Below are 57,671 nucleotides of genomic sequence, written 5' to 3'. Positions count from 1 at the left end.
TGCGTGCTGGATTATGCGGCAGTAGACCATGTTCTCGATCATATCAGTGACAAATCCATTCTGGGCGGCAAAACGCTCATCAACTTCACTACCGCTGATCCGCAGGAGGCCGAAACACTGGAAACGACGCTTGCGCGCATAAGTGCCGGTTATATCAATGGCGCTATCCAGGTTGCGCCGGACCAGATGGGCCTGCCCGAAACCACCATTATTGTTTCAGGCAATCAGGATCATTTCCAACGCAGCCGGGACGCATTGGCCGTTTTTGGAGGAAATATCAAATACCTGGGTAACCGGGCGGCATTGGCTTCGGCCATGGACCTCGCTACACTGACCTGGCTCTATGGCTCCTACACCGGCCTGATCCATGGAATTGTGCTCGCACAAAAAACAGGCTTACCGCTCGACGCATTCAGTGAAATACTGGGCGAGATCACACCCGGGTTTACTGAGTTTTTCAAACACCAGATCGGTGTGGTGGAAAAGGGCGATTTTAGGGTCAGCCAAAGTCCGCTGTCGATCAGCATCGCCGCCACACAGCGCATTCACCATGCATTCAAGAAAGCGGGTGCGCAGGAGGATTTTGTTAAAGCGATCAGCGACTTGCTGCAAAAAGCGGAATCCCTCGGGCTGGCTGACCAGGAGGTTGCCGCGCTTGTGAAAGTGGTGGGATAGATTGCTATTAAATGTTTGCCCGCTGACTGATCCCTCAGAACAGCAGGCAAACGTTGATGAAGTGCTTAATGTGCAGCAAACTGGCCCGGCTCGTAGCTTCCGGCTTCGGTGCGGAATGCGATGTTGAAGCGGTTGTAGGAGTTGATGGTGGTGATGGCCAGCGTGAGATCGATGATCTCTTCGTCGGTAAACTGGGCATTGATGGCGTCGAATACTTCGTCAGTCACTTCGCGGTCTTTCAGGACGGTCACGGCTTCGGCATATGCCAATGCTGCTTGTTCGCGTTCGGAGTAAAAGGGGGCCTCCCGCCAGGCATTCAGCAAATATAGCCGCTGTTCGGTTTCGCCTTCTGCCCGCAGGTCTTTGGAGTGCATGTCAAGGCAGAATGCGCAGCCGTTGATCTGCGATACGCGAAAGTAAATCAGATTTAATAGCCGTCTCTCGACCTGTGATTTGGCAAGATAACCGCTCAGTCCGTACATGGCTTTGATTGCTTTTTGTCCTTTCTCCAGAAGATTGATTCGTTGTTCCATGGGTAATATCGTTTGAATGAATTTTGATAATCGAATGCGTTGATCGTGCATTCATGGTTATGACGGACGGGCTTTCTGATATTGGACAACAGAGCGGAAAAAAATCTAAACTTTTTTCGGGGCGTCCATGGACGGTAGAATCGCATGTATCTGCGACTTTACAATTATATAATATTCTAATAACACCCTGGACAAGTAGATCCTCTTCTTTTGCGGCAAATTTTGTTTAACCAACAACATGCTCATGCATAAGAGATTTTTACTTCCTATCATCCTGACATTGCTTTGCTGCTTTGGCAACATCGTATTGTTGAGGGCTCAAACCACGCAGGCGTCGATTTCCGGTACTATTGCCGACGATCAGAATGCAGCACTGGCGGGCGCTACCGTTCAGGTGAAAAACGAATCAACAGGCTTCACAACGGGAACCGTTACCAACGCAAAAGGCGAATATGCCTTCAAGGAACTTCCATTGGGTGGTCCTTACACCGTCACGGCTACTTACATTGGTTTTGGCGAACAAAAACTGACTGGTTACCTACTCCACCAGGGTGACGCGGTGAAGGTTAAAATGAGTATGAAAGAGGCCGGCCAGACGCTGGAGGTTGTAAGCGTAGTAGCTTCGGGTATCAAGAACAAGATCGAAAACCTGGGTGCTTCCACAGCCATTTCGGCCAGAGATATTACCCGTCTGCCCGTAAACGGACGTAATTTTACCTCCCTGATGGATCTTTCGCCATTGAGCCGCGGTGGTAATATTTCGGGTCAACTGGGTTCTTCAACGGGTTATACCATCGATGGTATGAGCTCCAAAAACCCTACTTCTGCTGGTGCCACTACCAGTCGAAGCGGTGCACCCTACTCTATTTCGATTGAAGCCGTACGCGAGTTTCAGGTAATCACCAACCAGTATGACGTTACCTACGGCCGTAGCGGCGGCGGTACCATCAGCGCGGTGACCAAATCCGGCACCAACCAACTGAGCGGTAGCGCATTCAACTACACGCGCGCCGACTGGCTGTCGAGCCCTTATGATATTCGTGGAAACAGGATCAATAACAAGTTTTCTACGAACCAGTTTGGATTCTCCCTCGGCGGACCGATATTGAAAGATAAGCTGCATTTCTTCATGGCATGGGACCATCAGCAGGACAGCCGTCCACTGATTATCGCCGACATTCTCAGCCCGGTTGACGAAAACCGCTTCAACGTTACCCGCGCTACGCTCGACCAGTTCGTGGGCATCGCCCGCAGCAAATATGGCATGTCCGATACTCCGCAATTTGGATCATTTGACAAGAAACGCGGTTCCGACGCAGCATTTTTGCGGCTCGACTGGCAGCTGAACAACAGAAACCTTTTGACGATCCGCAACAACTACACCAATGACCGTAACAAGCTCGGTCTGGCGGATAATACGACGATCAACGCTTACGAATCTTACGGAAACGACTTCAACCAGGATAACAGCTTGCTGGCGTCGCTTCGCTCTACGCTTAATTCTAAAGTGACCAACGAGCTGAAAGTGCAGCACTTGTTTGTCAAACAAAAAAGTGCTCCCGGCGACCAGCTTCCCGCAGCCAACATTCCGAGAGCCATCGTGGAGAATGTCAACTCGGTATTGAGCGACGGCAATTCGCGTTCAACAAACATCCAGATGGGCGGCCACCGTTTCGCACAGGAGCGTTTTACCAACAATGTGGTGCAATTGGTGGATAACCTGTATTATAACACCGACAAGGTGGAGTATACCTTCGGCGTGGATATGATGATGACCCGCTCGCACTCTACTTATGGTTCGGAGGTGAACGGTCGTTTTCACTACAACGTGGACGCTGCCGCGGGCAAAACTTCCCTCGACCAGTTCAATGACCTCAAACCTTACCGTTATTACCGCGAAGTACCTTTGATGGACGACTGGTCGGTAAAAGGTACGATCTGGAACGCAGGTGTTTACGGTCAGTTAAAAACAAGCCTTGCAACGGGCCTGGATGTGGTTGCAGGTTTGCGTCTCGACTATGCGCATTACCCGAGCTCGCCTTTAAACCAGACTTTGTATGACGCCCTGAAAATCCGCACCGACAATAAGATCAAGTCATTCGTGGTGCAGCCGCGTGTACAATTCACCTGGGATGTGAACGACAAGCATACCGACATTTTCCGCATTGGCGGTGGTGTATTCGCTTCGGATATCAACAACTATGTGGTGATCAACAACCTGACATTCGATGGAAAGCACCTCGCGACCGTCGATGTCCGCAGCCCGAATGTTCCTACGCCTGATTTCGCGGCATATCGTGCCAACTACAACAACATTCCGACTTTGGCACAATTCCAGCTGCCGACGATCAATACCAATGCGAAAGATGCGCGCGTCCCCATCATTTACAAGGCCAACATTTCCTACGCTAAGTACCTGACCGACAAACTGAAAGTGGGTATTGCTGGTTACATGAGCCTGGGCCGCAACAACTACATGTACGTGGACAGAAACATGGTTGACGAGCCATTCTTCCGCCTGGCAAATGAAGGAAACCGCGGCGTATTCGTACCTGGTGGGGAAAGTATGCCAACCAATGGTGCCGGCGACTGGTTGAAAGGACGTAAATCCACGCAATTCGGCCGTGTACTGGAACTGAACAGCGACGGAAAAGTCAATGCATTCTCTTTTGTGGCTGATGTGAAATACCAGTATTTCCGCGACGGAGAGATCACTTTGAGCTATACTTACAATGATGTGAAGGACAACACCTCTTTCAACGGTAACGTTGCGAACAGCGCGACGCTTTCATTGCCGGTAAGGGACGATCCGCGCAACCTGAGCCTGATGTCGTATTCCGACAACCAGTTCCGCCACAAAATCGTATTCTACGGCTCCCTGCCCAGCTTCTGGGGTGTAAATGTAGGCGTTCGCTATTCAGGCATCGGTGGCACCCGCTACACTTTGCTTTCGGGTGGCAATACCAATGGCGACTTCGTAGGGACGAACGACCTTGCATACGTTTTCGACAGAAACGACCCGAGCGTCCCTGAAAACGTGAGAAAGGGCCTTCAAGCCATTCTCGACAACCCGGATGCAAGCCAAAGCATTAAGGATTATATCACCAAGAACTCCGGTAAAATCGCTGAAAGAAACGGTGGTATCAACGGCTTCTATGGTGTGTTCGACATCCGTGCTTCGAAGCGTATCAAGATCGCCGGAACACATGCCATTGAAGTTTCTGCCGATGTATTCAACTTTGCCAACTTCCTCAACAAGGATTGGGGCCGCAACAAGTCGCTGGGTACTCAGGCGCTCTATGCATTGGGTATCCCTGCTGCAAATGGCCAGCCTGCGCAGCCAAACTTCGACAGAACAAAAAACCAGTTTGTTTACCGTGTGAACACTGCCGGTGTCGTAACGCCGTCGGGTAACCCATACCAGGTGCAGATTGGCTTGCGGTATAGCTTCTAAGTTATCGCATATTTAATGGTTAATACAAAATCCCGGTCGCGTCAGCAGCCGGGATTTTTTTGAGCGTTTTCTTCCATTGATTATGAGTAGGTTGCCTTTGTTTCATTGCTGATTAATTCAAATTTCCTGCAACTTATTGACAACTTTCTGCGAAATGGTCGTTAAGCAGGGAACAGACTACACCAATTTTGGGATGGTTTAACCCCTGGTTTCGGCAGTTCATCACATTGATGTTCTGCATATAGAATCCCCAGCACTAATTTAGAGCATGTTTCATCCATTGGAAGCACGTCTTCCGGAACATTAACCTCAATTTAGCCATGAATACTATTGAAATTGAACAAGAGCAGGAAATTACACCAGTGAACATTATCCGGATCGGAACAGGATTCTGGTCTGCGAAACCTTTGATGACGGCTGTCAGGCTGGGCCTGTTTACCGAACTTGCCTCCGGCCCGCTGTTTGTATCCGAAATCCGGCAAAAACTAGGCCTTCAAAGCCACAGTTCCCTCGACTTCCTCGACACACTCGTCACATGGGGCATTATCGAACGTCACGGCAAAGGTTTCACTGCCATTTACTGCAACTCGCCCGAAGCCGACACATTCCTTAATCGCCGCAAGCCGGACTACCTCGGTGATCTGCTCGAAATGGTGAACGACGAACAATCGTCGTTAGCTAACAATCTGAAAGAAGTCGTCAGTGGGTCAGGCTTTCGGAAGCGATTAGATCTGAACAGGCTGTTTACGATGGTTGCCTGATATTAATTAGATTATTATCCCCGGGGAGCGGTTTTCCGCTCCCTTAATTTACGCAATCCTTCCCTGAATTCCGGCGTCCAGGCCGCCACCAACTGATCCACCTTCTCTTGTGCAGCCGCCTCAATAGCTGGGCGGAATTCCTCCAACTTTTCCGGAGTAAACCAATCCGGTGCATTCCTCTTTTCATCTTTGATTTTTGTTTCCATTGGATTTCGATTGGACACCTTTAGTTAAAATTCTAACCCGCCTTCTCTTAGTGAAATGACAAATTTCTTATAGTTTTTACCACTCTGTAAAACTTCTGGATTTTCATTGTCAAAACCATATGCGACAAGGCAATCACCGAGGTCGTCCAATTCCCTTTTTATCGCAATCTGATAAAGACGTGCCCGGGAGTCACCACTCGCCTCAATCACTACCTGTGCCTCCACATGATCACTCAGAAAAAAAAGCAACGCCTTGGCAACAGTAGATACACCTCCTCCATATCACCATTGTCACTTCTCTTATCTAAGTCAATCGAGCCATCCGAATTCAAGTCTCCCAATGCCATTTCATAAATATCGGGTTCTTCGGTCGGCTTGAATATTATCACCTTTATAATGGATTCCTTTCCTGTACTGGTAAACCAAAACATCATTCGTTTACCGTTTAGGATACTTTCGTAAAATGCTGCATTCATTGTGAGAAGCGTTCTAATTACTTCTCAATTTGTAGTCATGTAATTATCGCAAAACAATCCGATGTCCATGCGGTAGCAGCGGATTATCAAGCGCCGTACTTATGTACCCACAGACAACTTCCAACGAAACCGGAAAGAATATTTTGCAAGTAGCGACAATTTACCACCCACAAATCCCTGTCCCGTAATCCAATGTACAGTCGGTAATAGCCAATTATCCAAAACCCGCATTTCATCCCTTCAAACCAACACCTCGTCAATCTGATTTGCGCTCCCAGGGCACCCGCTTTACATTCGAAGCAACAAACTCTCAACCCAACCGCCTATGCCATCCTACCAGCTTTCTGTGAACGGCAAGCCCTATACTGTCGAAGCCGATGCGCAAATGCCGTTGCTTTGGGTAATTCGTGATCTGATCGGGCTTACTGGCACCAAATACGGGTGCGGGATTGCGCAATGCGGTGCCTGCACGGTGCATTTGAGCGGAGCGCCGGTGCGCTCTTGCTCTTTTCCTGTGTCGGCGGTGGGTGAGCAGGCGGTAACGACGATCGAAGGGCTTTCCGAAGATAATTCGCATCCGGTGCAACGCGCGTGGATCGCCGAACAGGTGCCGCAATGTGGTTACTGCCAAAGCGGGCAGATCATGTCGGCGGTAGCATTGCTTGCAGGAAATGCTAACCCCGATGACGAGGCCATTAACGCCGCAATGAATGGTAATATATGCCGTTGCGGGACGTATCCACGCATTCGCAAGGCGATCAAAACAGCTGCCAGCTATTCTCGTTAATCTTCGCTATGAAGCCACAGGACATATCCCGTCGCGATTTTCTTAGTCAGGTTGCCTGGTCGGGGGCGGCGCTGACGCTTGTTGCGTACCTGCCTGCGAGCGGGCGAACGCTCCCGGAAATCATAAATCCGGTAACAAACGGAATCTTGCCGGGCACGGAGCTGATGTCCTGGATTTCGATTGCCCCGACCGGGAGGGTAACGCTGATGTGCAACCGCTCTGAAATGGGCCAGGGTACTTTCCAGGCGTTGCCGCAAATGCTCGCCGAGGAACTGGAAGTCCGGCTCGATGACGTAGAGATTCTTTTTGCACCGGCTAATCCTGAAAAATATGGCCCGCAACCCCAGGAAGGCAGCTTTTCTGTCCGTGGATGGGCGCCGCGACTGCTACGCACAGGTGCCTGCGCACGCGAGATGCTGATCGAAGCCGCGGCCACGGAGTGGAACATTCCCCGGCACGATTGCTACGCTGAAAATGGAACGGTTATTGACAGGGCTACCCAAACGAAACTGACTTACGGTGCACTAGCGGAAAAGGCTTCCAAACTCAAACCACCCACCGAGGTCACACTCAAAAAGCGGGCCGACTATAAAATCATTGGCAAGCCTGCACCACGGAAGGATATTCCTTTGAAAACCAACGGCTCAGCCATTTTTGGGCTGGACAAAAAACTACCCGGGATGAAATATGCCGTGATCGAGCGCAGCAGGCGATTCCGGGAAACGGTAAAGGGTTTTGACGATTCGGAAACCAGAAAAATACCGGGGGTCTCGCATGTATTTAAGGTAAAAAGACCTGTATTTTCCCAGTACTGCGAAGGTGTCGCCGTCGTCGCTGATTCGCTCTGGGCAGCCATGCAAGGCCGCAAAGTGTTAAAAGTGAATTGGAACGAACCCGATTTTGAATGTCCCGACACTACTTCACTCGAAAAACAAATGCGGGAAAACCTCCAAAAGATCGGCGGGCAACCCAAATTTGAAACTGAATACAACCATTGCGCGCAAAAGCTGGAAGCGGTTTATGAAACGCCCTACCAGTCGCACAGCTGCATGGAACCGCTGAACTGCATTGCCGACGCCCGTGCCGACAGCATTGAAATATGGGGGCCTATCCAGGAAGCCAACTGGATACAGGCCGACCTGAGCCAGCGATTTAACATTCCCATTGACCACGTGGCGGTGCATATGACCTTCCTTGGAGGTGGTTTCGGTCGAAAAGCTTTCCCCGATTACCCCTATGAGGCTGCATTGATTTCCAAAGAGATACAAGCCCCCATACAGGTAGTCTGGACGCGTGAAGACGACATGACAGCCGGCCCTTTCCGCCCGGGTGCCTTTTACGCATTGAAAGGCGGATTGAATGCTGATGGCGGCATACACGCATTTCAAGCCAATACCGCTACCCAATGGATCGGCCAGGAATGGTCGCCTACGCCACCGGGGCCACCCGACGCAGCTGGTTACAATACGGGCGATTTCGAGGGATTACTACACCCCTACCGGCAGGGAATACCGCATTACAGCTTCGGGGGGGTGGGTACGCACTCGCCCATACCGGTGATGTGGTGGCGGTCCGTGTCCGCATCCACGCAAGGGTTCGCGTGCGAGAGCTTTATAGACGAGCTGGCGCATCTGGCAGGCAAAGATCCGCTTGCATTCCGGCGCCAGCATTTGCCGAGCCCGCGCTACCAGGCGCTGATCGACCGGATGGCAGAACTGACCCAATGGCAGTCCCGGGGCAAAAATCCGGGCTGGGGCGTTGCATTTACCGAATGCTTCACGGGCATTTGCGGGCATGCCGTGAAAGTGGCGCGTAATGCAGAAGGAAAAATCAGGATTGAGAAAGTAATTGCGCTGATGGATTGCGGATGGTATGTAAACCCGGACATTATCCGCGCCCAGGTCGAAGGCAGTATTGTTATGGCCCTGGGCGCAGCCACTACGCACGCAACCACATTTGAAGACGGCAGGGCCGCTCAGCAGAATTTTGACACCTACCCTATGCCGCGCATCGCCGACATTCCGCCCATTGAAGTACATATTATGGAAAATGACGAAAAACCCGGCGGCGTGGGTGAGCCGGGGCTGCCTCCATTCGCCCCGGCCCTCGCCAATGCCATTTTCGACCTCACAGGCCAGAGAGTCCGCCGGCTTCCGTTCAGCCTGGATGAAATTTCGTAGTGGCTGCTCTACAGCGGCTGTGGAGCAGCCAGAGCGGTTATTTACCTGAAAGTGATTTAATAAACAAAATCACCGATTCGATATCGTTATCCGAAAGCACGCCCACAAACGACGGCATTTCTTCATTATAACCTTTTATGATGCGTTTCGAAGGCGTAAGGATCGATTCGCGCAGGTAAGCCTCGTCCGCGATCACCTTGCTGCCATCGTCGAAAGTGCGCTCCGATTTGTACAGGTTCTGGAACGGCGGGCCGTACATGCCTTTTGTGCGGGTACCTTCGGAGTGGCAGCCCGCGCAGGCCATTTTTTGGAATATTTCCCGTCCTTTTTCCGCCGTCGCCGCTGTTTCCGCCACTGCTACGGTTGCCGTTTCCGGACGTTTTGCTGTCAGCAATGCGAGATCGACACCTTCAAAGCCTTTCAAATCCACGTCTGTCGACTGGTTAATGGTAAACCAGAACTGGTCGTTCACTTTTTTGCCGTCTGCGGCTTGCAAATGGTAGGTTACTTCCATTTGCATCACCTCGGTCATTTCGGGTACGAGTAAGAACACACTTTTACGATCTGCCGACGGGTACGACGCAGCCACGTACATGGTTTCCTGCCCCGTTGAACCGTCCAATTTGAAATGGCCCGAGCCGTATTCTTCGGTGCGTTTGTAATTCCATCTTTTTACTTCGAAATTCTTAGGATCGCTGGCTGTCGCTTTATCTAACGGCGAATCGAAACGGAGTACAATACCTTGCTTACCAGCCCTGAAATGGTTGGGCAAATAGCTGGGCTTGCCCGTATAGCGAAGCCTCAGTAATGCGCTGATACCATTAGAACTGGAACCCCAGAGATTAAAACCGGCCACATACAATTGTTCATCAACGGGGTTCATCGCCCCTTTGGAAGTTGGTGCCGGGTAATTGGCATTAATCACTGAAACACCACCCTGAACAACGCTCGTAGTGCTATCGATCAGCACGCGGAATAAGCCGGGCCTGCCGAAAGAAAAGTGGATCAGATTACCATTCAATGGCCCCATTTTGGAACTGGTGGCCCAAACCTGGCTGATCGCCGAACGGTCGACGCTGTGGGGAATCCATGTCAATGGCGGGGTCACGGCCGGATTATCTTTCCTGTGCAATGTGGGTTCTACACCGAAATAATCACCTTGTTTAATAACAAAAATAGGTGTAGAAGGCACGTAGTTGCCTTGCTGGTCGGAAGCGGTGAGAATGCCTTTGGTTGGGTGAATCCCTAAATAAGGGCCGCGTAAACCGGTCGCTACCACTTCCGCGCCGTAGCCGTCCAGCGAGATTTTCAGAATAGCCCCGTTCTGGTCTGAACCCGCACGGAAACCTTTGCCGGTAACCTTCGTCATACCCGGCCCATTGCTCAAACTGCCGCCTTTTGCAATGTAAAAACTACCATCCGGCGCGGTAACAAGGTCTCCCGCCCACTCGCGCGACTCCGGCGACTGCCCCATCACATTCGAAAAGTTCTCATAATAATCGGCCGTGCCGTCGTTGTTCAGATCGTGAAAATGGACAATGCCATTTCTGTCGAAAACGTAAATTTGCTCCTTCACGATCTCGATGCTCATCGGCTCATGGAGACCCGATGCAAAGCGCCGCCATTTCAGGTTTTGGAGGTTTTTATCAATGCCCTCAACCGTCCAGACGTCACCTTCAAAAGTTACGACCGCCGCTCTGCCATCCTTAAAAAAAGCCACATCAGCCACACGCACATTCCTTTTCCACGGATTATTCAAAGGCAAAGTGAGTTGATCGGTAACAAATGCGGCGGTGTCGGGGGCCAGCTTCCCTTGCGTCACCACCGTTTCCTTCCATAATGCAGGGCCGCCTTTTTTGAAATCAGGCAGCGGGATATGCTTGGTTTTTACAAACTTCTCAAATGCCTTTTTGTTCTTCGAAAGACCTTTCCAAATGGCGATCGTCGCTTCTCCTGATGCCGATACGGTTACGGTCAGATATTTCCCTTCTTCCACCCCTGCCTGCCAGTTCGGTTTGCCTTTGCCCAAAACAGCCACTGCGGTAACGGTGTCCTTGCCCACGCCCTGGTACACATACGCAATGCGGCCTTTTACTTCGCTGCCGGTTGCATTATCGATTTCTGCGGCAGTCAGAAACAATTCCGTAGAAACATCCCCGGCCTGGATCGCACGGGTAAACGCGACGCCTCCATCGAAATGCGCACTTCCGGGTAGCTCGTAAATACGCGCCTTCCCTACCGAATAGTCGAGTATCGAGCGATTTCCGTAGACATACACGCCATTATACCGTCCCCGTTCTGCCGGAAGCGGCTTCCAGGTCGGCGGCAACGATTGATCGGTGCGGTAGGCAGGCTTTCCTGTCGACCATCCCGCGTAGGCGCCTGTTGCGAGCACTGGCGAGCCCGGAACGGTGGCTATGTTGTTGTTCTTGTTAAAAAAATCCTTGTACGAAACCTGCGCCATGAGGACCATCGGCAGGAATTTGCCCGTCCACGCTACCGACCACCGCAGCAGATCGGTATCGAAACACGCATAAGCACTGTCGCCCAGCTGCAATGCAAGGGTACGCGCGGCCTGGTTATCTTTCGGAAAACCGCCGCCCAGTTTGCGGGCATCCACGGATGTCGAAATATAAGGGAAGCCAGGTTCTACAAACGAAGCCAGTTGCAGCGAATCAGGGCGGTCGGAAGCGGTGTTGCGGGTATAGGTGTAGCCGGTCATCAGCACGGATGCCAGGGTAATGCCTCCAAGCAGGGCAATGCCCCACCGTTTGCCCCGGTACTTAGGAATGTTAAGCATGTATGGTTCAGGTAATAAAAGAACAATTTTTAAATCTATGCAAAATAGGAACTTACTGGAATACTAATGACCAATTTTCGGCTCCTTATCCCTTACAGCTTGTGAAAAAGCCTTCCCATTGAATATTAAATCAATATATTTGAAATAAACCTGAACGATATGACCTTATTTTCCGGGCTTCGCAAAGAGCAGATCTCCACCGAAATCCTGGCCGGGATTTCCTCATTCCTGGCAACGGCGTATATCATCGTCGTCAACCCGTCGATCCTCAGCCAAACCGGCATGCCGTTCCCTGCCGTGCTTACAGCAACGATCCTCGTGTCGTTTTTTAGCAGTCTGATGATGGGCCTTTACGCCAACAACCCTATCCTGGTCGCGCCGGGAATGGGCCTCAACGCTTTTTTCACCTACACGGCCGTGCTCACCGACGGGCTGTCGTGGCAAGTGGCGCTCGGGACGGTATTCTGGTCGGGGATCTTCTTCCTTATTTTATCTGCATTCAACATCAGGGCCTACATTGTCAAGGCCATTCCAAAACCGTTACGCTTCGGCATCGCGGCGGGAATAGGGCTGTTTATCACGCTTATAGGTTTTGCCAATGCCAAATTCATCGTGCCCAATCCGGCGACGATGATCAGCCTGGGCAACCTCAATGCGCCCACGCTCACATTCATCGCCGGTTTGCTTGTGACGGTGATCCTGCTGATCCGCAATGTAAAAGGCAGCATCCTGATCGGCATTGTCATCACAAGCCTGCTCGCCTGGCCGATCGGTCGCTGGTGGGGTGGCACAGAAACCGTTATTACCATCGATCATCTCGTTTCGAAACCCGATTTCAGCCTGCTTTTTCAGCTCGACCTCGTCCATTCGCTTCGATGGAGCCTGGCACCTATCATTCTTGCGTTCGTATTTACCGATATGTTCGACAGCCTTTCCACGTTTGTCGGGCTGGCAGAAGCCTCCAATCTACTCGACGAAAACGGCGAGCCCCGCAATATCCGACGCTCGCTGATGGTGGACGCCATTTCAACGACCATCGCCGGGCTCACGGGCAGCAGTCCCGGTACGGCTTACATTGAATCGGCAGTAGGAATCGAGCAGGGTGGCAAAACGGGTCTCACCGCGGTTACCGGCGCCATTTTGTTCCTGCCATTTCTGTTCCTTTCGCCTTTGCTGAGCGCGGTACCCTCTATCGCCACCGCGCCTGCTTTGGTGCTGGTAGGTGTTTTTATGATGAAACCCGTGATCCGCATCAGCTGGAATGATCTTTCAGAAGCATTTCCGGCTTTCCTCGCCATGGTTCTGATCCCCTTTACCTACTCCATTACCCAGGGCATTATCTGGGGATTCCTGAGCTGGACGGCCCTGAAATTGCTCTCGGGACGGGCCAAGGACATTAGTATAGCCCTCATTATCATTGATATTTTCGCCATACTGGCCCTGATTTTTTAAACTCAACATGAAGAAAAATTCACTACTCACATTCCTCTTTCTACTCATCGTTCTTTCTGTTAAATCCCAAAGCGTTACCGGTATTCTCGGCGCATTTCCGCCTGAACTGGTATTGCTGGAAAGCGAAATGACACAGAAAAAAGATACGATTATCAGCCAGATCCGGTTCATTAAGGGCGAGCTGCGAGGCCGGCGCGTCGTGCTCGCGGAAACGGGGGTCGGGAAGGTCAATGCCGCCATTACCACCGTCGTGATGATCCAGCATTTTAAACCGCGAGAAATCGTGTTTTCAGGTATTGCGGGCGGTGTGGACCCCACGCTGGCGCCGGGCGATCTGGTGATCGGGACGCAGATCGCCTACCATGATTTCGGGCAGATCGACGACGCCGGAATGCATTATTGGGCTACGAAAAACCCTTTTACCCAGAAGGAAAACCCACTGAAATTCCTCTGCGATTCCGCATTGATCAGCAAGGCCCTTTCGGTTTCCAAAAACCTGAAACTGGCGAAGGTGGAGCGGGGCAACGGCAGCTTTGTCCCCGCTGTAAAAAAAGGCATTATCGTCACGGGCGACCAGTTTGTCTCCTCCGAAAAAACCACTCAGCGGCTACTGAAAGACCTGCATGCAGCCGCTACGGAAATGGAAGGGGCAGCCATCGCGCAAACCTGCTACCAACAGAATACGCCGTTTCTGATCATCCGGAGCCTCAGCGACAAAGCCGATGGCAAAGCCAAGGCGGATATGGACCAGTTCTACCATGTAGCAGCACATAATGCAGCGACGCTCGTTATGGCCGTGGTTGCGGAACAGTAGCTACCTGCCCGCCAGTCGCTTGTTTGACCTGATAAGTGTAAACCGAGTACGGGAAAATCGCCGCAGCTACCCATTTAGAAACGAGGCTCGCGATCACGATCGGGATAAAGAGAATATAGTTGTCGGCTAACGCGCACACCAGGAAAATAGAGGTAAACGGCGCGTGAATGCTGCCACTGAGCACAGCCGCCATGCCTATCAGCACAAAATTGACAGGTATCAGGCCGAGTCCGAAATAGTGGTTTAATACAACACAGACAATCAATCCGAGAAATGCGCCGATGAACAGGCTCGGCGCAAAAACGCCTCCATCACCACCTGCGCCAAGTGTAACCGACGTCGCGACAGGTTTGAGTAGCAGTACCACGAGCAACGGCAGTATGACGGCCAATGTAGGCGCGTCGGCCTGACGGAATACATGCTTGATCCCTTCATAACCTTCGCCGTAAAGGTTCGGTACGAAGAAAATCATCGTTGAAATCAGCAGCGAGCCACCAATAATACGGGCATAATCGTTTTGCAGCGAACCGAAAAACTTCTTGCAAAACAGCACGCATTTGGTAAGATAAACCGAATTGAGCCCTGCCAGCACACCCAGCAGGATCATGTAAGGCAGTGCCTCCGTGCGCCAGTTGGTGACGCTGAAATGGAAGACTTGTTTGTAAAAAAAGAAGCGGGTAATCAGGTACGACGAAAGCACGGCGGTAACCACCGCTGCGGTGTGCAGTTTGCTTTTTCTTCTTGTAAACACCTCAAAGGCAAATAGAAACCCGGCAACAGGTGCATTGAAAAGGGCCGTTACCCCCGCGGCCAGCCCCGCGCACACGAGATCCGTACGGTACTTGCGCAGATAGCTCACTTTCCGGCTCGACAATGCGCCAATAGCCGCCGTTGAAACCACAGTGGAGACTTCGATGCCCGTGGAGCCGCCGAAAATTACTGTCAGCAGGCCATTGAAATAATGAGAGGGAATTTTGTAAGCAGGCAATGTGTGGGCATTTTTATTGATCGTATCCAGCACTTCCTTGATCCCTTTATTGGCTTTGTTATGAAATAGGAAATAGCGCAGCAAATGAATGGTAGTGAGGCCGATGAGCGGAATAATGAAGATCAGATAACGATTGTGCCGCAAGTTTTCCAGGAAAGCCTCCTCGTAATGCTCTGTAATGACTTTGAGGGTATCGGCTACCAATGCTGAAAAAACGCCGGTTACAGCTGCCGCGAGCACTACCGCGATCACCCTTTGGGATTTTTTTACTTTATATGAATTCAGTTCCATGTCTTATCTTAAATCGGAGAAACTCAGCCCCACATTCAAAGATAACGCCGGTCAAAGGTTTTTTGTCTACGCTAACCATGGTTACATCTTAATTTAATCCAATTTCATCGATAAATAAAAAATGATATCCGATCGTTACCATTCGATAATTTATGCGACTGCCAATAACAGATTAAATACGCCGCCGACGCGCTGAAAATTTACATGCAAACCCATCGCTTCAACCGGTAGGTTTGCCGCATCCGCTACTTTATAATACGCTGGACATATTATGCTGGCCGTTCATTGTCAACTCATTAAACGCACATAAACGATGAAGAAGGTTTATTTTTTGTTGGCCGCACTTGCCGGGCTCGTGTTCCTGGCCAACACTTCGCGCGTGAGGCCTGCCAAATACGGCATGGCAGTCGGTACGCCGGAGATCCGATCGATCAGCGGGCTGGCTTTCGGGCCGGACGGGGTGCTTCTTGTGGGCGATTCCAAAAGTGCGACGGTTTTCGCGATCGACACGAAAGACGCGACCGCCAATGCAAGTACACAACCTGTTGAAATAAAGAACATTGACCAGAAAATAGCTGCATTACTGGGAACAGATGCCGCTAACATCAGTATTCAGGACATTGCCGTAAACCCTGTTTCCAAAAACATTTACTGCGCCGTGCAAAGTGCCGATGGTACACCAGTCCTGCTCAAAATCACCGGCGACAAAATCGAAGCGGTAAGTACTAAAAATATACCGTTTTCGAGCCTCGCGCTTAATAATGCACCTGCGGAAGACGCGAAAGACAAACGTGGTAATTCTGTGAGGGTTGCGGCGATTTCGGATATTGGTTTTGCCGATGGGAAAGTGCTGGTGAGCGGGCTCTCCGGTCAGGAATTCAACTCAACTTTCCGCAGCATTACTTTCCCTTTTACCAACAAACAGGACCAATCAACGCTGGAAATCTATCATGCCGCGCATGGCAAATATGAAACACTGGCGCCGATCCGCACATTTACAACGGCTGAAATCAAGGGTAAAAAGTACCTGGTAGCGAGCTACACCTGCACGCCGCTGGTCCTTTTCCCGATGGACGAGCTCAAACCCGGTACGCATGTAAAAGGCCGCACCGTCGCCGAAATGGGTAGCGGTAATTCGCCGATCGATATGGTGACGGTAAGCAAAGGCGGAGAGTCGTTCCTGATGATGTCCAACTCTGCCCGGCCCGTTTTCAAGGTAAAATACAAAAGCATCGAAGCCTACCAGGGCGCGCTGACGACCCCTGTTGAGGAAAGTTTCGCGACGGCGGGCGTCGATTTCGTGTCTCTGCCGGTGACGAATGTGATTCAGATGGACAAGCTGGACGATTCGCGCATGATCATCCTGCAACGCCGGTCCAACGGCAGCCTCGACCTCTGGACTTCGAGTGAAAGGTATTTGTAAGATTTCGACAAACCGATTGGTCAGGCTGGCGTACATCCCCGGCCTGACTTTTTTTGTATGCCTTATCGCCTGTCTTCCTGAGAGCGCGAATCAGTCGATCGACATTCAATGGAAAAACGGGCAGGCCTTCGCCATCCGAATTCCTGGCGCCCTTGCAGCGGACATTCCGGAAGATTCCATTTTTTCTCTGGTAACAGTCAATATAGCCGGCCAACAAAATCCCGTAGGCATTCTGGGCTCGTTCGAACAAAAAGAAAGCGGGCTGCTGTTCACGCCGATGATTCCCTTCACGCGCGGCATGCATTATGACGTACGTGTACGCGACACGCGCGTGGGAGGCTTTGAAGTCCCTGAAAATAATGCTGGTAATGCGCCAAGGGTTATTGCCATTTATCCTTCGGCCGACACGCTGCCTGAAAACCTGCTGAAAATCTACCTGCATTTCAACCAACCGATGCGCGAGGGGCTTTCAGCGAAATATATAAAACTCATTAAAAACAAGCGCGATACCATCGACGGCGCATTCCTGGACCTGCAACCGGAATTGTGGAACCCGGAGCGGACGGTTCTGACACTCTGGCTCGACCCTGGTCGCATCAAACGTGATTTACAGCCTAATAAGCGACTCGGCGCGCCCATGCAGCGCGGCACGCATTACGAGATTGCGATATCGCAGGCCTGGACCGACGCGCGCGGGAAACGTCTCGCCAAAGCCTACCAAAAGGCGTTTGTTACCATCGCGAAGGACTCGCTCTCGCCGCAACCTTCGCAATGGACATTGGTACCACCCACAGCCGCCACGAAGCAAGCATTGAAGATCGATTTTAAAGAACCGCTCGATCACGGCCTTTTACAAGAAGTATTTACTGTACAAGACGGCGCGGGCGAGAAGATCTCGGGTCAATGGCAAATTGGCAAGGCTGAAATACAATGTCATTTTATTCCGGATGCAAACTGGAAAGCCGGTTCTTATAAAGTTCTGATCGAACCCAGGTTAGAAGATTTGGCAGGGAATAACCTCGTTCGCCCCTTCGATAGGGATATTACAAAAACGTCGGAGGCTGTCACCGGCGAAATCGCTTTACTGCACTTCAATGTCAAGTGACTAACGGTTCTTATCCATTAGCCTCCGGTTTACCACCTGTTCAATTACCTGCTCACGGTAATTCCGGCTGATGGGAATACGATGCGGCTGAATAAAGATCTCATTTCCGTCGATCCCCTCGATTTTCCCGATCGAGACAATATAGGATTTATGAATGCGGATAAAATGCCGGCTATCAAGGTTTTGTTCGAGGTGTTTGAGGTTGAGCAGCGTAATGTACTTGCCTTTTCGAGTATGGATCGTGACGTAGTTTTGTAGGCCCTCGATATACAGAATATCATCGAAGAAAATCTTCTCGTATTTGCTGCCGCATTTGATAAAAAAATAGTCTTCCTCGGTCTTCGATGTTGCGGATTTGGTCAGCAGTTTGTGATAATCCCTTGCCTTGCCCGCCGATTTGAAAAAACGCTCGAAAGTGATCGGTTTCAGCAGGTAATCCATCACATTGAGCTGAAATCCTTCCAGCGCGTAACTCGGGTAAGCCGTGGTTATGATGGCCATCGGCGGGTTCTGCACGATTTTCAGGAAGTCGATACCGCTCATTTTGGGCATTTGAATGTCCAGGAAAATCAGGTCGACAGGCTCGCGGTCCATAAGACTGATGAGTTCGACCGGGTTTTCGCAAACGCCTGTCAGTTTCAAAAAATCCACTTCCTTCACATAATCAGCCAGCCCTTCCCGCGCCAGCGGTTCATCATCTATTATCGCACAATTGATCATCTAACCGGCATGATTTAAAGACATTGGAGAAATTTCTGTCGATTCCAATTTTTCAAGTTCAGCCTCAAAATGAACGACAAACCGGTCAGCATCGCGCCGGATATCCAGCTCGTATTTTCCCGGATAAATCAGATCCAACCTGCGCCGGACATTTTTTAGGCCGATTCCCCCGTAATTCACCACTTCCGCATTCTGCTCCTCCGAAACCGTGTTGATGAGATTAAATACCAGATTTGCATTGTCCAACCGCAGATCGCCTCGGATCCAGTTGGGCTGGTCGTGGTGCCTTGAAACGTGCTTAAATGCGTTTTCCATGAACGTCATGAGCACAAAAGGCGCAATGCCCGGCTGCTCGCTAAAGTGTTCCTCCACCTTGAAAACCACATCCAGGTTGTCGCTCTGACGCAGCTTTTCCAGTTCGATAAAGTTTTCGAGATAAGCAATTTCCTTAACCAGTGGGATCTGGTGGTCGTTGCATTCATACAACTGATGCCGGAGTAGCTCCGAGAACTTCGCAAGCGACGCCGACGCCATATCGGGGTTTTTATGGATCAGGAAAAAGATCGAATTGATACTGTTGAAAAGGAAATGTGGGTTGAACTGGTATTTCAGAAAATTCAATTCGGTTTCCAGCTTTTCTTTTTCCAGAATTTGTTGTCTTTGCTGCGTTTGAAGCCAGTTTTTGGCTAATTTGATACTCATCGCAAATGTCGTTGCGGCAACAGTCGACGATAACGGTCCTCCGAGCATCATGTGAAAAAACTCGTAGTTTCCAGGTCCGAAGAATTCTTCCAGTGTTTTTCCTGCGGCCCAGGCGCCGATGTAGTAGCCCGGCACGATCATCGCGGCAGTAGCGAGGATGGTTAACAGCAAAAACGTCAGAAATTGGACATACCTGCCTTTTTCCAGGAACCGCGGGATGAGAAAATACAGGTTGAAATACACCGCCAGCGCCTGCCATATCACGTAAAACAGGAACTTGATCACGGAGGTTGTAAACAGTGCTTCCACCACCTTGACCGGATTGCCAAGCGCCACCACCCACCATATATAATGATAGACGATCCAGAATGGAATATGGTAGAGCTTGTACCTGAAAAACCAATGCGCCCGGGGGGGCGAAGCGGCAAAATCAGGGTCGAAATGCGGTTGGGCGGTCATGCGGGAACAAGAGGCTATTCTATTCCCAATTTACGGGAATAAGCGCAGAATAGGAGCCGTCGGGATGAACTGGCCCAAATAATTGATAAACTGTCGGCGCCGCTATACAACAAGACCCGGTGGATTTGGATCGTCCGCCAGGCCTGTACCGAAGTTATTCACTAAAAAGCTATGTCAGCGTTACACCACACGGGCATGCCGTGCTGCGTTTGACGGCGTTATTATATTCCAATTTCAGCTTCTTACCTTTCTCATCCGCCTCTTCAAGGAGCTCGAAAGTGCGGCGCTCGCCAAGCATCAGAAGCGATTGGAAAAGAATGCCGGCATATTTACTTTCTTCGCTACCAGGGCCTTTTTCCTTGGCGAGATCATTGTAGTGCCCGAAAAGATCTTTCCCTTTCCCCATCGTTTTATGTTTTGCGTTGAATTTCAGAACCTTAGTTTCCGCGCTAAAAAGCGCTTCGAATCTCCCTTTTGCCAATTTAGGAAAATAATTATAAAAAATCTCAAAAAACGCATGCCAATTTGAATAGATAGCGATGGATATCAGACTGCCGATCACCCTCCCACTAACCTCCGCGACGCTTCCGCAGCACCTTCCGCATGTTTTGAAACGTTTCGATAGGTGCCCGGCAAGCAAACATGTTCACGACATGCGCAGGAATGTGACCGCCGGGATCGACTTGCAGCATGTATTCCACCCACACCTTCCCGTCCGGCAACGGGCGGATTAGCCAGCGGTTTATTGAAGCATTGATTCGGACAACACCCTCCCGCAACGGCACGATGCCCGGTACGGCTGGTGCTTCAACAGTCACAGCACCGCTCCCTTCGTGTTTTATGACGCGCAAATGCGTCACAAAATCGCGATTATCCAACGGCCATGGCAAACTTACCTCCGTATGATAAAGCAGCTCCGTATCGGAAACTCTTCGAATCAGTCGGCACGATTTGGTATGGCACACCCATTGCTCGGCGGCTTTCACATCCAGCAGTAATGCAATCACCTCATCCAGGCCTGCATCCAGCGTGCATTCCGCTTTCATGGCTTTGATCTTCGAATCGGGGACCGTTTTGGCATACACTTTTATCCCGTCGCGCATAGCCACGCGCCTCCATTCCGCCTGCGCGACCGCATGTGTAATACACAGGTAAAGAGACAGTAAAGCGAGTATCAGGCACCTCATAGCGGCACAAAATTCTCACTTCAACACCCATTAGCGAAGCCCATTTCTCCCCTGATGCCGGAAAGCATGTTTGAACTGACAGAATGCATGTTTGAACTGATGAAAGTTTGCAGGCACCGGGGGATCATTCGATTGTAGCGAATCGGTTTTCCAGGAATATTATTGAAAACAGACTTCGGCGGTGTGCTGCAAATACTTGTTAATCCGGGAATATTCGTTGAAAGGCGTTCAGCAGCCCTAAAAGTTGACCGAAGCCGACACTTTATACATATTCTTCAAGGGACTGCCCGAATCGGTCGGGATCAGATATGAGAAGTCGAGGGAATAGTGTTTCAGAATGCGTACACCGGCTCCGGTGGTGAAGAATTTGCGGTTGCCTTTCACTTTGTTTTCGGCGTGGTAGCCGCCCCGGAGTGCGAATACATTTTTGTACCAATATTCAGCCCCCATAGCCACAACTATTTCCTGCATTTCTTCTTTAAAACCGCCGGGTGCGTCCGAAAAAGATTGAAGAATACCTTCCAGATACGGTTTCTGATTCACATTACTGCCAGGAACAGGCGTTGGTACCAACAGTTTTCCCGCCTCGGCGGTCACGTTCAGCTTGTGTTGCCCGTTGGCAGTATACGAAAGACCTCCGCCCAACCTCAGGGTTGTCGGCAAAAAGTATTCATAACCTGACCCATAGTCCATCTTGGGGCCGATATTGGTCAGCGCGGCACCGACCGTCCATACCATATTTTCATTCCCCTCGGCATCAGACGAAAGACTTTTGTAATAAACCCCGATGTCGCCGGCTACTGCGCGTGCAGGCTTCAATACATTGCCCTGCACGACACTGCTTCCAATGTCCGATGACACATATTTGAGCGTCATCCCTGCTGAAAAATGGCTTCCCAATTGTTTGGCGTACGATCCGCTGAACGCGATATCTCCACCGGGGGAAAGTGACGGAGCCGAAACGATTGCCGGATCACTGAAATATTGAACGGATGCGCCCACCACCTGCCCATTGTTCAACTTCTTGTAACCGGCGGCGTAACCCAGCCAGGCACCATTAATAAGGGAGGGCAGCCAGGGCGAGTAAGTCGCAGAAACTCCAAAACTTCCCGGCGCATCGGCGAGCTTACCGACGTTCCAGAATGCCGAATTCGCGTCGCCACTTGTGGCAGTCCCGGCGTAGCCCATCCCTCCTGCCCGGGCATCCGGCGCGATGGTAAGAAAATCGGCGGCGGTCTCGGCAATGCGGTAGCTTGCCTGGGCAAGTACGTTCGTCATCGTGCACGACAAGCATGCCAGCGTGAGCAGATTCGCTTTCATAGGGGTTTGATTTACGTTAAAAAAGTTTGTTAGCGGTTACAAACCCAAAACGTACCCCATTTTATATTATTACGTGATTCGCCGACATTCTTAAATATCTCAATCCCAGCGATCCAGCCCTAGCAATTTGCGTCCCAGTTCGCTCAACTCCGCCGTTTGATAACGGGTTTGTTCCCAATTCCGGGGATCGCCCGGGAAAGCGTAACCCTGCGGCGCCTCACGTTCCCGCCAGGAGCGGATCCGCCATTGCCGCAATGCCTCATCTTCTTCCTGCGCCGGCATCATCGAAATATATTGCGCGAGGCGAACTTTGTCCTCGCTCCGGTTCGCGCGGATCCCGTGCGGCTGGGAACTATTGAAGATCAGCATGTCACCGGCATTCATTTTTACCTTAACGATCTCAAAACCTGTCACGTCCGGCTGAAAATGATTCCTGTCCTTCGGCTGCGTCAATTTCCAGGTGTCGTAGGTCCTGAACAGCTCCGGCACGCATTGAAACCCGCCCATATTCTCGTCGTCCTGGTCGGCCAGCGCGAGTACGCCCTGCACATTTTGCGGTTTGGTTTCCGGGTCGTAGTCCCAATGAATAAAGCCTTTATATTCGAAACCGGGACGGAGCGGCAGGTTCAAATTGGCCCGGTCGATGGTCACCCAAAGTTTTTCGGTGCCCCAAATGTCGGAGAATGCCTCATGCACCTTCGGGTATTGTCGGTTATCCCACAGGTATTGATGATTGTACACCTCGACCATCCCGGTATTGGTCAGTTCTTTCATCTTCATTTCGGCACGTGGCGGCGCGTACCATGTTTCCGGGTCATCCGGGTCCTTTTCTTCAAATTCCCACAAAAAATCGGCCAGCTTTTTGACCTGCTCTCTCGGTACCGCATTCGGGATCACGATATAACCATTGGTTGTCCAGAAATCCCAGTCTTCTTCGGTCAGTAATTTGAGCGGTTTGCCGTTACTTCTATCGTTTAGCCTCACATTGCTCGATTTGGCCGTCGAAGGATTACCAGGAATGTCCTGATGAGCATTCCCAGGTGCCATAGTGGCCATTGTTTTCGCTTCCATATCAATACTATTTTTTCATGATTGAATAAAACAAAACTAATTATCCGCTATAACCTCCACTACCGCTACAATTGCCTATTTTTGCTCTATATTAACAAGAGCAGGAAATTACGCCTGTCATAGTGGCAAACCAGGGACAATTACAGGCATTTTAATATGAAAATTATCCGCGAAGACATCCACCCGGACCAGGGAAGTTCTTTCAAAATCCTGCTAACCCCGGGCCTGAACGACACATTTCTGTGGCACCTCCACCCTGAGTATGAGATCGTATATGTGGAAGGATCGAGCGGCACGCGGCACGTGGGCTCGCATACGTCCGTGTACGAGGGCAGCGACCTGGTGTTTATCGGCCCGAATATACCGCACCTGAATTTCGATTATGGGGTTCGTACAAGCTGCGAGCAGGTAATTGTCCAGATGCGGGAAGATTTTTTGGGCAAAGATTTTCTGCTTGCACCCGAGCTCCAAAACATCCGGAAGTTGTTCGAAAACTCGCATCACGGTCTCTCATTTTCCGGCGAAACCAAGCGTATTATAGGTGAAAAGCTCAAACAAATACCCGCGCTGGCCCCGTTCGACCAACTACTGACGCTTCTTGGCATTTTAAGGCTTATGGCCGAGTCGACCGAAGCGATCGTATTGAATCCCAAGCCGATCTGCAGTAAATCATTCCGGAAAGAACATCTGCGCATGCAGCATGTTTATGCGTACGTAGAAGCCCATTTCGACCGCACACCCGACGTGAATGCAGTTGCGGCCGCGGTAAACCTCACCACTCCTGCTTTCTGCCGGTTTTTCAAAGCGAATACCAGCATGACTTTCACCGATTTCGTGAACCAGTTCCGGATCAATCAGGCGAAGAATCTCTTGCTTCAAGACCGCTCAGTTTCAGAGGCATGCTTTGCTGTCGGGTTCGAAAGCCTCTCCTATTTCAATAAGCTTTTCAGAAAAGTAGTCGGCGAAAACCCTTCTGAATTCAAGAAACGGCATCTACGATAAATTTATTGATATTTTTAAGATCAATAGTTTGGTATTTAAAATACCTTTACTATTTTTACAAGTGAAAATTACACTTCATCAACATGAAATCTATTCACATCAACAACAACGATTTGAGTACGATCAGGAACATCCGGGAGCATCTCTATGAGTACCTCCTGGTTTTTTCCTGTGATCCGGTCACCGAAGCCGCGATCGGAAGCGTCAAGCAGTATTTTCAAAAGGCTTATGGCTGCGAACAGGCTGCGAATCTCCGCCCGCATCTGACCCTTTTTAACTGCATTATCCATGAATATAAACTCGACAGGGTAATTCAGGGGTTTGAAAAAGTGGCGCGCCATGTCGCGCCATTCCGTATTGAATTGGATGGTTTCAACCGGTACGAAGGCGGTACGTTTTACGTCGATCTGGACGCAAGCTCCTCTCTTCAGGTAAACGGGTTGACCAAGAACCTTAAAACCGAGACGATTGAGCACCTGTCCAAATGGGCTTCGGGGGAATTCAGGTTCTGCACCGATCCGCATGTTACCATCGCCCGCGGGATGACACCGGCACAGGTGAACAGCGCAGCCAAGGAATGGATGTACAAGAAATTCCACTCATCGTTCCGTGTCACGGAAATGATCTTGCTGAAAAGATCCCTGGTAAGCGGCTCGAAGTGCAGGGAAATCGCGCGCATGCCATTGTTGGGTTTGCCGGACCAGACGTTTGTGCAGGCGAGTTTGTTCTGATCGCGGTAAGACGTATAGGGACATACGACTAAGAAAATGATTAGGAGCTATGTAAAGTTAGGCCGATCCGGTTATTTCGTATCTTCGGCTATAGGTGAGCGGTATTTCGAGTGTAATAATCGACCGCTGCCGACCGACGGACCAATTTCCTAACGACCTTTTTATGAAGCCAAAATTCCTTTTATGCTCAACGATCGGGCTGATGCTTTGTGGACTGAGTGCCTTTTCACAGTCTTTCAACAACTTCCCTGTTACTACCCAAAAGCCGCCGCTGCATGGCAAGCACTGGATGGGGATTACCGGCAAGCCGCTCGCGGCGACAGCCGGCGCGATGATTTTCAGCAAAGGCGGTAACGCTATTGATGCTTCATGCGCGATGCTAGCGGCTACCTGCACGATGTGGGATGTACTGAGCTGGGGTGGAGAAACGCAGGCGTTGATCTACAATCCCAAAACCAAGAAAGTGATCGCCATCAACGCAATGGGCGTCGCGCCGACAGGGGCTACGGCGGCCTTTTTCAAAAATAAGGGCATGAAATATCCGCCGGAATATGGCCCACTGGCTGCCACAACACCCGGAACGCCCGGCGGCTTGATGACCATGCTCGCGGAATACGGAACGATGAGCCTCAAGGAGGTGCTCGCGCCAGCAATGCAGATGGCCGAGGGCTACCCTATCGAAGCACAGACCGCTAATTCCATTGAAAAAGGTAAGGACGAAATCAAGAAATGGCCGTATTCGACCAAGGTATTCCTGCCCCATTTAGGGCAGAAGCGCGAGGCTCCGGATGCGGGGGAGATATTTGTCCAGAAGGATTTGCGTGAGTCATTACAGAAACTGGTGGATACCGAGCAACAAGCGCTAAAAAGCGGCAAAACCCGTAAGGAAGCCATTTATGCGGCTTATGACCGGTTTTACAAAGGCGACATTGCCAAAGAGATCGCGCGCGGTTGCCAGGAACAGGGAGGCCTCATCACCGAGCAGGATATGGCCAACTGGAAGGTTAAGATCGAAGAGCCTTTGATGACCAACTACAAAGGTATTGAAGTGTACAAAATGCAGCAATGGACGCAGGGGCCGGTCATGTTACAGGCGCTCAACATGCTGGAAAACTTCGATCTGAAGAGTATGGGATACAATTCCTCGCGCTATGTGCATACTTTGTATCAGGTCATGAACCTGGCATTTGCCGATCGTGACTTCTATTATGGTGATCCGGCGTTTGCTCCTGAAGAGCCGATGAGAGGGTTACTGTCCAAAGAATATGCGAAACAAAGGATCAAGCAGATCAATTGGGAGCAGAACGACGCGAAAACAATGCCCGGAGACCCCTACCCTTTTGAGGGAAAAAAGAATCCTTTTACTGAACAGATCAAAAACTGGGGCAATTTTCAAGCGTCGTTGAACCGCAATGCAAATGGGCTCGACGAAAAGTTTATGGAGGAATTCACTGCGGGAACGACTTCCGTTGAAGCCACCGACGAAGAAGGCTGGGTGGTTAGTATTACGCCCAGCGGCGGTTGGGTGCCTGCGTGTATCGCGGGTAACACGGGCGTGGGCCTGAGCCAGCGCATGCAATCGTTCGTGCTCGATGCCCGCGAGAATCCCTTTAATGTGGTAGAACCAGGTAAACGACCAAGGGTTACTTTGACACCCAGCCTCGCCATGAAGGACGGAAAACCGTTCCTTTCCTTCGCCAAGCAGGCAGGCGACGAGCAAGACCAGCTTCTTTTGCAATTCTTTTTAAATGTGGCCGAATTCGGAATGACGGTGCAGGAAGCGACGGAGGCTCCGAGCTTCAAGACATTGCAAATGTATGCCAGCTTCGGTGAGCATGAAAAAGATCCGGGAGGGCTGATTTTAAATCAATCCATGCCCGACTGGACACGCAAAGAACTCTCCCGCATGGGCTACAAACTGAGCTACCAGCCCCGCACCAGCGGCCCGATTAACGCCATTTATTTCGATTGGCAGCACGGCAGCTTTTGGGGAGGATCGAGCAACCATGGTGAAGATTACGGCTTCGGTTGGTGATCATTCGCAAAGCCACCTTAATGCCATAACTCGATGTTATAGGATTGTTTTAACTAACAATCCTATAACAATTGTGAACGGTCGATGATGCGGATCATGCCAAAAGCCGGGCCAAAGCCGGTTTGCTGGTAAAACGGCGCCAGTCCCTCGCCCGTAAAAAGCCCGATCAAAGCGCCGTCGGGCGCATGCACGTCGAGCCATTGCTTCACCTCCCGCATCACAGCCGAACCTACCTGCTTACGTTGCCAATCACGGTGCACCATTACATCTTTAATATAGAAAAAGCTAAGGCCGTCGCCGAGCACAAGCGCACAGCCGATCGCCTCGCCGGTTTCGCTGTTTTCGGCAACTGCCACAAAAAGCGTCGCGTCGAGCTTCTCTCGGAGCAACTCGTCGGATTGGGTGTTTGTCCATCCCACAGAGTTAATGAGATTACGGTATTCGGCGACAGTAAGCATCCGCCCGAGGGTCCGAATGGTGGCCGGCATAGGCTCCGATTTGCTTTCACCAGCCGAGGTAGCAGGAGCAGCGAAAGTAACGTAATTCCCATTGAGATCCTTGACAACATATTCCTCAAAACCCCAGGGCTGCCTTTCCAAATGCATCACAATCTGCGCGTTCCGGTCCTGATGCATTTGATACAGCTCACGGATATTTTTGACCCTGATCCACACACATTGTCCGCGTAACCGCTCCGCTCCCTCGCTATCCCGTGAAAACTGAATGAAAGCCCCGTGCCAGGTGACACCTCCATGGTTGGGCGGCGTACCCCACGTCCAATGGCCGGGAAAGCCCAGCACTTCATGCCAGTACTTTACGGTTTCGGCCACATCGTTAACCGCCAATACCGGTTCGGCATGAGATATGAACGGTTCGGGTTTTACGTTGTTGTTTTCCATGTTTGATTTAATTTACAACTCAGGCAAGGCGAGGACGGTATTATGCCCGCGTCTCTCCGCCCACGCTCTCGGGCGCGCCCACGGTTTACCGACCGGCAAATGCGCGTTGGCACCCTTTTCGAGCAGGAATTGCACCATTTTTGTTTTGCCGGCTTTGGCAGCCCAGCCGAGCGGCGTGGTACAAAACTGCTCGTCGATCGCATCAATATCGGCACCGTGTTCCAGAAACAGCGCTGCGTTATGGATATCGCCACGCTCCGCAAACCGATGCAAAGGTGTAATGCCCAGCCAATTCTTGAAATTGGCGTTCATACCGCGTTGGAAGAGGTATTCGGTTAGCTCGCGACTCTTGATCGCGTCTTGCGGGCCGCGGCTCTCCACTCCCACTCCAATGTCTTTCGCAAGATCGGGTTGGTAGCGGAGTATCAGGCGGACGAAATCTTCGTTTCCCTGTCCAGCGGCTGTTTCCAATGCGGATACATTAGCTGCAAGCGCCGGGTTCGCATTTAAAACAGCTGCGGCCGTCTGGATATCGCCGTAGTACGCAAGCAAATCCAACGATCGGGCCGCGCCGTAGGAACACAGCAGGTTGATCATAGCTTTGTCCCCACGTTCCAAAGCCGCCGTGAGCGTATCCGCAGAACTCTCGATCGGCACATTGGGGTGTGCACCGTGTTGCAGGAGTAGTTTTACGATTTCAATATGGTTGTACACCACCGCCGAATGCAAAGCATGGCCCATCGGCGCTATACCTTCTTCCGGCAGATTAGGATCAGCCCCCTTTTCAAGCAATAGTCTCACGATCGCCATTCGGCCCGCCATCGCTGCATTTTTCAACGGCGCGCCGGAGCCCGCATAATAGGTAACGTATTCAGACGGCTTGTTAGCCAGCGACGGATCCAGGTCGAGCAACGCCCTCACCCTTGCCTCATCGCCTTTCAATGCGGCCATACAAATATCCACGTACGCACCTCTGCTTACCAGATGCAGGTAAATATCGTTGGGCTTCCATTTCCATTCGTCGGGCACATCGCGCCAGCCGCGATAGGAATAGTCGCCGTTCGTAAGCTGGACAGGCCGTGCTCCATCCGGCCGCCTGGCATCGATATCGGCCCCGCGGGCGAGCAATGCGTCAATCATTTCAGGCTGGCGCGACATGGTCGCCCAATGAATAGGTTGGTTACCTTCATCATCGGTAGCGTGTGTGTATTCGTCGGAGCTAGCCAGTAATGTATTAAACGCCTTAAAGTCTCGATTTCGGATAGCGGCGGCAATCAGTTTCCCGGCCTCGGAGCCCTTGTGGCGGTTTAACGCACGTTCGAGGAGTTCTTCCATCGCCGTAAAACCGCGGTCACGTGCCATTTGAATGAGCGGATCGCCGGTACCGGAATCCACGGGGCTTGCGCCGTGTTGTAGGAGATACTCCGCCACTTCCAACCGGTCGTTGGCCACGGCGAACGACATAGGTGTACGGTAATCGTAGGCCCCGCGCACAAGGGTAGCGTCTTTTGCCAACAGGTTCTTTACTTTTTCAAGATCGCCGTCACGGGCGGCGCAGAACATTTGCCATACATCGGTTCCCAGTCCGGTCGACCAGAATAATGGTTCTTCTTTTTGAAGTGCGGCGGGCTGGGTCATGGTGACGTAAATTGAATTAGGCTTATTTTTGTGCGATGCGTCGTGTAGTTAGGTATTTTTTGTATTAAATAAAAGGAAGAGATTTGATTGAAATTCAAAAAGTTAATGCGGATGATCTGCTGGAAATCCGGCACATGGTACTATGGCCCGACATGCCAATCGAATTTGTAAAAGTGCCCGAAGATGAAAGCGGCACCCATTTTGGTTTATACCTTGATGGCACGCTTGTATCGGTCATTTCGCTCTTTGGCGAGGGCGAGAACATCAGGTTCAGGAAATTTGCGACGCTCCCCGGCTTCCAGGGCAAAGGACTGGGTTCCAGGCTTCTGCAACATGCCATAGCGTACGCGCAAACGCAAGGCTACACACGCATGTGGTGCGACGCTCGCGCCGACGCCCTCGGTTTTTACGAACGTTTTCAGTTCAAAAAGTTCTCCGAACCTTTTTTCAAGGAACATATCAGTTATTACAAAATCGAACGGATGCTTTGAATACAATATTCATTTAAATACTGCACTCTTTTTCCCGATAAACCGGGCATAAGCGGTACCGGCGGTTTGCAGGGATTTTTCGGCGGCAGCGGACATTTTGGATAAAGGCGAGATCTCTATATTTACAGAATCCTTCTTCTCCGTCCGCCGCCAAACGGCCACGATCTTGCCCTTTACCATCACAAGCGGTTTAAAAATACCATTACCCGAATCCGGATTTTGTGCCACAATATCGTCCATGGCCGCACTCCGGTCGGCATATCCGATTGTGAGCTCATCGAACGGAGGAATGAGCATTGCATTTGCGGGTACTTTGGGCAGTTCCGTCGCCGCTCTGAACAGATATTCCCGTCCACCCACAAGGGCCGATTCAAAATCCCCACGAACGGCTTCGAAACCACGCTTCGAATCGGTTAACGTCAAACCGCTCCACCAGGCAAAGTCCTGGACAGTAGCCGGCCCGTGGCTCAGGAAATAGCGCTTGGCCAATGCAGCCAATGCCTCGTCCCGATTCAGCGGCGCCGCAGAGGGGACCTTTTTGTCGAATAATGCATAAGTAAACTTTTTCCCGCGGCGTGCGCCATTACAGATAATCTTGTCGAGCTCGGCCTGGAACATAATGTGTGTCGCACGGAGGTTGTCCGTTTCGATGCCGGCCTTATTTACCTCGGCGATTACTTCTTCGCGCGTCAGCTCGTTGCCATCGGCCAGTAGCTTGCCGATCAGGTCGTTGGTTATTTTAAAAACAGAATCGTCCAATTTTAGCTGACGATACATGGTGCCGGCGAGCTTGTAAACATGCGGTGCCGTGAGATCCATGATCCAGCGGGCATCTTCTTTTGCCACAAAATGCCAGGTAGGCCTCATAATATGTGTACGGATAATGCCGCCTGCGTCGATGGCTTGTTCTATGCTGGCGTCCGTTCCCTTTTTCAGGCGCAGGCCTACCGCCCATTTCGCCATGGCAAAATCCTGTGATTGTACAGCACCCATCCAGGCGACCAATTCGGCCGGATTGGTAAAACTGGTATTCAGAATTTGTTGGTTAGCAAGACGTATTGCCGCAATGTCGGATAGATTCATGGCTGGATAGTCGTTTTCTGACAAAGGTTTGAATCTTGCTAAAATGAGGATTTAAATACAAAAAAGAAAACCCTGCCGACCGTGGTGGTGACAGGGTACAATACAAACTGGCCAGGGTCTATTTTGAAACAGCCATTTGTTTAAGACCGTCAGATTGCAGATAGGCCATAGCGGCAACCCAGAGTGCTACCGCTCCGATGAACACATAGCCAATGACTGAAATAGGGAATGGCTGAAATAGTACTATCGCCGCGCTGCCTACTACCCAAAGGGTGTCCAGCACAATGACCAGCCTGACAGCCCGGGCATTCAGCGGATTGCCGCGACTTACCGAAAAGACCAAAGCCGCAAATACGACCAAGAAAATTCCGACTTCGACAAAGGGCATCGTGGCCGTCGTATCGAACAGCCCTGCGACCGCTTTTGGGAAAATCGCAAGCCCCAAACCTGTTGCACCTGAACTGATTGCATTAATAAGCATTACATTTTTGAGCGTTTTCATATGTCAATTGGTTAGTTGTTTTTGGATGCAACAAAGGTATTGCAGCACCTCCGCCTGCGGCTTACCCGCAGACGCCAATGACTTATCATTTCGTGACAAGCTCAAAAAAGTAGTACTACGTCAAGTTTGGTCAGGTATTTGTAAACTAATCGCTTGACATTACCTGACCACCCTTGACCAAATGACTCAATCAATACCACGGCAACGGCTCCGCTATTCAATAGGTTGCGAGACGCATCTCGGTCAGCATTTTTTTAAAACCTACTTTTTCATAGGCCGCGACGGCCGGTGTGTTGTCGGCATAAACCTGTAAACGCACCTCATCCAGACCTCTTTTACGGGCCCATTCCACGAGCGCGTCGATAATCAGTTTGTTGATACCCCGACCGCGCATATCGGGTTCGGTGTACATGAAACCCAGGAATGCATAACGTTCGAAGCTGTTATACGGCTTTGATTCGAGGATACGTGCGTGACCGCTGGCAATCAACCGGTCGCCCAGAACGGCCACGAGTACCTCAGCTTCGTCGCTGCGGATCATTGTTTCGAGATCGTAATAATGGAATTTCTCGCTGATGAGGGTGTCGTCGAGCGGACGTTCGGCCATGATCAGGTTTTGCTCGAATGCAAGAAGGGTGGGAAGCTCGTCGGGCCGCGCCGGCCTGATGTGAATATTGTCCATGGAAATGTTGATGTGGTGATTCCGCAAATCTACCATTTCGCAGACAAGCGTGTCAATTCTCAATACATAAAATAGCGCTATTTCACGATTTCTTCGCTTTTTTCAAGACCTGGCACGGCACTTTCCAGGATTACCATAGCCTTTTCCGCCAGTTCGGAGCCCGAGAAAGCCGTTAATGCAAAGCTGTTGATAACCAATCCTGAATCGTTCAGTTCCAGGTTGAGATGTTCGGCGAAATGCATATTGAATGCCAGCAACGCCTGCTCCCAGGCCGACAATGGATGCGGGCAGTGCCATAGATCGATCACCCTTGCGTGTGCATGAAGCAGCAGATTGGGCAACAGCTGATGCAGGTACAGGATTCCGCTCGCGTGATTGGTTTTCAACTTCCTGTCCAGCGAGCGGATGTCGTAATCTTCCAGCCGCCGGTGAAACCCCGTTTCAGCATAATTGATCAAAAGATCCACTTCAAAACGGTCGTTGATCTTTTCACAGACATTGATAATGCTCCCGGTATCGGCATCGTCGGCGACCAGGTAATGCACCAGCACCCGGTGTTTTTGCACGATTTCGCGTACCAGCGCTTCCAATGCGGCTTCATTTGCACCGATCAGGATCAAATGCCGGTTACCGGCCGCCAATGCTTTTGCGAAGGCTTTTCCCCACGGCGTATCGGCGCCACGGACTGCTGAAAAATTCATAGAGTTGATGATTTTAACAAAATAATGAGGGCAAACCTAGGTGAAGTGCCCCCGGAGTTGTCCTTTCTACATACCTGCAAAGAAAATCCGGACGCCGATGAGAGGAAATACTGATTTATCATTACAAAACCTGCCGGGAAGGTCGGCGCGACTTGCTCCCGATTACCTGCAATTGCTGAACAAATACTATGATTTTGACGGTTTTGAGCCCGATCGGCTCGACAAGCAATTAGCGCTCGTCCGGGCCATGGCTCAACTTAGCAGCAGCGGCGTAACCGTGTATGACCTGCAAAAGCAGGCGCATGTATACGTCTCGCGCAATTTTTATCAGCTCTACGGTTACGATTTTGGCGAAATTGGATCCTGTATTCCCAACGAGCTGTTCGACCGGAAAATACATCCCGGCGACCGGCAGACACTGGCCCGGAATGGTTATGAGGCCATGAAGTTTATGATGGCCCAGCCCGTGCATACGCGCAAGCAATTTAAAATGGTAACGGAATACCGGATCATGTCGGATGACCAAACCGCCATCCGCGTATCGGAACAACACCAGGTGCTCGAACTGGACGCATCCGGGAATATCTGGCTTTCGCTGGGAGTCATCGATATTTCGCCAAATCAGGCACTTACCGATGTGAAGAGCCAGGTCATCAATTTCCACACAGGCGAACTGATCAAACTGGAATACAACGATATTACAGGGGGCGTGAAACTGACGACGCGCGAAAAAGAGATCCTCGGGATGATCGGCACGGGCAAACTGAGTAAAGAAATTTCCGCACTACTGGACATTAGCGTCCACACTGTCAACACGCACAGGCAACGGATACTCGAAAAGCTGCAAGCCGACAATTCTATCGAAGCATTACAAAGCGCAAAAATGATCGGATTAATCGCCTAAGGATCATTCAAGACAACCTTATGATAATCACAACCGCTTTGTGAGTTAATTTGATAGATTTCTACGAAAAACTGGTACAGTTTTAATAGTGACATCGGTTACAATTTTCAACTCATCCGAAAAGTTAAACCTAATAGCTATGGAAGGCGAAAATGAAAAACAGAAAGTGATCACGCTGAACGACGAAAGTTTCAAGCATTATCTGATCGAACGCTACGGCAACCCTGCCGAAAATTCTAATTGGGGACGATTCAAGAACGCGTCACAAGACCTCATCTTACCGGAGACGTGGGTTCATTTGTATAATCAGGCCAAACAGGACATCTCGCAAAAAGGGGGATCGCTGATCGGCTATGAACTGGTGAACAATGTATTATTGAGCCACGACGGCATCAATTCCCACTGGCCTATCAATTGGATGTGGGTAATGAGATTTGGGCGGGACTAATTATTCAGTACGCTGACGGAGGAAGCTATTGATTCTGGCGGCCGTTTCTTGCAGGCTGTCGTTTTTGTTCTATTTTTCTGCCATTGTCCGGCCGACCTTTGAAAGAAAAAAAGACATGACGACAATCAACCTATTCCTGCTCGTGACGGCCCTTGCCAGCGGCCTTATTGCAGGCCTGTTTTACAGCTATTCTTGCTCGGTCAACCCCGGCCTCGGGACGCTTTCTGATGCCGGCTACCTCGCTGCCATGCAATCCATCAATCGTGCTATACTCAATCCCGTATTCTTTTTCAGCTTCATGGGAACGTTTTTACTGCTGCCTCTGAGCACCTACCAGCATTTTGGGACGGGAAGCCGTTTCTATTTGTTGCTGGCCGCGGCGGTGGTGTATGCGATCGGCACTTTCGGAGTAACCATGCTGGGCAATGTGCCGTTGAACGAGGCTTTGGATAAAATCAACCTGTCCAACTCCTCCGCGCAAGAACTGACGGCACATCGCCTACGGTTCGAAGTTTCCTGGAATAGGCTGCATGCAATCCGTACCTACGCTTCGATCATTTCGTTTGTACTGGTACTCCTGGCCTGCCTGACGGCATTTGACAAAAACTGACTATCATGACACTCACTCTACCCTACCCTTTTCGTCGTCAGAGGCATTGTTATTATGGCGACGTTTACGGGTGAAGGTGTCCTTGCCGAATTTGTAATTTAAAGCAATGCTGATGCGCTGGGTATCCGTTCTTCCCACCTGGTAATAATCCGATTGCCGGATACTGAACGACCGGTTGTGATAAACCCAGGAATGGAACAAGTCTTCGAAGTTCATGGCGACGGTGCCTTTCCCCTTCCATATTTTTTTCTGGATGCCGCCATTAACCCGGAACATCCCCGAAGTCTGCGCCTGGCCATTTACATCACGACTCGCATAGTAGCCGCCCACTTCCGCATTCCAGCCGTTACCGAGGTTGAAATAGTTATTGAGTTCCAGACGCGCCACGTTTGTCGCATAATTCAGCGCTTCGGTGTATAACGGGCCTTTCAGCGTAATCCGCGACAGCCGCAACGTAGTGTTGTTATACCACCAACTCGTGAGCTGGCCCGATACGCTGGTATTCAGCAATACCATATAACCCCTTGCGATATTGTCGGGGCGGCTGGTAAAGGTGTCGCCCTGGGCCTGGATAGTCGTAAAAATCCCGTTGGTGAAGCGGTTGTAGCTTAATCCCATGTTCAGGAAGTTCTTGTGCTGGTATTTCAGCTCCAAACGATCCTGGTATTGCGGTATTAAATGAGGGTTTCCAGCGCTGTAGGTATATTGATCCCTGTAAAAAACAAAAGGGTTCAGCATCTGGTAATTCGGCCGGTTGATCCTCCTAACGGCCATCAGCACTAACGCATTCTGCTCATTCAGTTTATAATTCAGGAAAATGCTGGGGAAAAGTTTAGTGTAATTTTTGGTAAAATGCATGGCTGCAACCGAGTCGTTACCCAGCTGATGTCCTTTGGCGGCGGTATTTTCGAGGCGTAACCCAAACTGCATTCCAAAGCGTTTCCACCTTTTTTCTCCACTTATATATGCCGCATTGATATTTTCCCGGTATTGAAAATGGTTTGAGCGGCGGTTGTCGGTTACCGCGTTGCCGTCGTTAGTATTGTAATAATTGAAAACAAAATCATTGTCTACGTAACTCGACTTGAATCCTCCTTCCAGGCGCGCTTTGTTCTTCAATGGATGGACATAATCGGCTTTGAAAGTGTAAATATTGATCTCCGAAGGGGTGCGGTACCGGAACAACTCCCGGCTCGTCGGTGACCCTTCCGCGTCGAAGAGCCGGTTTTCAAGATCCTGCCTTCCCTGGGTGTGATAGTTCAGATAATTCACATCGACCGCCAGCTCCCGGCCCTTATCGTTGAATTTGTGCAGCATGTTAGTGTTAATGCTGGTGTTGTTGCGAACGTCCTTTGACATCGTGCTGCCGTTCCCGGAGCCGGCCAACTGATACAATGCATTCTGCTGCGTGCTTTCGTAGTTAAAGTTGCCTTTTCGGGAAGAGCCGTTGAGATTGACAATGGCGCCGAAAATAGTTTTGGGTGTAGCTGTCAAATCCATTCCAAGATTTAAATTATAGCCATTTGAAGCATTTTTCTGGTCATTTTTCAACTCAACACGCGATTTCACCGCACCCGTTTCGTCATAATATCTCCGGCTAAAATCGTCTTCGCTGTAATTTTTCTCATAGCTGTAACCCAAATTAGCAAACAGGTTTAGTTTCCGCCGATTGTAATTAAGGTTTACCGCGTCGTTGCTTCGCGCATACCTGCCCTGGCTACCGCCCAACGCGACGCTACCCGTAAGCCCGCCTGTGCGTGCTTTTTTCAAACGGATATTGATCACCGCATTTCCGGCTGCATCATACCTGGCAGGCGGGTTGTCCATCAGCTCAATCTTGTCGAGCACGCCACCAGGCAGCGATTTCAGGTAAGCAGCCAGGTCGGCCCCCGACATGTAAGTGCTGCGCCCGTCGATCAGCACCAATACCCCACTCCTTCCGTTCAGGCTGATCTCGCCGGCAGCATTCACGCTGACACCCGGCGTTTTGCTCAGCACGTCGAATGTGTTGCTGGTAGCACTCCCGATCATCGACCCTACATTCACGATCGTACGGTCCATTTCCTGTTCGATCAGCGGCTTCTGGGCCTTTATTACCAGTTCGCCCAGTTCGATACTTTTGGCCGGAAGCAGGATAATTGCCGGCAAGGTAATGGTGGAATGCCCGGCATCGATCGTCAGGGCCGCGCTCCGGAAGTCCTTTTGGCCCATCGCACCGATTGCCAGCTCGAAGGTGCCGGCTTGAAGATTTACAAAACGAAAATTGCCGTTGACGTCCGTCACCTCGCCCGTTACGAGCGTTGAATCAGATGTTTTGAGCAGGCGTACGGTTGCTCCGGGCAAACTTTGGTTGGTAGCGTCTTTGACTGTCCCGGAAATGACGTTGCCTGACTGGGCAAGTGCGTTCAGGCCTATCAGGCAGGATGTAAGCAGAATGAAAAGCGTTTTCATGGCGATTATTTTACATGGATCGAGTAATGAGGCAAATATTGCCCGGCCCTGTAACCCTGTGAAATAAATGTGTTGTAACTTCCCGGAGCCGTGACGGAAACCAGTTTCGGGCTGACAAACCATTTCGACCTACCGTAGCGGCTTTCCGTCATGCAATCGGGCCTTTATGGCGCCTACAATCGTAATCCCGGCGTTGGTCAGGCATATTTGCATCAGGCATTAACCGGGTGAACCCATGAGCAGCATTTTCAACAACGATAACAAAGAGGCGACCCTGGTAGGCATTTACGTGGTGCTCACCGCGGCTGCCAGTGTGCCCGTTTTTTTCGGGATCGACGCCTACCTCAACATGATAGGTGCCGCACACGATGAGGCGGTCGCCACAGCGGCGACCCTTGTACTTTTCGGCTGCATTTACATTGGCCGACATCTGGCCACGATTTGGTCGGCAAGGCAGCGGGAAATACCGAAAAATGTATTGAATGGCCTGGCGGGCACCATTGCCGTTTGTTTCGTCTGGCTTTTTGTCCATGCCGATTTGCAGTTTCAGGGCTTCCCGGGCATTAATCTGCTATTCTACTGGATACCTTTTCTGACGATCGGGCTGTGTACGGGCGCACTTATTAAACTGTTCAGAATGAGCACACGGAAGGAGCTCGAAGCTGCCAAAACGCAGGCTGCGCAAAGTCAAAGTGAGCTGCATTTGTTGCAATCCCAGTTGAGCCCTCATTTCTTGTTTAATACATTAAATAACATGTACGGTCTCTCGATCACCCAGCACGAGAAAATCCCGCCGCTGATATTGAAACTGTCGGATCTGCTACGATACTCTGTGTACGAAGCCACGGAAACTTATGTTCCGCTTCGAGATGAGCTGGCTTACATTCTCAATTATATCGACTTCGAACAGCTCCGGATCGGCGACCGACTAGAACTGAAAATGGACATTGAAAGCATTGCCAGCAGCGACATCCGCATTGCACCGATGCTACTCATTGTATTCATTGAAAATGCTTTCAAACATTCCAAAAATACGGCAGAGCCAAAAGTGTTTATCGAAATCCGTTTGAAAGTATGGGGAAACTCTATCCTGTTTTACCTAAAAAATTCGCACAGCGGCGCCGCTATAAATGAGCCAACGGTTGAAAAACACAGCGGTTTCGGTCTCGCAAACGTCAGGAAGCGACTGCAACTGCTGTACCCTAATCAGCATGACCTGGCAATTGAAAACGGAGAAGCCCATTATACTGTCAATTTACGCCTCAACCTTCGATAATATGACGCAAACCGACTGCCTGATCGTCGACGACGAACCTATTGCACGGGAAATCATACGCGCCTATTGCGCACACCTGCCCTACCTGCGCGTGGCGGGCGAATGCGGGAGCACACTCGAGGCCAGAACTGTGCTCATGCAGCAAAAAGTAGATATCGTGTTCCTGGATATCAATATGCCCGTAATGGATGGGATTTCTTTCCTTAAAACACTCAAAACGCCGCCTCAAATCATATTCACTACCGCATATAAGGAATACGCAGTCGACGCATTCGACCTAGCAGCCTGCGATTATTTACTCAAACCTTTTTCACTCGAAAGATTCATAGTAGCCGTAGACAAGGCCATGGAAAAATTGCTGCCAACCGGAAACACATTTATGGACGCCGGTGAATCAAAAGGTGATGATTTTCTCTTCCTCAAATCCGATGGCAAGATTTACAAGGTCATGCACGAGGACTTGTTGTATGCCGAAGCGAACGGTAACTACACGAAGGTAAGGACTGTGCAACATACGCTATTGCCGGCAATGACATTTTCAGGCTTTGAAGGTCTGGTTCCCAAATCAAAGTTCCTGCGCATTCACCGGTCGTTTATCATCAATAAGTCAAAAATAGACCATATCGAGGGCAACCGCGTCTTTATTCAAAATACAGAAATACCGATCGGCAGCAATTACCGTGAGCAGTTCCTGAAACAAATCGGGCTTTCTTCCTGAGCTGTAAATGCAAAAAGCAGGGTTTCCCCTGCTCTTAAATGTCATGGCAAATAAAGTCAAATCCCTATTTGTGGGCCGGAATGGCAAAGAACAAGCTGAACTGAATCACACTGTTTTTGAAATCGGGGTCCATTGCCGCGCTCTTGTCAAAGTCGCCTACTTTCGAGAATCCCGCAATGTAGCGCGCCCCGATACCTAGTCCGAAATTGGCCTGATAACCCAATCCGACAGCTCCTGCCAGGTCGAGGTTTTTGGCAAAATGGTCGATCGTCTGATCCGGCACGTCTTCTCCTGTTTTAAACGACGCCTGCGGGCCGAATTCAAAGTAAAACCCGCCTTTCGAGCGGAATTTCAGCATTACCGGCACTGTAACGTAACTCGTTTTGAACTCGTTTTTCCCTGCATTTTTAAACTTAGCGCCTTGCGTCGAGAAAAGCACCTCCGGCTGAATCGAAAACACCTGCCCGATCCCGAAATTCAGAATACCTCCCAAATGATAGCCAACTAGTGCATCGGATTCGACGTCACTACCGGTATAGTTGCTGATGTTGACCCCAGCTTTCGGGCCGATAGAAAACGACTGTGCAAACGCCGCACTGCTGAATACCGACAGAAGGACGAGCAAAGAAATTTTTTTCATGGTTTTTAAATTTGAAGTGGTTTAATAGGTGGATTGCTAGCCTCCAGGCAAAAACCATACCACCTACCTTGAAAAAATTCGGAACGGTCATTAGCGAGCTACGGCATTGCCGATTAAATGCACGATGCTTTAAGAGTAACCAATTCACCCGGCCCGCCGAAGCCAATCCGCCAGACAATTGCCTGGAATTCGGCGATTTTAACGATTTGTAATAAGAAAATTGAGGGAGAGAGGGATTCGAACAGCTGGCTTAATGTTCTGAAAATCAGAATGATGCCGGTTTTTTTGAAATTCCCTTCCATGATGCGCGAAACCTCCTAACTCCCGACAAAACGTTTCTTTTAACTAGCTGATTATCAATGCCTAATAATTCTGCATTTTTGTAAAGTTAATTGGTTGATTTTTGACTTCAAAAAGCCCTGCCTAATTTATGGAAATTTTTGTTGTACAGATGTAAAAGGCGTCACTCCAACCCTACGTGATGATTCCAATCCGGCTTTGCAGCATTTGGATGGTTACACTAGGGACGCGATCCGGGAAATTCATGGTCGAGAAGATTAAGGTCTAACGTCGCGTCGTTGGTCTTGTCACCTGGCAATTTGGAAAACGATAGCTACGAAAGTGCGTTGAAAGAGAGAAGTGTGATACCTCCATATGGGCCGTACTGTAACAGTTGACAAGTTGCCTTATTGGAAGTGATGTTTTGCGATAAGCTTTCGTGAATTTGCTTACGCAGGATGTTCGGCGAACGACCGGACATTCCATGGGTACTCGCCAGTACGACAGTGTTGAAAAGGCTATTGGTTGTGAGCCAATGTTCTAAAATGTGCAGGACGAACAGAGTGTTCATCAATGCGATCTCCCAATCAATTCTATAGACTCTGACACGAGTTTAGAATGATGCTGGATAATTATTAGTCATTCTTTTTGGAGGACCTTGCCGTATCGAATAATATGGTATTTTGAGGCAGTCTTGATGCCGGCCAATGAATAGCAGGGCGCTCAGGAAAATGTCAAAATACACTTGCCACAGTGATGTGGGCAATGGCTATACGCCTACTGCACCTGCGGTAGTCGGTAAGTGCGTACTAGTTTTTTGAGGCAGCTAAATATCTGTTATAGTAGATAAACTCGAGAATAAAATGCTTCTGACATCTTGCACACTCTATGGCGGCCCAAAACCCGGGAAGCCTATCGCGGCTTTATACGGAGATGAGGCAGTCATATACAATCACCTCTAGCGGTGAAAATTTACATGAAACTGTCGGTGGCTTGGAATCTACTTCGGCTAATGTCCCTAGTTACCAGTTATTGAAATGTGCACCGCTGATGTGATTTAACTTTTTCCTTTTCGTCTATATTATGTAGGCCAACCAGAGTGCTTGCCAACAATTCTATTGGATTAAGCGACGTTGAGACAATCCACCTGGAATCGCCGCCACGTCCAACTCATAGATAAGACCTTATTGCTAACGGAAATATCAAATACCGAATAATAAGTTTTAATACATTTGCAAATTTGGCCATTGTTAACCAAAATTTTTTTTCGGACATTTAAGTAATTTAAATCCTACTCACAAACTTCCCTTAAGACGATGAAAAAAATTTCAACTCCTCCCGAAGATGTTCTGATGAGAATCTTAAAAGAACAGCTAGCTTTTAGCTCAATTTTCACGATCTCTCGCTAAGTGGCTGATAATTGGATTATCTCTGGCCTCTTATCATGTCAAGTTGGAGCAACAGGAACGTCACAATTTTTCCCATAGATTCCGCACTCCCGGATTCAATTACAATTATAAGATTTAGACAGAATTATACGACGGTTTATCGTTAACGCTGAATCCACTCTATTTTTCAGTTTTAATTTAGTTAAGCTTCAGACGATTACACGTTGCTGACCATTCGACATAGCTGGACAGTAGAGAGAATTTTTGTTTTGATGCTGAGAGTTAATAATCTATGTATGAATGGGACTTATGCTGCTATTCGCGAAATCAACGGACCGCAACTCTAAAGAGGAATCAATGTGTTGATAGAAAGACGAGTTAGTACAATATTAGCTAGCATGTGCTATTAGCTCTGGGGAAAATCTAGCTGATTGAATTGAAAATACAGGTAGAGTTTTATCAAATTTATACTAACAACATTAAGCTAAATCCGATATCTGTATTGCAACCAGCAAGAGCTTAGCCTACGGGTCGAAGTAGGGGTGGCGCATACGTTGGCATACATAATGGACCCGTTTGTAATCTCGTGTATTAATATTGATACCTTGTCGATCAACATCCTGCTTTGAAAAATACACCACTCAGTTGTTGATATAAAGGCGAGAAGAGTTCAGTATACAGACAATAAGGGCCGGCAGCCGAGACTCAACCTTGGCTGATATTTCTTCAAAACATCTGAGAAATTGGGGGGGGAGTTGCCATATTGATTTATATGTTGAAATTTTTTCAGTTGAGGGGTAGAATATCGTCTATATTCGATCGAATTCAGTCCGACTTTGGCACTTGAACACGAATCTAACTTTATCGAAATTTCGACGTGATATTCAGGACCCTGTGAACTATTGAGTAAATCTTATTTACCTTACTTTTCAAATAACTTGGATTCAAGTTATATTAAATTTCAGAATATCAATGTAGCCATATTAGGGTTTTAGATGGGTTTTCAGTCGATCACACTTTAGACCATTGGATCACGTGAGTTTTTCACGTTTTTCATTAACCCATTTGCGACCAATTGTATTTTGGACGCCGGGTGGAAACTCGTTTGGGAACCTATCATATTCGAAGAGTTCCATGGGAAATAGTAGGATTTTAGTGAACCAATGCGTAATTCTGCTCATTACAGCGAGTGCTGGTTTTAACTATATATCAAAAGCCGGATAAAATGACTGAAATATTTACAACCTCAATAAATTATTAACTTGTTATGAAAGTATCGTTGCAAGATTTGAAAGTTAATTTTTATCCATGAAAATTATCTCCGATTTAATCACTTTAGACCTCATTTAATATGAAAATATTTCTCCAAATAGCCATATTTTTAATCAGTTCGATCGGTTATGCACAAGATTTTACTCGAACTTTTACAAGCAGAGGAAAGCAGTATATAATACTAGCAAATATTGATGAAAATGAATTTACCAAAATAGAGATTAAGAAATCATCGGACGAATCCGTATTAATTGAATTGAGACTAAAGCCGTTTTCATTCGATCAATTTAAAAGCGAGATTACCCCTATTCTTCGAGCCGAAGCCGCTGTTGCAGCTGGAATCTCTGCTACGGATATTGATGCAATTATTCAAAACCTGTTTTATGATACTGTTGCACATTTTTTATCAACCACGGATGAAAGAGGCCCAATTGCAGGATTTCTTACAATCAATCCTGAAATTGATCAGTTCGATTTGAATTCAGATAACCGAAGGAAAATTTCAACAGGAAAATCCGTTGTACCAAAATCGCCTTTACTTGCCGTCCGGAAAGTAGAACTTGAAATATTTGAAGGATTTCTTGAAAATATTTCAGTTACCGTCAGAGACAGGAATGCCCGTAACGGAATTCGCGTATACAGTAATGAGTTTGGTATAGGCTTTGCTTCGAAAAATAATATGGGTGACTTGCATAACTATTTTCTAGTAGAAAAAGACGCACCTATCGAATCTAGGACAATGATTAATTTGGGACAACTGATTCGATATGATCTATCCCACAAGCCTGGCAGGAGGGATTATTCTCCTGTGGACGATTCCTATACTTATATTCTCGATGGAGCCCAGCAAACGCATGAAATGTTCAAATCGCCATCCAAAAGGCTCATTGAAGCGCGGATATTTAGTGATTTTATAGGGCTAGATCAAGATAAGCCAAATGGAATTATTCAGACTGAAATTAGTAAAAGAATAAATATGAATACTAACCGAGGATTAATATTTTACAAAAATAATGCAATTTCAAATGGGCTCAGATTTATCTTGGGGCAGGGCGGTGGAGTACTGCAATATGTAATTCCAACACTTGTATTGTCAAAAATTGAACAAAATAATAGAGACTTGATTGTTCGTCGTGACAAGGACAGCATATCAACGATTACCGAAATTACTAAAATGCCCATTTTGAATGACAATGGAGAGCAAATTGGCTTGCGAGACAGCATGATATTGAAAGATATTATAGTACCTAAGCCTTACCTTACAGCATTGGAACTTCTCCGCCACCAAAATTTCTCCGCCGGGATTGATTTGAACATTTTTTATAGCGAAAACGTCGGCGGTAAATTTAATTTCTATTTAGATGCGGGATTGAAGTTTGGAAGAACTTCAATATCAGATTCGACGAAGAAAATTGAGACTTATACAAATTCTCTTGGGGCAAAACTGTCTCGCATAGTTAGTACAGGAATGGTTAATACTTATGGGGTAAATTCATTTCAAATTTATCCGGAATTTAAAATACAATGGCTGCCAGACGAACGTTTTGGGATCAATTTTTCGCATCGATGGACATTTTTCAGAATGTGGAATGGAGAAATTGAAAATTCGGATATTTCCCAAAGAGGCTTTAATTATACCACAGGAAAGTCTACGATAGACGGTAAAAATAGTAAGTCTTGGCTTAATTGCTGGGAGCTTTTTGCTTTTCTGAAATTGACCGAATCTGGTAGACTGTTTTTTCGATATCGATTAAATTATGAATCTGGTAATCGAAAATACAACTTCAATCAGGCGCAGGTTGGCTATTCATTCTACATATTGGGAAGCAGGAAATCTGAAAAGGGGGCAAAAAGCTCAGAATAGATACATTTATTTGTTTAAAGCATTATATATGTGTATTTAAATATTCGTAAAATAGGAACAGGGACTTTAATTAGCAAAAATAAATCATGAGACTGACTGAAGGACTAATGAAAATACTATCTGCGATTTTTTTCCATCTATCGCGACTCGTATACCAAATTTGGGAGATTATTAAACGATTTTTTTTGAATAAGTATGTGAGATGTACGTTGATTATGTTGTGGACTGTTTGGCCTGTTTTATTGGTGTTGATGCTGGCACACTTGGCTCTAACATTGATGGATCAAATACGGGACTTGGTTGACTCGCTTGTTCAGGATAGATCTTATTCCGTGTATGCGTTCATTGGTGTTTCTTTATTTTCATTTACAACTTGGTACTGTACTAAGATTTTATTTATTCTAAAAAGCCAGGAGGCACTCGTAGAAGCGGATGAGGCTGGCCAAAACTCCTTTTCCACAAGGGGTTCACGATTGAAGAATGAAATAAACATTCAACTGCCAAAAATTGGCGAGTATTCAATAATCGATTCTGATACCCTTGGTAATTTTACTCATTATACTCCGATTGCGCTAGGATTGTTTCCGATATTATCTTTTTTTTCGACGTTGAGCAAAATTCAGGGTGCTAACTACCATATAGTTGCGTTGGTTGTAGTCTTAGCAATATACCTATATGTGGTACACGCGATGACAAAATTTACATCCAATGATGAAATTATAAGTAAAAGAATTACTGGCGAGAGATTTGAGGACCTATTACCCATACACAAATTTTCGATCCGACTTGGGGTAATTATTTTATTTTCTTTTGCGATTCTAGCTACAAATACTACAACAAATATATTTATTAGCAGTGAACTTGGCCCAATATCCGTCATATTTGTTGCTCTATCTATGTGGGTTTCAATCGCCGGATTTTTTAACTATTTGGATTACAGGTACCAAACGCCTTTCACGGTAATTTGCCTTTCGCTGATGCTGATATTCAATAATAATAACCATCAAATAAGAACGCTTGACACGTCGGGGAGGGAGCAGGGAGCAATTGAGCCGTATAGTGGAAAGAAAAACCAACCAGCTGTTCCTCAGCACTTTTCAAGGTGGTTGGACTCGCTCCTTGTCGACCGAAGCATTTTTAAGGATACCTCCAGTATTATTCCCGTTTATCTCATCGCCACGGAGGGTGGTGGAATTCGATCGGCATATTGGACCGCTTCTGTTTTAAGAAAACTGGATAGCACGCAGGCGAACTTCTTTCGACATGTTTATGCTATTAGCGCCGTTTCCGGAGGGAGTGTCGGCGCAGTGGTCTTCACAGCTCAATATCGTGATAAGCTCAGGAACAAAAGATTTTTATTTGACGTCAATGCTTTCTTTAAAAATGATTTTTTGTCTCCTTTAATTACTGCGATGCTAATTCCGGATATGCTCCAAAAATTTTCGCCCGTTGGTTTCAATTCCCTCGACCGGGCAAGGTATCTCGAGGATAGTTGGGAAAGGGCTTATTCCAATTTAGAACAACAGAAATTCTCCGGTGCCAATGAGGATGATCAGGGCTCTTTTAAAGCATTTACTACCCTAGGTGAACCATTTATGGATCTTTGGAGACCTTTGAATGGAGGAAAACATATTCGCTTACCAATTTTATTTTTGAATTCGACCCATGCGGAGTCAGGCCTGAAAGGCATAATTACTCCGGTACGTATTCAAGAAGATCCAAATTTTAAGAACGTCATCGATATTCAAGAAGAGGCGTATCGGCATATCCCACTTAAAACGGCTGCGTCTATAAGTGCACGCTTCCCAATTGTGACACCACCGGCAACTTTGCAGGTAGTAAATGAGCCATGGAAGGACGCAGCGAACTTTGTGGATGGAGGGTATATCGATAATTCTGGAACTACCACGCTGCTTTCAGTACTTAGCAGTATAACGCGTGATAGCACGATAGTCAAAACTCTCAAAAGGCACAAAGTTAAAATTAAGGTAATTACAATAAATAACTCTTCCGAGCTTGTTAGTAACAATATTGCTGACCCTTTGAAGGGAAGTTATGAACTAAGTGCACCCCTTCAGGCATTTTTCAAATCCTGGGACAATAGCGGAGATGCGCGTCAATACGCCGTAAAAGAGTATCTTCGGGGGTTCAGCGGGTCGCTGTTAGATAATGCAAATCGATCCAAAGTCAATTCAATTGTTCATGAAAGTCCGTACGTTTTTAATTTGGATCGAAAGACTGGGATTATTCCGTTGGGCTGGGATCTTTCGTTATCTGCTGAAAGAAGAATAAGCGATCAAGCAAATGATGTTCCTCGTCTATTGGAGACAAAACCTTACATGGATATTTTTGAAGGGATTAGGGTGTTGGGCAAAAAATGAAAACGAGATTTGAGGCCGGACACAGTTCGGTGAATTTTTAATAAATATCGTTAGGAGTAACTATTCATTTAGTTATTCATGGCTGGAATAGCAGCTGGAAACCTTGTGGGTTCTTGCTGACGATGGAGAAACATGAAGTATGCAGATATACAGCAGACGATCGGAGCCTATCTATCTTATTATATGGATGGGACGGTTTTCGAAGTGCGTGAAAACAGTAATGTTGTCAATGAGACGATATACATTGTCGTCGGAGTTAACCGGGATGGTAAAAAGGAGGTTTTGTCATGTGGTTAGTGAATATGAGTCTGCCGCCAACTAGATATGCGTTCTCACTGACATGAAGGCCCCAACTGCCAGCCAATTACCTGCCGTGAGAATTGATCAATCCAGACACATAAGTATGCCCATTTGCCGCCTCTTTGAGGCATGTACGTGATATCGGAAACCCATACTCAATGAGATTTGCTTGTCTTGGGCAGACCCAATAAAAGGTTAGGAGATACTCGTTTTCCATGCTGACTATCCGTGGTTCTTGGAACAAACTTTGGCGGATGAATGGGTATTAAACCCCATTTTTGCATTATTTCAGCAACTTTCCCACGGCCGATTTTTATCCCCTTTTGCTTCAAGGAATCCCTAATGCGCCTACAACCGTATCGCTTGAAATTGTGAATAAACTCCTTCCGAATTTCATGCTTTGGCCGGTTATATTTTTTATCGTTGTTGTGGCTTTTCTCTTGACGGTAGCGATAGTATGCCATCCTGATCACCTCAAAAAGCGAGCATAAATAATAGGTCTTATGCGCCCGAGAAAGCGAGTTTATCAGCTCATAGACATCCCTGAGTCGGACTGGCCCAAGATATCTAATGCTTTTAATATCTCGCGATCTGTTTTCAGGCGCTCATTTTCAGCACGGAGCCTCGCAACTTCCGCAGTTAGCTTCGCTGCTTTATCGTTGCCACTTTCGACGCTATTCGATTTTGTTTTTTTCGTTGCCATTCTTCTCCAACGATAGAGAACGTTCTCGGCAATTCCAAAAGCCTCCGACGTTTCCCTGATACTTCTGCCCGAAACGAGCATTCTGATCACTTTTTGCTTAAACTCAGCACCGTACCTCTGACGAGTTTCCACCGATTTTGGGTCTTTCATTATGCATCATCTTGTACCAAAATGTGTGCCGCTTTTCGGGGCCACCTCAACGACTTCTCGACAGCTATTTACGCTTCCATATTATATCTGAATACCGGATACTAAATTTTACTATAATCCATATGGCAGTCTTTACATGTTTCTTTTTTTTTTTTAAATTCAATAGTGTAATCACTCTTATCTCCTCTCAGAACTATGAAAACATTTTGCGTATCAACGCCACTTGGTCTCGTAAACACGTGTTAGACTATAAGCTGGTTTATATCTCGAACCAATGATCGATTAGTTCATCGGGTGCAGGTCTTTGATGGATTTTTCACTTAGTCATTGTGTAAACAATCGACTCTACCCTTACACAGCGAACGATTATCGCAGTCAATCCACTAGTCTTTTTTGTGATAATCTACAAAATGATAATGCTGTGTTTCTGTTAATGTATAAAATCAAACTCCTAATTTGGCTTCTTAGGGATAATTACTTTTATTCTTGAGTTGAAACATACGCATGTCTTGGCGGGAATAGCGCAATTCATCGCGGAGTTGGAGTAAACCGAAGAGCCTTTGACTAACAACCCTAAACTTCTAAAACATGAACTTTCACTACGATGTGTTTATCAGTTATCCTCACATTAGCAACATCGATGATAGTAACAATTATAATGGATGGGTAGCTAAATTTCACGTCGGACTTAAAAGGCGTCTAACCGATCTGTTGGGCCGGGAGGCGAAAGTCTGGCGAGATAATAAGCTGCAGGCTGGTGCACCGTTTAGGAAAGATATATACGACAAGCTAAGTAAGAGTAAAGTATTTCTATGTGTTATTTCGCCGGCTTACATGCATTCATCATGGTGTCTCGATGAGTTGAGAGAATTTCTACGTCTAGCTAATCTAGAAGGAAACCTAATTATCGGCGAACATTCACGGGTAGTGCCGGTAGTGAAGACTTACACATCGAAACAACAGAGACCTTTTGAATTAAAAGATTTTATCTATAAAGAATTTTATAAGATAGACGAGACAATTGGAGTGCCTCTTGAACTGGGCCAAGAGTCAGGTGAACGGGGGTTCGAGGAATACAAGATCAAGTTGGGCGAAATTGCTTGGTCTATTTTCAAGACAGTTACCCTAATAAAAGATGAATCTCTTGAAGATATTCAAAAAACGATCTTTCTAGCGGATACAACGTATGACATTCGAGATGAATATGATCGGATAAAAAATGAACTCTTAGCTCGCGGGTTTACTGTGTTACCTGACAAAATGCTCCCAAAGGATCACGTTGACGCCTATAAATCTGAAGTAGAAAGCTGTTTAAAGCGTTCCTTTTTGTCAATTCACTTGCTTGGTAAATCGTATGGTATGATTCTAGATGGTGCTACTGAATCGACAGCAGTTTTACAAAATTTTTGGGCCGCGGATCGCTCTAAGATTGACACTAGCTTTAAACGTTTGGTTTGGGTTAGCCAAAATTTAGAAGATATTGATGAACGGCAAAAGGCTTTTTTGGAATTCCTACAGAGCGATGCTAGTGCGCAAGACGGTGCCGAAATACTAATTCGTCCTTTTGAAGGATTCAAAACCAGAATACTTCAAGTAATGTCAAAACCAGTACCTGGACTTGATGATGGATTGGTACGTATATATATCATGTATGACAAGCCGGATTTTGACTATTTCCCACACGTGGCAAGATATCTCTACCATAAAGGATACGAGGTGAAGCAACTTTCTCAAACGGATGAAGCATTACAGCACCATAAAAGTCATTTGATGTATTGTGATGCTACCCTGATATTATACGGGAAGACGCACCTAGGCTGGGTGGATGAAAGACTATATGACTCTACGATCAGGGTTAAAGGCTGGGGGCGTACGAGTGAAATCTTGTGTAAGGCGATATTTATCACAAATCCGGAAACCAAAGAGAAGCAAAACCTTTTTATTAAATCCGCCAAATTGCTTGCGCCTTGTTATGATGAAATACCCAGCCAGGCTCTTGAGTCCTCGCTTGACGAATTTTTAAGTGATCTTGAGAAGAGTTTATCTATTAACCAGAAGATTACAAATTAATGGTATCGCAGGATCGAAGAGTGAAAAGCCCTTTTCCCGGTCTGCGTCCTTTTGAGATGCATGAAAAGGATATTTTTTTTGGAAGAGACGGCCTGACGGATAGCTTACTCAGTAAGCTTCGCACAACACGTTTTGTGGCAGTTGTAGGAACGTCGGGTAGTGGCAAGTCATCTCTTGTGCGAGCAGGTTTGTTGCCCGCGTTAAAAAGTGGTTTTATTGTGAGTGCTGGTTCGAATTGGCGCATTGCGATCATGCGGCCCATCAATAATCCTGTTTTTAATTTAGCACATTCTCTGTCTGAATGCCAAATATGTCCCAAAAATATTTCTGATAAGGAAAGAGTAAATTCTATAGAATCGACATTGCGTAAGAGCTCTCTTGGTTTAGGTGATATAGTTAGGCAGGCTGAGCTTCCGGATTTTGAGAACATACTGATCGTTGTTGACCAATTTGAGGAACTGTTCCGCTTTGAGACGGAAAATTCATATCAACTAGAAGAGGCATCTGGTTTTATCAAACTCCTGCTTGAAGCCACCAAAGACTCTACTCTACCAATCTATGTAGTTTTAACAATACGGTCCGAGTACTTGGGAAAAAGCGCGCAATTTTGGGGTTTGCCGGAAGCAATTAATAGTGGACAGTTTCTTATTCCCAGAATGAGTGATGATGAGCGACGCGAGGCTATTGTTGGCCCTGTTAGAGTATTCGATGCGATAATTTCACTTCCTTTAATTAATCGTTTGCTTAACGACATTGGCGATGATCCAGATCGATTGCCAATTTTGCAGCATGCATTAATGCGGACGTGGGAATATTGGTGTAATAATAGATTAGATACAGATGAACAAATTGACCTTAAGCATTATGAAAATGAGAAGGTAGGAAGTATGGACAAAGCCTTGTCAATTCATGTAGACGAAGCCTATCATGAATTGAACGAAGAGCAGCGAGTGATTGCAGAGAAGGCTTTTAAGCGTTTAACTGAGATCGGAGGGGGCGGGGTAAGTGAGGGCCGACTTCCCGCTACTGTAAAGGAGCTAAGGGATATAGCTCAGACTGATAAAGAAACTATTGCGTTGGTCATTGATTCGTTCCGGAAAGAGGGGCGATCATTTCTGATGCCATCAATCGTACATCCATTATTAGATTCCACTTTAATTGATATTTCGCACGAGAGCCTGATTAGAGGTTGGAGCAGATTAAAGGCGTGGGCTGAGGAGGAATCAATTTCATCAAAAATATATCTCCGCTTGGCGGATGACGCTCAACGCTACCCGAAAGGAGAGGTGAACTTACTAACAGACCCGGAATTGCAGCTATCGTTAGATTGGTACAACAGGACTACTCCAAATCAAACTTGGGCGAATCGATATAACCCGGATTATGAAAACGCAGTCTTTTACCTTAATAGTAGCAAGGAACGACGGGACACCGAGGCGGAAAGGCGAATAATTCGGCGAAATAGAACAATGATTGGTGTGATTTTAGTGGCTTTGTTTTTCGCGTTGTTGTTTGGAATTACCTTAAAATTCTATTATCAGGCGGAGAAGGATCGTACAGCGGCAAATCGTGACAAAATCACTGCTATAGAAAGTGAAAAAAAGGCGCGAGCTTCCGAAGATAGAGCTGATCGCGCCCTGACTGGGACAGAAGCTGCGCTCGTTAAGGCAAATAATTTAAAAAAGAGTTCGGATTCAACGGCCTTAGTTAATAAAACATATGCTAAAATAGGCAAATATTATGCGCAGGCTGCGTCATCTAATAAAGAATATGACATTGAAAGAGTATTAGAGAACTATAAGAAACTAATTCAGGTTTACAGAGACCTTCCGACTTCTTCCATTGATGAACGTTTAATTGTAAATATGTTGATTGGTGAAACACTAATAGACGATTTGGGGCAAGAGGAAGGATTTAAGTACTACGACCAAGCGGCTGTATTACTGGAAAACTCAAATAGAAGACCTGATGAAAAGATTAGAATATTGATCACTATTGGTAACGCCTATTTGAGCACTAACGTAAATTCTGATAAGATATCCTTCTTTGAAAAACGCGGAATTGGGTACTACGAGCAGGCAGCTTCCTTGTTACAGCGTTCAACAGGAGGGATGGCTGACAGATCAAATATATATAGAGAGATAGCTGATGCTCTTCTGCAATATTGGCGCGGCGATGGTTCTCTGAAATCTAATGGGGATATTGGTAGGATAGTTAAATTGTATGAACACGCTATTAGCTCGCTATCCAATAGTGATCCGCTTCAAGTTAGCACTCTACTATCACAAATTGGAGACCAGTTTTTTATTTCCAGAGATTCCTTGGTAATGAGTAGATGTTTGGGTTACTACAACAGAGCCATCGAGGTAATTGCAGGGAGTTCAACCAAAGAGCTAAGAAATAGAGCCTTAAATTTCAATAAGATTGGTGCATTTTATGGTCTGTTTGAAAAAAGAGAGCTTTTGGTTAAGTCGCTAAATGCCTATGAAAGTGCACAAAGAAATTATACTGCTAGTAAAGATACGTTACAGGTTGCCAATTCATTTTTCGACATCGGCACAATAAAGGTTAAATTAAAGCTCAGTGATTCGCTGGCAAATTATCAGCCCTTAATCGACTTCCAGCAGGCGTTATCTATTTATAGGGATCAAAAGTCGGTTGATGCTGTTCGCTTACATATTGCTACTTCGATAAAGATTGGTGAAGAGCACAGCAGGGTGAAGGATACGTCGAAGGCAGTAATCGACTATCTTGAAGCTTATGATACTTACCGGAGAGATAGTTCGACTATTGGTACTCCTAGGATTTTAGCAGGAGGTCTTCCTAAGAGGCCAAATTTGGCGATGTTTAATGCGGGAATTGCACTGGAACGAGTTGGCACTATTTATCAGGGACAAGGCAGGGATGATCTATCAAGAGAGTACTATAAATTAGCTTATCGGTATCTAATATCTAGCCAACTTGTGTCAAGTAGTTTCACACCAAGTGAAGTCTTGCTAGAAAACTTTTCACGAAGACGATTTTCTCGAAGATTATCTAACAGAAACATGCTGTTCAGTGATGCTTACTACTTCCCGCCCAGAGAAATAGTTCTAACCTATTCAGAGATCTTTAATAGACTTCAATTATTAAAAAGATATGTTAATGTTTCAAGCTCTGCAAGTTTTAGGTAAGATATAAACGACCGTGTCGGTCTTAAAAGAAGAGCGTTTTTAGCTGCATTTTATGAGAGACCCATATGGGATGTGCAGGATATAGCTCACGTAATGTGTCGGGTGAAGGTTACAAACTTCTATCTTTTATATTTAGTTGTAAACTTACCTATTTGGTGTCGGAAAATAGAATGGTCGCAAAATATTTGAATTTTCAAATATTTCTATTTACTCTACGAATGGATTATTAATTTATTTCTAATTATATACAATTCCTGGAAAAACATGATAGGAGATGTGAATACGAAATTTAATGAGCGGAGAGGTTCGAAGAAAATTCTTAGTTTGGATGGCGGGGGAGTTCGTGGAATTTTGACTCTGGGTATTTTGAGGAAGATAGAACAATTGGTCAAAGAAAGGTATGGACAGGAAGTTACGCTTGGAGATTATTATGACTTGATTTGTGGAACGAGCACAGGCGCGATTATTGCTAGTTGTCTCGCACTTGGCAGGTCGGTTGATGATGTAATTAGGATTTATTTGGGTTTGGGTGGAGAGGTTTTTGGAAGCGGTAGACGCTTGAAATTTATTCCTAGAAGCTGGACCGGGGTTAGGGCAATTTTGAGAGAAAATTATTCTTCGGAAACCTTTGAGTCTTATTTGCGTAGTGAATTTGGCGAAATTGCCATCGGAGATATTCAAGAAGTTAAATGTGGACTTGCAATAAATGCTAAAAGGGCAGACACATATAGCCTTTGGACCTTTACAAACAATCCGTATGGAATCTATTTTGACCACAATTCTAGATTGAAAATATGGGAGCTTTGTAGGGCGTCTTCTGCTGCGCCATATTACTTTATACCGATGATGTTGAGTAGTAAATCTAGACATGGTTACGCGTTTGAATCGGCATTTATAGACGGTGGTATAAGTTTAGCAAATAACCCGGCGTGGCGTGCGTTTCTAATAGCCACTGTAGGCTCTTTTGGATTTAATTGGGTCGTTGGTGCCGAGAATTTATTTATTACATCGGTTGGGACAGGTAACGGTTTGCAGAAGGAGAATCCGGCAAATTTAAAGCGGTTGAGAGCGTTGAATTGGGCGAGTAGACTTTCGGATTTATTTATGGTTGATGCATTAGAAATGAACCAGGTCTTGTTTGACATACTGGGTAGGAATATGGGTTCTAAATATGCAATAGATCGCCAGTTTGACGATGAGAATAATACATTGGGAATGTGTTTTGGTCTTGGCGATAAACTATTTAGTTTTGATAGGCATAATGTTGCTCTTACCAGGGACGCCCTGGCTGATCTTGGATTTTTGTTGGAGGATCATTTCATTGAATCATTGAGGGAGATGGACTACTTTGAGAATATGGAAATCTTGCTAAAAATTGGCGATAAGTATGCTCAGCATAAAGAATTTAATATAATTTGAACTTCCCGTTTTGAATCTTTTCGGCAGGGAAGCCTACAGGATCACTACTATTGGATGTTTGAGTAGCTGAAAAGGTCTAGTTGAAGTCGCTTCAAGATCGGCCACTTTTATGCATCCATTGATAGTTGGTGCCCATTCAGAATGTGCGTCGGCTAAATGCTACTTTGGTAGGGCACCTGGTGAGCAAATTGATTGCTGTGCTTCACTGGTCTCTGGCGAAGGCTTCATAGTGTCGAGTAGACGCACGGATTACTTGTGATGGTTCATAACATTCGCTACACTTACGGTCATCGCTAGTCCTTCAAAAAGTCATATTTGAATCATCGCCTAATTCCGGAAAGTCGTTAAATTAATGATCATTTTTCTCGCAATCCCTCTCACTTTCCCCCGAGGGTTGTGAGAAAAATGAGGTGGTGCAGATTCAAATTGCGTTGTTATGGCCACTGACAACCTGAAAGCAGAAGCAAGGGAAAAATGGGTTGCCCTCTATAAACAGATCGGGAACGTATAAGTTGCTGCCAGAAGGTGCGGGGTTGCTAGATCTACGTTACAGCGTTGGATAAAACGTGGGGATGAAATTCTCTTTACAGATCGGTCTCACCGTCCGCATCGGCTGGGCCGACAAAAGTATCGTCCCCAAGACGAGACTCTCGTGCTTAAGGCACGCGATGAATTCAAGTACGGAAAACTCAGAATCTGCTCTCATCTGTTCAGGCTACATGACTTGAAGATTTCAACTTCTACCGTAGCGCGAATACTCGAAAAGCATTCAGCTGCACCTATTCGTCGATTTACGAAACATTGTCCTCCAATTCGATATGCTAAGCTTCAAGATTAGTCAGATATAAAGTGACGCTTTCAGGGGAGAGAAAAAGCTATGGCCGAGGCTGAGGCCTACTGCCATTTTGGGGTTCATTTGCACCCCTTGCTATATTTGTTCTGGCATTAAGTCTCTAGGAGAACAGTTCATTTCTCGCGCGAGTATTCCGATATGTTCAATATTGTATTTACTTGGAAATTTGGGACTTTCTATTTGTCCAATAAACCCCCTGGTCAGATTTAGAAACATAGCGAGATCGTCCTGAGTATAGCCCTTAGCTTTTCGGACTTTCCTCACTTGATTTATCACCGCAATTTCGAAATCTGTTTTTTCGGGCATGGGTTGCAAGAACCAAAAACATCGTTATTTTTGTGCTTAGTTATAACTAAGCAAATGATTCAACGTGTTTGCTTTCCATAGTTTCAGACGCCAAAGTAGATGAAGTGATGTCTTGCTAAGTCAATAATGTACGATATGGGAACTCGAAAGCTACGTGCCAATTCTGATGGAAACATCGATATGTTGGACAGGTTTAAGGATGGTGATGAACGGGCATTTAAAGGTTTTTACGAGAAGTCATTTTCTAGCCTCTTCTACGTTGGTAAGAGCCTAGTCAATGACGAGTTCCTGGTAAGCTGCATCCTGCACGAATGTTACCTAAAAGTCTGGGCACATCGTGATAAGATTGAAAGCCTACCTCATGCATACCGGTTTATCCGCCTTAATCTCCGCTGGCAGATCTTGAAGCATGTCCAAAAACCGGCATATCAGATATACCGGAAAATGACGGAAATAGACCACTTGGAACCTTTCCTGGGCGAAAAGCCAGATGTGGAGAGCTATTTAGGCGGCGGCACCGAAGGGGAAAAGTGGGATGAAATCTCGAAAGCAATCTCATTTCTTCCCAAACAGCGCCAGTTGATAGCCAGCCTTCATTTCCAGGATGGGCACAGCGCACGCGAGGTAGCGAAAAGAATAGGAGCGAATACACTGCATGTGACCAGTGAAATCCAAAAGGCCGTGGAGGAGCTTAAAAGAATTGTAGCACCCCGCGCGACCGTGCCTATAAAACAAGCAAAGCAGCAGTACCCTTACGATCATATACTCAGCAGTGAACAGGCCGCAGTTTTCGAACTCAGGCAAGACCAAAAGAAGTCTTTTGCTGACATCGCGTCCTTATTAGGCTATCCGCAAACCCAGGTACAGCAGCATTACATCAAAGCATATCAGCTTGTCAAAAATCATTGGAAACAAAATGGGCGATAGATCATGGAAAAGCTTTTCACTACTCGGAAAATCCGGCTTCTGATCGATTCCGACGACATCGATCAGAAGAAAAAGATTCTCGACACACTTTACCAGTGGCGATACGTCTGTTTTAAAGCCGCTAACCACATTTTTACTCACCATTACGTCCAACAGCAGCTCAGAGAAATGCTCTATCTGACCGAAGGCGTAAGAGCAAGGCTTTCTGATATCAAAAAGGACGAATATGGGATACTGTCGACATCCCGAATGAATACGAGCTACCAGGTGCTCGCTCAAAATTACAAAGGCAGTATCCCGATGCACGTCATGAGCGCTTTGAATGGCAATCTGGTTGCCAGTTTTAACAAGATGAGCAAGGCGCTTGCTAC

At 47.5% G+C, this 57,671-nt stretch carries 48 protein-coding genes and 3 pseudogenes (2 of these 51 only partly in view); 27 read left to right on the top strand and 24 right to left on the bottom strand.

Features of this window, described 5'->3' with window-relative positions; translation table 11 throughout:
• Window positions 1–675: the 3' portion of an NAD(P)-dependent oxidoreductase gene (locus ACTJJJ_RS16825; protein WP_440702416.1), read on the top strand. Its footprint begins 219 nt before the window's first position; only the last 675 of its 894 coding nucleotides appear in the window; its start codon lies off the left edge, out of view; the stop codon is at window positions 673–675.
• Window positions 676–740: 65 nt separating this feature from the next.
• Here the strand turns inward: ACTJJJ_RS16825 and ACTJJJ_RS16820 are convergent, their stop codons facing one another.
• Window positions 741–1,208, bottom strand: coding sequence for a carboxymuconolactone decarboxylase family protein (locus tag ACTJJJ_RS16820; RefSeq protein ID WP_188933172.1), 468 nt, complete (start codon window positions 1,206–1,208; stop codon window positions 741–743).
• Between the two features lie 238 nt (window positions 1,209–1,446).
• Between ACTJJJ_RS16820 and ACTJJJ_RS16815 the strand changes: the two genes are divergently transcribed.
• The gene (locus ACTJJJ_RS16815; protein WP_440702415.1) at window positions 1,447–4,662 is read left to right on the top strand and encodes a carboxypeptidase regulatory-like domain-containing protein; all 3,216 of its coding nucleotides are present in this window, start codon (window positions 1,447–1,449) and stop codon (window positions 4,660–4,662) included.
• A 320-nt stretch (window positions 4,663–4,982) separates the two neighbouring features.
• Window positions 4,983–5,423, top strand: coding sequence for a methyltransferase family protein (locus ACTJJJ_RS16810; protein WP_440702414.1), 441 nt, complete (start codon window positions 4,983–4,985; stop codon window positions 5,421–5,423).
• 14 nt (window positions 5,424–5,437) lie between these two features.
• Here the strand turns inward: ACTJJJ_RS16810 and ACTJJJ_RS16805 are convergent, their stop codons facing one another.
• The 3 genes and pseudogenes from ACTJJJ_RS16805 to ACTJJJ_RS16795 all read right to left on the bottom strand — a co-directional run bounded on the left by ACTJJJ_RS16805 (window position 5,438) and on the right by ACTJJJ_RS16795 (window position 6,105).
• Window positions 5,438–5,629: a hypothetical protein gene (locus ACTJJJ_RS16805; RefSeq protein ID WP_440702413.1), complete on the bottom strand. Its 192-nt coding sequence runs from the start codon at window positions 5,627–5,629 to the stop codon at window positions 5,438–5,440.
• A 24-nt stretch (window positions 5,630–5,653) separates the two neighbouring features.
• Window positions 5,654–5,884: pseudogene (locus ACTJJJ_RS16800) on the bottom strand (DUF6934 family protein); the annotation flags it as partial.
• Window positions 5,863–6,105 (bottom strand): DUF6934 family protein, encoded by a 243-nt coding sequence (locus ACTJJJ_RS16795; RefSeq protein ID WP_440702412.1) that lies wholly within the window; start codon window positions 6,103–6,105, stop codon window positions 5,863–5,865. The gene ACTJJJ_RS16795 and the pseudogene ACTJJJ_RS16800, both read right to left, overlap by 22 nt.
• A 325-nt stretch (window positions 6,106–6,430) precedes the next feature.
• Here ACTJJJ_RS16795 and ACTJJJ_RS16790 point away from each other — a divergent pair, with 325 nt between their 5' ends.
• Complete coding sequence (locus ACTJJJ_RS16790) at window positions 6,431–6,892, top strand: (2Fe-2S)-binding protein (RefSeq protein ID WP_188933182.1); 462 nt, start codon at window positions 6,431–6,433, stop codon at window positions 6,890–6,892.
• Window positions 6,893–6,900: 8 nt separating this feature from the next.
• Window positions 6,901–9,072 carry a molybdopterin cofactor-binding domain-containing protein gene (locus tag ACTJJJ_RS16785; RefSeq protein WP_440702411.1) on the top strand — a complete coding sequence of 724 codons (2,172 nt, stop codon included), beginning with the start codon at window positions 6,901–6,903 and terminating at the stop codon, window positions 9,070–9,072.
• A gap of 37 nt (window positions 9,073–9,109) precedes the next feature.
• Here the strand turns inward: ACTJJJ_RS16785 and ACTJJJ_RS16780 are convergent, their stop codons facing one another.
• The gene (locus ACTJJJ_RS16780) at window positions 9,110–11,872 is read right to left on the bottom strand and encodes a DUF6797 domain-containing protein (protein ID WP_440702410.1); all 2,763 of its coding nucleotides are present in this window, start codon (window positions 11,870–11,872) and stop codon (window positions 9,110–9,112) included.
• A gap of 159 nt (window positions 11,873–12,031) precedes the next feature.
• On the opposite strand from ACTJJJ_RS16780, the gene ACTJJJ_RS16775 reads away from it, so the two are divergent.
• Entirely contained in the window at window positions 12,032–13,324 is a 1,293-nt protein-coding gene (locus ACTJJJ_RS16775) for an NCS2 family permease (protein ID WP_188933187.1), read from the top strand.
• Window positions 13,325–13,331: 7 nt separating this feature from the next.
• Entirely contained in the window at window positions 13,332–14,138 is an 807-nt protein-coding gene (locus ACTJJJ_RS16770) for a 5'-methylthioadenosine/adenosylhomocysteine nucleosidase (RefSeq protein ID WP_440702409.1), read from the top strand.
• Here the strand turns inward: ACTJJJ_RS16770 and ACTJJJ_RS16765 are convergent.
• A complete protein-coding gene (locus ACTJJJ_RS16765) occupies window positions 14,113–15,417 on the bottom strand; it encodes a chloride channel protein (RefSeq protein WP_188933191.1) in 1,305 nt (434 codons plus the stop codon). The genes ACTJJJ_RS16770 and ACTJJJ_RS16765 overlap by 26 nt on opposite strands.
• Window positions 15,418–15,730: 313 nt before the next feature.
• Here ACTJJJ_RS16765 and ACTJJJ_RS16760 point away from each other — a divergent pair, with 313 nt between their 5' ends.
• Window positions 15,731–16,840 (top strand): hypothetical protein, encoded by a 1,110-nt coding sequence (locus ACTJJJ_RS16760; protein WP_440702408.1) that lies wholly within the window; start codon window positions 15,731–15,733, stop codon window positions 16,838–16,840.
• 16 nt (window positions 16,841–16,856) lie between these two features.
• Complete coding sequence (locus ACTJJJ_RS16755) at window positions 16,857–17,945, top strand: Ig-like domain-containing protein (RefSeq protein WP_440702407.1); 1,089 nt, start codon at window positions 16,857–16,859, stop codon at window positions 17,943–17,945.
• On the opposite strand, the gene ACTJJJ_RS16750 is transcribed toward ACTJJJ_RS16755, so the two are convergent.
• The 6 genes from ACTJJJ_RS16750 to ACTJJJ_RS16725 form a co-directional block, all read right to left on the bottom strand.
• Complete coding sequence (locus ACTJJJ_RS16750) at window positions 17,946–18,665, bottom strand: LytR/AlgR family response regulator transcription factor (protein ID WP_188933198.1); 720 nt, start codon at window positions 18,663–18,665, stop codon at window positions 17,946–17,948.
• Complete coding sequence (locus ACTJJJ_RS16745) at window positions 18,666–19,826, bottom strand: sensor histidine kinase (protein WP_440702406.1); 1,161 nt, start codon at window positions 19,824–19,826, stop codon at window positions 18,666–18,668.
• A gap of 169 nt (window positions 19,827–19,995) precedes the next feature.
• Entirely contained in the window at window positions 19,996–20,232 is a 237-nt protein-coding gene (locus ACTJJJ_RS16740; protein WP_188935183.1) for a hypothetical protein, read from the bottom strand.
• A gap of 163 nt (window positions 20,233–20,395) precedes the next feature.
• On the bottom strand, window positions 20,396–21,013 hold the full coding sequence (locus ACTJJJ_RS16735; RefSeq protein WP_440702405.1) for an START domain-containing protein: 618 nt from the start codon (window positions 21,011–21,013) through the stop codon (window positions 20,396–20,398).
• 237 nt (window positions 21,014–21,250) lie between these two features.
• A complete protein-coding gene (gene porV, locus ACTJJJ_RS16730) occupies window positions 21,251–22,333 on the bottom strand; it encodes a type IX secretion system outer membrane channel protein PorV (RefSeq protein WP_440702404.1) in 1,083 nt (360 codons plus the stop codon).
• 99 nt (window positions 22,334–22,432) lie between these two features.
• The gene (locus tag ACTJJJ_RS16725) at window positions 22,433–23,404 is read right to left on the bottom strand and encodes a phytanoyl-CoA dioxygenase family protein (protein WP_440702403.1); all 972 of its coding nucleotides are present in this window, start codon (window positions 23,402–23,404) and stop codon (window positions 22,433–22,435) included.
• A 156-nt stretch (window positions 23,405–23,560) separates the two neighbouring features.
• Here ACTJJJ_RS16725 and ACTJJJ_RS16720 point away from each other — a divergent pair, with 156 nt between their 5' ends.
• The 3 genes from ACTJJJ_RS16720 to ACTJJJ_RS16710 all read left to right on the top strand — a co-directional run bounded on the left by ACTJJJ_RS16720 (window position 23,561) and on the right by ACTJJJ_RS16710 (window position 27,172).
• The gene (locus ACTJJJ_RS16720; RefSeq protein WP_440702402.1) at window positions 23,561–24,406 is read left to right on the top strand and encodes a helix-turn-helix domain-containing protein; all 846 of its coding nucleotides are present in this window, start codon (window positions 23,561–23,563) and stop codon (window positions 24,404–24,406) included.
• An 83-nt stretch (window positions 24,407–24,489) separates the two neighbouring features.
• Entirely contained in the window at window positions 24,490–25,137 is a 648-nt protein-coding gene (locus tag ACTJJJ_RS16715; RefSeq protein WP_440702401.1) for a 2'-5' RNA ligase family protein, read from the top strand.
• A 202-nt stretch (window positions 25,138–25,339) separates the two neighbouring features.
• Window positions 25,340–27,172: a gamma-glutamyltransferase family protein gene (locus ACTJJJ_RS16710; protein WP_440702652.1), complete on the top strand. Its 1,833-nt coding sequence runs from the start codon at window positions 25,340–25,342 to the stop codon at window positions 27,170–27,172.
• 62 nt (window positions 27,173–27,234) lie between these two features.
• Here the strand turns inward: ACTJJJ_RS16710 and ACTJJJ_RS16705 are convergent, their stop codons facing one another.
• Together ACTJJJ_RS16705 and ACTJJJ_RS16700 are read right to left on the bottom strand one after the other, a co-directional pair.
• Window positions 27,235–28,071, bottom strand: coding sequence for a GNAT family N-acetyltransferase (locus ACTJJJ_RS16705; protein WP_440702400.1), 837 nt, complete (start codon window positions 28,069–28,071; stop codon window positions 27,235–27,237).
• A gap of 12 nt (window positions 28,072–28,083) precedes the next feature.
• Window positions 28,084–29,709 (bottom strand): ankyrin repeat domain-containing protein, encoded by a 1,626-nt coding sequence (locus ACTJJJ_RS16700; protein ID WP_440702399.1) that lies wholly within the window; start codon window positions 29,707–29,709, stop codon window positions 28,084–28,086.
• 83 nt (window positions 29,710–29,792) lie between these two features.
• Between ACTJJJ_RS16700 and ACTJJJ_RS16695 the strand changes: the two genes are divergently transcribed.
• Window positions 29,793–30,200 (top strand): GNAT family N-acetyltransferase, encoded by a 408-nt coding sequence (locus ACTJJJ_RS16695; RefSeq protein WP_440702398.1) that lies wholly within the window; start codon window positions 29,793–29,795, stop codon window positions 30,198–30,200.
• A 9-nt stretch (window positions 30,201–30,209) separates the two neighbouring features.
• On the opposite strand, the gene ACTJJJ_RS16690 is transcribed toward ACTJJJ_RS16695, so the two are convergent.
• The 4 genes from ACTJJJ_RS16690 to ACTJJJ_RS16675 form a co-directional block, all read right to left on the bottom strand.
• Entirely contained in the window at window positions 30,210–31,283 is a 1,074-nt protein-coding gene (locus ACTJJJ_RS16690; RefSeq protein ID WP_440702397.1) for a winged helix DNA-binding domain-containing protein, read from the bottom strand.
• Window positions 31,284–31,401: 118 nt separating this feature from the next.
• Entirely contained in the window at window positions 31,402–31,785 is a 384-nt protein-coding gene (locus ACTJJJ_RS16685; RefSeq protein WP_188933226.1) for a hypothetical protein, read from the bottom strand.
• 217 nt (window positions 31,786–32,002) lie between these two features.
• A complete protein-coding gene (locus ACTJJJ_RS16680; RefSeq protein ID WP_440702396.1) occupies window positions 32,003–32,467 on the bottom strand; it encodes a GNAT family N-acetyltransferase in 465 nt (154 codons plus the stop codon).
• Between the two features lie 77 nt (window positions 32,468–32,544).
• Window positions 32,545–33,168, bottom strand: a complete 624-nt coding sequence (locus ACTJJJ_RS16675; protein WP_440702395.1) for an SDR family NAD(P)-dependent oxidoreductase — start codon at window positions 33,166–33,168, stop codon at window positions 32,545–32,547.
• Window positions 33,169–33,265: 97 nt separating this feature from the next.
• Here ACTJJJ_RS16675 and ACTJJJ_RS16670 point away from each other — a divergent pair, with 97 nt between their 5' ends.
• The 3 genes from ACTJJJ_RS16670 to ACTJJJ_RS16660 all read left to right on the top strand — a co-directional run bounded on the left by ACTJJJ_RS16670 (window position 33,266) and on the right by ACTJJJ_RS16660 (window position 35,130).
• Complete coding sequence (locus ACTJJJ_RS16670) at window positions 33,266–34,072, top strand: LuxR C-terminal-related transcriptional regulator (protein ID WP_440702394.1); 807 nt, start codon at window positions 33,266–33,268, stop codon at window positions 34,070–34,072.
• Window positions 34,073–34,211: 139 nt separating this feature from the next.
• A complete protein-coding gene (locus tag ACTJJJ_RS16665; protein ID WP_188933239.1) occupies window positions 34,212–34,520 on the top strand; it encodes a hypothetical protein in 309 nt (102 codons plus the stop codon).
• 115 nt (window positions 34,521–34,635) lie between these two features.
• Window positions 34,636–35,130 (top strand): anthrone oxygenase family protein, encoded by a 495-nt coding sequence (locus ACTJJJ_RS16660; protein WP_188933241.1) that lies wholly within the window; start codon window positions 34,636–34,638, stop codon window positions 35,128–35,130.
• A 12-nt stretch (window positions 35,131–35,142) separates the two neighbouring features.
• On the opposite strand, the gene ACTJJJ_RS16655 is transcribed toward ACTJJJ_RS16660, so the two are convergent.
• The gene (locus tag ACTJJJ_RS16655) at window positions 35,143–37,581 is read right to left on the bottom strand and encodes an outer membrane beta-barrel protein (protein WP_440702393.1); all 2,439 of its coding nucleotides are present in this window, start codon (window positions 37,579–37,581) and stop codon (window positions 35,143–35,145) included.
• A 235-nt stretch (window positions 37,582–37,816) separates the two neighbouring features.
• On the opposite strand from ACTJJJ_RS16655, the gene ACTJJJ_RS16650 reads away from it, so the two are divergent.
• Complete coding sequence (locus tag ACTJJJ_RS16650; protein WP_440702392.1) at window positions 37,817–38,857, top strand: sensor histidine kinase; 1,041 nt, start codon at window positions 37,817–37,819, stop codon at window positions 38,855–38,857.
• A 1-nt stretch (window position 38,858) separates the two neighbouring features.
• Window positions 38,859–39,575: a LytR/AlgR family response regulator transcription factor gene (locus ACTJJJ_RS16645; RefSeq protein ID WP_440702391.1), complete on the top strand. Its 717-nt coding sequence runs from the start codon at window positions 38,859–38,861 to the stop codon at window positions 39,573–39,575.
• A 64-nt stretch (window positions 39,576–39,639) separates the two neighbouring features.
• Here ACTJJJ_RS16645 and ACTJJJ_RS16640 read toward each other — a convergent pair whose 3' ends face one another.
• On the bottom strand, window positions 39,640–40,215 hold the full coding sequence (locus ACTJJJ_RS16640) for a porin family protein (RefSeq protein WP_188933249.1): 576 nt from the start codon (window positions 40,213–40,215) through the stop codon (window positions 39,640–39,642).
• Window positions 40,216–43,233: 3,018 nt separating this feature from the next.
• On the opposite strand from ACTJJJ_RS16640, the gene ACTJJJ_RS16635 reads away from it, so the two are divergent.
• The 3 genes from ACTJJJ_RS16635 (at window position 43,234) to ACTJJJ_RS16625 (ending at window position 47,696) form a co-directional block, all read left to right on the top strand.
• Window positions 43,234–45,018: a hypothetical protein gene (locus ACTJJJ_RS16635; RefSeq protein WP_440702390.1), complete on the top strand. Its 1,785-nt coding sequence runs from the start codon at window positions 43,234–43,236 to the stop codon at window positions 45,016–45,018.
• Window positions 45,019–45,104: 86 nt separating this feature from the next.
• A complete protein-coding gene (locus ACTJJJ_RS16630; RefSeq protein ID WP_440702389.1) occupies window positions 45,105–47,399 on the top strand; it encodes a patatin-like phospholipase family protein in 2,295 nt (764 codons plus the stop codon).
• 132 nt (window positions 47,400–47,531) lie between these two features.
• Window positions 47,532–47,696 (top strand): transposase, encoded by a 165-nt coding sequence (locus ACTJJJ_RS16625; protein WP_440702388.1) that lies wholly within the window; start codon window positions 47,532–47,534, stop codon window positions 47,694–47,696.
• A gap of 35 nt (window positions 47,697–47,731) precedes the next feature.
• Here the strand turns inward: ACTJJJ_RS16625 and ACTJJJ_RS16620 are convergent.
• From ACTJJJ_RS16620 to ACTJJJ_RS16610, 3 genes and pseudogenes are all read right to left on the bottom strand, one after another.
• A pseudogene (locus ACTJJJ_RS16620) lies at window positions 47,732–47,842 on the bottom strand (hypothetical protein); the annotation flags it as partial.
• A gap of 12 nt (window positions 47,843–47,854) precedes the next feature.
• A complete protein-coding gene (locus ACTJJJ_RS16615; RefSeq protein ID WP_440702387.1) occupies window positions 47,855–48,163 on the bottom strand; it encodes an IS3 family transposase in 309 nt (102 codons plus the stop codon).
• Window positions 48,164–48,225: 62 nt separating this feature from the next.
• Window positions 48,226–48,552: a transposase gene (locus ACTJJJ_RS16610; RefSeq protein WP_440702386.1), complete on the bottom strand. Its 327-nt coding sequence runs from the start codon at window positions 48,550–48,552 to the stop codon at window positions 48,226–48,228.
• A gap of 588 nt (window positions 48,553–49,140) precedes the next feature.
• Here ACTJJJ_RS16610 and ACTJJJ_RS16605 point away from each other — a divergent pair.
• The 4 genes and pseudogenes from ACTJJJ_RS16605 to ACTJJJ_RS16590 form a co-directional block, all read left to right on the top strand.
• Entirely contained in the window at window positions 49,141–50,622 is a 1,482-nt protein-coding gene (locus ACTJJJ_RS16605; RefSeq protein WP_440702385.1) for a TIR domain-containing protein, read from the top strand.
• Entirely contained in the window at window positions 50,622–53,795 is a 3,174-nt protein-coding gene (locus ACTJJJ_RS16600; protein WP_440702384.1) for an ATP-binding protein, read from the top strand. The genes ACTJJJ_RS16605 and ACTJJJ_RS16600 overlap by 1 nt, the downstream gene beginning before the upstream one ends.
• Before the next feature lie 276 nt (window positions 53,796–54,071).
• Complete coding sequence (locus ACTJJJ_RS16595; protein WP_440702383.1) at window positions 54,072–55,214, top strand: patatin-like phospholipase family protein; 1,143 nt, start codon at window positions 54,072–54,074, stop codon at window positions 55,212–55,214.
• Between the two features lie 436 nt (window positions 55,215–55,650).
• Window positions 55,651–56,043, top strand: a pseudogene (locus ACTJJJ_RS16590) (helix-turn-helix domain-containing protein); the annotation flags it as partial.
• Window positions 56,044–56,142: 99 nt separating this feature from the next.
• Here ACTJJJ_RS16590 and ACTJJJ_RS16585 read toward each other — a convergent pair.
• Entirely contained in the window at window positions 56,143–56,373 is a 231-nt protein-coding gene (locus ACTJJJ_RS16585) for a helix-turn-helix domain-containing protein (RefSeq protein ID WP_426293330.1), read from the bottom strand.
• Window positions 56,374–56,508: 135 nt separating this feature from the next.
• Here ACTJJJ_RS16585 and ACTJJJ_RS16580 point away from each other — a divergent pair, with 135 nt between their 5' ends.
• On the top strand, window positions 56,509–57,300 hold the full coding sequence (locus tag ACTJJJ_RS16580; protein WP_440702382.1) for an RNA polymerase sigma factor: 792 nt from the start codon (window positions 56,509–56,511) through the stop codon (window positions 57,298–57,300).
• Window positions 57,301–57,303: 3 nt separating this feature from the next.
• A protein-coding gene (locus tag ACTJJJ_RS16575; protein WP_440702381.1) for a hypothetical protein crosses the window boundary here: on the top strand, window positions 57,304–57,671 show its 5' portion. The gene runs 724 nt beyond the window's last position; the window shows 368 of its 1,092 coding nt (coding positions 1–368); its start codon is at window positions 57,304–57,306; its stop codon lies beyond the right edge, outside the window.

The organism is Dyadobacter sp. 22481 (assembly GCF_052044875.1).
GTDB classification, from domain to species: domain Bacteria; phylum Bacteroidota; class Bacteroidia; order Cytophagales; family Spirosomataceae; genus Dyadobacter; species Dyadobacter endophyticus.
Note: the sequence above shows the minus strand (reverse complement) of the source record. Positions and strands in the feature narration are given on the sequence as shown.

What these genes read in the sequence shown, in the direction of transcription:
- ACTJJJ_RS16820 (WP_188933172.1), bottom strand. Translation starts at nt 1,208, where the DNA reads ATGGAACAACGAATCAATCTTCTGGAGAAAGGACAAAAAGCAATCAAA.
- ACTJJJ_RS16815 (WP_440702415.1), top strand. Translation starts at nt 1,447, where the DNA reads ATGCTCATGCATAAGAGATTTTTACTTCCTATCATCCTGACATTGCTT.
- ACTJJJ_RS16810 (WP_440702414.1), top strand. Translation starts at nt 4,983, where the DNA reads ATGAATACTATTGAAATTGAACAAGAGCAGGAAATTACACCAGTGAAC.
- ACTJJJ_RS16805 (WP_440702413.1), bottom strand. Translation starts at nt 5,629, where the DNA reads ATGGAAACAAAAATCAAAGATGAAAAGAGGAATGCACCGGATTGGTTT.
- ACTJJJ_RS16795 (WP_440702412.1), bottom strand. Translation starts at nt 6,105, where the DNA reads ATGAATGCAGCATTTTACGAAAGTATCCTAAACGGTAAACGAATGATG.
- ACTJJJ_RS16790 (WP_188933182.1), top strand. Translation starts at nt 6,431, where the DNA reads ATGCCATCCTACCAGCTTTCTGTGAACGGCAAGCCCTATACTGTCGAA.
- ACTJJJ_RS16785 (WP_440702411.1), top strand. Translation starts at nt 6,901, where the DNA reads ATGAAGCCACAGGACATATCCCGTCGCGATTTTCTTAGTCAGGTTGCC.
- ACTJJJ_RS16780 (WP_440702410.1), bottom strand. Translation starts at nt 11,872, where the DNA reads ATGCTTAACATTCCTAAGTACCGGGGCAAACGGTGGGGCATTGCCCTG.
- ACTJJJ_RS16775 (WP_188933187.1), top strand. Translation starts at nt 12,032, where the DNA reads ATGACCTTATTTTCCGGGCTTCGCAAAGAGCAGATCTCCACCGAAATC.
- ACTJJJ_RS16770 (WP_440702409.1), top strand. Translation starts at nt 13,332, where the DNA reads ATGAAGAAAAATTCACTACTCACATTCCTCTTTCTACTCATCGTTCTT.
- ACTJJJ_RS16765 (WP_188933191.1), bottom strand. Translation starts at nt 15,417, where the DNA reads ATGGAACTGAATTCATATAAAGTAAAAAAATCCCAAAGGGTGATCGCG.
- ACTJJJ_RS16760 (WP_440702408.1), top strand. Translation starts at nt 15,731, where the DNA reads ATGAAGAAGGTTTATTTTTTGTTGGCCGCACTTGCCGGGCTCGTGTTC.
- ACTJJJ_RS16750 (WP_188933198.1), bottom strand. Translation starts at nt 18,665, where the DNA reads ATGATCAATTGTGCGATAATAGATGATGAACCGCTGGCGCGGGAAGGG.
- ACTJJJ_RS16745 (WP_440702406.1), bottom strand. Translation starts at nt 19,826, where the DNA reads ATGACCGCCCAACCGCATTTCGACCCTGATTTTGCCGCTTCGCCCCCC.
- ACTJJJ_RS16740 (WP_188935183.1), bottom strand. Translation starts at nt 20,232, where the DNA reads ATGGGGAAAGGGAAAGATCTTTTCGGGCACTACAATGATCTCGCCAAG.
- ACTJJJ_RS16735 (WP_440702405.1), bottom strand. Translation starts at nt 21,013, where the DNA reads ATGAGGTGCCTGATACTCGCTTTACTGTCTCTTTACCTGTGTATTACA.
- porV (WP_440702404.1), bottom strand. Translation starts at nt 22,333, where the DNA reads ATGAAAGCGAATCTGCTCACGCTGGCATGCTTGTCGTGCACGATGACG.
- ACTJJJ_RS16725 (WP_440702403.1), bottom strand. Translation starts at nt 23,404, where the DNA reads ATGGAAGCGAAAACAATGGCCACTATGGCACCTGGGAATGCTCATCAG.
- ACTJJJ_RS16720 (WP_440702402.1), top strand. Translation starts at nt 23,561, where the DNA reads ATGAAAATTATCCGCGAAGACATCCACCCGGACCAGGGAAGTTCTTTC.
- ACTJJJ_RS16715 (WP_440702401.1), top strand. Translation starts at nt 24,490, where the DNA reads ATGAAATCTATTCACATCAACAACAACGATTTGAGTACGATCAGGAAC.
- ACTJJJ_RS16710 (WP_440702652.1), top strand. Translation starts at nt 25,340, where the DNA reads ATGCTTTGTGGACTGAGTGCCTTTTCACAGTCTTTCAACAACTTCCCT.
- ACTJJJ_RS16705 (WP_440702400.1), bottom strand. Translation starts at nt 28,071, where the DNA reads ATGGAAAACAACAACGTAAAACCCGAACCGTTCATATCTCATGCCGAA.
- ACTJJJ_RS16700 (WP_440702399.1), bottom strand. Translation starts at nt 29,709, where the DNA reads ATGACCCAGCCCGCCGCACTTCAAAAAGAAGAACCATTATTCTGGTCG.
- ACTJJJ_RS16690 (WP_440702397.1), bottom strand. Translation starts at nt 31,283, where the DNA reads ATGAATCTATCCGACATTGCGGCAATACGTCTTGCTAACCAACAAATT.
- ACTJJJ_RS16685 (WP_188933226.1), bottom strand. Translation starts at nt 31,785, where the DNA reads ATGAAAACGCTCAAAAATGTAATGCTTATTAATGCAATCAGTTCAGGT.
- ACTJJJ_RS16680 (WP_440702396.1), bottom strand. Translation starts at nt 32,467, where the DNA reads ATGGACAATATTCACATCAGGCCGGCGCGGCCCGACGAGCTTCCCACC.
- ACTJJJ_RS16675 (WP_440702395.1), bottom strand. Translation starts at nt 33,168, where the DNA reads ATGAATTTTTCAGCAGTCCGTGGCGCCGATACGCCGTGGGGAAAAGCC.
- ACTJJJ_RS16670 (WP_440702394.1), top strand. Translation starts at nt 33,266, where the DNA reads ATGAGAGGAAATACTGATTTATCATTACAAAACCTGCCGGGAAGGTCG.
- ACTJJJ_RS16665 (WP_188933239.1), top strand. Translation starts at nt 34,212, where the DNA reads ATGGAAGGCGAAAATGAAAAACAGAAAGTGATCACGCTGAACGACGAA.
- ACTJJJ_RS16660 (WP_188933241.1), top strand. Translation starts at nt 34,636, where the DNA reads ATGACGACAATCAACCTATTCCTGCTCGTGACGGCCCTTGCCAGCGGC.
- ACTJJJ_RS16655 (WP_440702393.1), bottom strand. Translation starts at nt 37,581, where the DNA reads ATGAAAACGCTTTTCATTCTGCTTACATCCTGCCTGATAGGCCTGAAC.
- ACTJJJ_RS16650 (WP_440702392.1), top strand. Translation starts at nt 37,817, where the DNA reads ATGAGCAGCATTTTCAACAACGATAACAAAGAGGCGACCCTGGTAGGC.
- ACTJJJ_RS16645 (WP_440702391.1), top strand. Translation starts at nt 38,859, where the DNA reads ATGACGCAAACCGACTGCCTGATCGTCGACGACGAACCTATTGCACGG.
- ACTJJJ_RS16640 (WP_188933249.1), bottom strand. Translation starts at nt 40,215, where the DNA reads ATGAAAAAAATTTCTTTGCTCGTCCTTCTGTCGGTATTCAGCAGTGCG.
- ACTJJJ_RS16635 (WP_440702390.1), top strand. Translation starts at nt 43,234, where the DNA reads ATGAAAATATTTCTCCAAATAGCCATATTTTTAATCAGTTCGATCGGT.
- ACTJJJ_RS16630 (WP_440702389.1), top strand. Translation starts at nt 45,105, where the DNA reads ATGAGACTGACTGAAGGACTAATGAAAATACTATCTGCGATTTTTTTC.
- ACTJJJ_RS16625 (WP_440702388.1), top strand. Translation starts at nt 47,532, where the DNA reads ATGAAGTATGCAGATATACAGCAGACGATCGGAGCCTATCTATCTTAT.
- ACTJJJ_RS16615 (WP_440702387.1), bottom strand. Translation starts at nt 48,163, where the DNA reads ATGGCATACTATCGCTACCGTCAAGAGAAAAGCCACAACAACGATAAA.
- ACTJJJ_RS16610 (WP_440702386.1), bottom strand. Translation starts at nt 48,552, where the DNA reads ATGAAAGACCCAAAATCGGTGGAAACTCGTCAGAGGTACGGTGCTGAG.
- ACTJJJ_RS16605 (WP_440702385.1), top strand. Translation starts at nt 49,141, where the DNA reads ATGAACTTTCACTACGATGTGTTTATCAGTTATCCTCACATTAGCAAC.
- ACTJJJ_RS16600 (WP_440702384.1), top strand. Translation starts at nt 50,622, where the DNA reads ATGGTATCGCAGGATCGAAGAGTGAAAAGCCCTTTTCCCGGTCTGCGT.
- ACTJJJ_RS16585 (WP_426293330.1), bottom strand. Translation starts at nt 56,373, where the DNA reads ATGCCCGAAAAAACAGATTTCGAAATTGCGGTGATAAATCAAGTGAGG.
- ACTJJJ_RS16580 (WP_440702382.1), top strand. Translation starts at nt 56,509, where the DNA reads ATGGGAACTCGAAAGCTACGTGCCAATTCTGATGGAAACATCGATATG.